This window comes from Neisseria sp., assembly GCF_030523955.1.
Lineage (GTDB): Bacteria > Pseudomonadota > Gammaproteobacteria > Burkholderiales > Neisseriaceae > Neisseria.
On sequence record NZ_JAUNHL010000004.1, the window covers coordinates 1 to 57,671 of the forward strand.

Genomic DNA, 57,671 nt, shown 5'->3' on the forward strand with positions numbered 1-57,671 from the left:
CTGCTGGTAAGGGGGGAGTAAAGTTTGGAATTCTTATTTTAATTCACTATAAAAATTGCCCACACACTTTTAATTATGTTCTAATACCATCAGAGAAACAGGGGTGCTGCCCACTCAAAAGGCAGCTGAGAGAGTCCCTTTGCACCCGATGCGGTTAGCACCGCCGTGGGAAGTTTCGAGAACCGGCAGGTTTTCCCTTTATTGAGCCTACACACAAATCTGCCAATGACTCCTGTTTCCATCCATAACAAACGAGAAACAGGAGCATTTTTATGTCTGTCAAAACCACCGGTCGCGAAGCCGCGCAATTAGCGCAACTTTCACAAGATCTGGGCATCCGCTTTGCCTATCCCAATTCACAAAGAATTTATCTGCAAGGCAGCAGAGCCGATATGCGCATCCCTCTGCGCGAAATTGCTCAGGATGACACCCTTACCGAACACGGCCGCGAGGCCAACCCGCCGATTCCCGTTTATGACACCAGCGGTGCCTACGGCGATCTGAATGCCGAAATCGATTTGAAGCAAGGCCTGCCGCATATCCGCAGCACATGGATAGACGAACGCGGCGACAGCGAAATGTTAAGCGGCTTATCCAGCGAATACGGCAAGGAGCGTGCGCACGATCCGAAAACCGCCCATTTGCGTTTCAACCAAATCACCCGTCCGCGCCGCGCCAAAGCCGGCCGCAACGTGACCCAGATGCACTATGCCCGTCAAGGCATCATCACGCCGGAAATGGAGTTTGTAGCGATACGCGAACGCCTGAAACTAGACGAACTCTGCCGCGACGAGCGTTACGAAAAATTGCTCAAACAACACGCCGGCGAAGCGTTCGGTGCCAATATCCCCACCCATCCCGACCAAATCACCCCCGAATTCGTGCGCCGCGAAGTGGCCGCCGGCCGTGCCATTATACCCGCCAACATCAACCACCCCGAGCTGGAACCGATGATTATCGGCCGCAATTTCCGCGTGAAAATCAACGGCAATCTGGGCAATTCGGCGGTGACTTCCAGCCTCACCGAAGAGGTGGAAAAAATGGTGTGGACGCTGCGTTGGGGCGCCGACACCATTATGGATTTGTCCACCGGCGCGCACATTCACGAAACGCGCGAATGGATTATCCGCAACGCGCCCGTGCCCATCGGCACCGTGCCGATTTATCAGGCCTTGGAAAAAACCGGCGGCATTGCCGAAGATTTGACTTGGGATTTGTTCCGCGACACCTTGATCGAACAGGCCGAACAGGGTGTGGATTATTTCACCATCCATGCTGGCGTGCTGCTGCGTTATGTACCGCTCACCGCCGAGAGGATCACCGGCATCGTCTCGCGCGGCGGCTCAATTATGGCCAAATGGTGTTTGGCGCACCATCGGGAAAACTTCCTCTACACCCATTTCGACGAAATCTGCGAAATCATGAAGGCTTATGATGTGTCGTTCAGCTTGGGCGACGGCTTGCGCCCCGGCTGCGTGGCCGATGCCAACGATGCGGCGCAGTTTAGCGAATTGCACACCTTGGGCGAACTCACCGCCAAAGCCTGGCAACACGACGTGCAGGTGATGATCGAAGGCCCCGGTCATGTGCCGCTGCAACGCGTGCGCGCCAATATGGAAGAGGAGCTGAAACACTGTTTCGAAGCGCCGTTCTACACGCTCGGCCCTTTGGTTACCGACATCGCACCGGGCTATGACCACATTACGTCCGGCATCGGTGCGGCCAACATCGGCTGGTACGGCACCGCCATGCTCTGCTACGTTACCCCCAAAGAACATTTGGGCCTGCCCGATAAGGAAGACGTGCGCACCGGCATCATCACCTACAAACTCGCCGCCCATGCCGCCGACTTGGCCAAAGGCTGGCCGGGGGCACAACTGAGGGACAACGCCTTATCGAAGGCGCGCTTCGAATTCCGCTGGCGCGACCAATTCCGCCTAAGCCTCGATCCCGAACGCGCCGAAAGTTTCCACGATGCCACCCTGCCAGCCGAAGGCGCCAAAACCGCGCATTTCTGCTCGATGTGCGGACCCAAATTCTGTTCGATGAAAATCACCCAAGAAGTGCGCGACTATGCCGCCGCGCAACAGGGTATGCAGGAAAAGGCAGTGGAATTCTTGCAGCAGGGCGCGAAGATTTACAGCTGACGGGGCTATAACGGATTAACTTAACTTTCGCTACGGCGTTGCCGCGTCTTAGCTCAAAGAGAACGATTTTGCAAGCTGCTAAAGCGGCAACAGAATCCGTTCCGTACGCGTGTACTGTCTGCGGCTTGCTGCCTTGTATCGAAGTAATTTAATTCACTATATTTTACCTTAACTAAAAACAGTGCCTGTCTGAAACCTTTTCAGACAGGCACTTATGATAAAGTACACCGTTAATGCTCAAAAATCCGTACCATCCCTTAAACTCCCCAAAGGTCTGTAGTCAAAAAGCGTTACTGCACCTTAGCTCAAAGAGAACGATTTTGTAAGACGCTAAAGCGGCAACAGAATCCGTTCCGCACGCGTGTACTGTCTGCGGCTTGCTGCCTTGTATCGAGTTAATTGAATCCGCCATACAAAACGGCCGGAACATTTCTGCTCCGGCCGTTTAATTTCAAAATCATCTGCTGATTACAAAATTTCGAATGACGTGATCGACAGCTTATCGGAAGTGTTCAGTTTGGCAAATTCTACCGCGCTGAAGTAAGCGCCCGAACCGTCGGCATCGTAATACAGACTGGCACCGCTTTGGTATACCTTGGTGTCTTTATTAACAGTCGTAGAAGACGAAGCAAACCAGTTATTACCTTCCAAATCACCGAAAATTACGGATGATAAGCCAATTTTGTCTGTACCGATGCTAAAGTCTGTAATGGTGTCGACGCTGTCGCTGCGCAATACGCTATTGAACAGGAAAACATCTTTACCGGCACCGCCTGTCAGCGTGTCATGCCCCAATGCACCAATCAAAGTATCGTCTCCAGCACCACCTTTTAGCACATTAGCATACCCATTGCCGGTTATCACGTTGTTGCCGCTATTACCGGTACCATTAAGCGCATTCGGGCCAATCAACGTCAGGTTTTCAACACGTTCGGGCAACGTATAAGAAACAGAGCTGTAAACCATATCGTTATCTGTGCTTGAAGCGTCAGTCAACTTATCATTTACCGAATCGACATAGAACGTTGTTTTAGCTGCCGTGCCTGAGAAATTATCGGCATTCGATCCGTTTAACACACTGTTGTTTTTATTGGTGACACCGGTAATGTTGGCACCGTTTTCATGTAGCCGCAGTACGTCTTTGAAGTCGCTGCCATTGGTACCGAACACCACGTTATTGGCCACATTCAAACCATTCACGTTACCGACGATTTTCTGATTACCGTCATAGCCGGTCGATACATCAGCACCGGCATAGATGACGGACGCCAATTTAAAGTTGGGATCAACAATATTACCGGTAACGGAGATATTATCGATACTGCCCATACCGCCATTGTAGGTAATCACGCCGCTTTTGCCGGCCGAGCTGCCCGGAACAGCCGTACTCATCAGGGCAGCCTCCTGCAAACCATTCGCGTTTACAGAAGTATTGTCCCAAATGGCTTCCGCACCGATAACCGTTTTACGGTAAGTACCACTGGCGATGTTATTGGCAATTTTGGTACCGCTGGAATCCGTACCCGAATAAAGCGCCCAACCGGGCTTCACTGAGCCTAACACCTCCAAATTGTTGCCGATAAATGCGTTGTTATCACTGTCCTGATAAGCCTGAATCAAAGCCTGCATATTCGAGGTATACGTCGCAACCGTATTATTCTTAATGGTATTACTATTTGAATTATATGCAATATGCACTGCTGATGAGGTCTGATCAGTCAGATAATTGCCGGAAACGGTATTGCCGTTCGAGTTATTTTGCAAAGCGATATTTCGCACATTATTGGTTAACAGGTTATCGGAAATTTCGCTATTGGATACACCTGAGAAATAGATGCCGTAATAACCACCGTTAATCTGGTTGCCGCTAATTTTAATACCGGAAATATCATAGAGGCTTTTGGGAACGGTACCGGTTTCCAGATACTGTTGCCACAATGCATATTGCCCGGTATAACTGCTTGATTCCATGGGATTAGTAATCCCGATACCATAATAATGGCTGCCTGAAGTGGAGCTCCAGTTCAAATCAATGATACTGTCGGCAATGGTAATATTTTTCAATCCTACTGCGGTAGGCTTCAAGGAAATTGCGGTATAAGAAGCATCAATAATATTCAGATGATGCAGATTGGCGCCTGAAACATCTTTGCCCCAAATGGCAAATTTGTTGCTCAAACCATTCATATCGATGTTCAAATCGCTGAATTCCAGTTTATAAGTATCAACCATACCACCCAAACGGAATGCATAAGGCAATGAACCGGTTGAGTTTACTGAAACAGTCGAGCCGTTACCATGCAGGAAGGGTACTTCTCCGTGAATCTTAATACTGCCGGCCAAAGTATACTGGCCGTCATTCGGCATTTCCACGCCCAATCCGAGCTTAGCAGCTACGTCCAAAGCTTTTTGCAGCGATGTGGTGATGTCTTTGCTTGAAGTACCCATAAACGCAGACAAGGGTACATAGTCTTTAAACGTGGCACCCCAAGTCGATCCGCCCCAAGTTGTCGTAACATGGCCACTGCTGTTTCCTTTTTGGAACAACGCAAAATGATCGCCGTCGGAAATCACAACATATTTCAAAGCACTATTGGATGAAACTGCGGATGCCGCCTCAGTCATAGAAGAAACCACAACATAGCTGCTGCCGCTCGGGATATTGCTGGCAATAAACTGTGCTTGGGTATTCAAAGAAGTTGTGGTACCGGTATTGGTTAATGCGGAAACATCCGCGTTAGATTCAGTAACGGTTGCAGGGGTATCGCTAACTGTAGCTGCACTCGTATCCGTAGGATCCGACACAGATTCTTCAACTGCATTATCGGCAGCAACGGTATCTGTAGCAGATGAATTTAAATTATCGGCTTGCTTTACTGTCGTCTGCCCGTCAGCATTACTACTGCTTGCAGCAGCTTGATCAGCAGTGGCTCCATCATCGGTTTCCGTAGCAGCAGTTACAGGCTCAGAAGCCGTATCCGTGCTGACATCGTCAAGGCTACTGTCAGTTGCAGGAGTTGCCTGCTCAGTTGCGGCGGCCGCTTCATTAGCGACAACAGAATCGTTATCCGCTACAGTAGTTGCCGTATCCGAATTGGTCGCTGCCGTTGCGAGAGCGCCTGCCGTATTGGTTTCATTTTGAGTAGCCGTAGCGGCTTGCGCCTGCTCTACAGCATCGTCAGCAGATACTGCAGCAGCTTCAGTACCATTGTTTTCTACTGTTTTCGGAGCCTCTTCTGTAACTACGTGCACCTTTTCAACCGGTTCAACCTCCGCAAGATCAGACTTCTCTGCGGCTGCTACCGCCTGCAAAGCAACTTCTTCCGTTTTCAGGTTTTGCACATTCTCTGCAACTTGCACAGCCTCTTCTGCAGCGTCGGTATTACTGGCGCTTGTCGTTTGCTGTTCGGCGTTATCAGCTACCGTAGTCGTCGTGGCGGTTTCCGTTGCCGTTTGCGCTTGTAAAGAAGCGGCTGCGCTATCGTCTGTCGCAGCCTCCGAAATTGCATCCGAAGACGAATCAGAACCGCCCCCGCCGCCTGCTGCGGCAGCTCCGACAACACCGGTACCGGCTAAAGCTGCGCCAATGGCTTTCCATGGTGTCGAATCCGCAGCATCAATGCTCTGAACCGCAACCTCGTCCGCCAATAGCGCCTGTTCTGCAGCATCAGTTGCAAGCATTGCATCCGCATTCAAAGCATAGGTATTAACTTGATCATAACCCTCCACTACATCACTATCAGGCATAGACAAGAATTGGTCTTGAAATTCACCGCCAAGCAAATCCAGCGGGGCTTCATCAATAGCCATCCACAGCTCTGCCGATGGGTCATCGACAAGACCTGTATCGGCAATATACTGTTCTTCGTAGAATCCTGTTGGCAGATTTTCTGCAACTTCGGATAAATCATTATGTTTATTATGTTGAGTAAGACGTTCTTGTTGATTATGTTTTAAGGTTTTCATGTAATTACTTCCATCATAATAATATCGATAAAAAATATCGATTATTCATATCGACTCATGCTAACAAGAGACATCTCAAGATGCTTCTAAACCAATAAGCCAGATATTCCCCTTTTTATGAAATTAAGATAATCGGCCTTAATTTCAGACAAACGGATTATACCTGTCTTATTGCCTTACAGACTTCTGTCTGACCCTATTTAATGGAATTTAGTTTCATATTTACAATTATTCCTATTTAAATGTTGCATGAAATGATACACCTTGCATTTAGCTATCTTTCACAAACCATATAAAATCTTCTATATTTTTTATATTTTACTTAAAAAACATATATTTATAAATATATTTATATTTCATATTCAATTTTTATATTTGCCCTATTGTTTCCATAGTTAGAAAAAATGCCTGTCTGAAACTTTTCAGACAGGCATTTTAAACAACATATCATTCAAATGACATACATATCACCAAATAATTATTTATTTAGCATGTAAATTTCTGGTTTCCACCTGTTCCAGCGGCCCCGTTGGCAAAGTCTCTTCTTGAACCACTTTCACATCGGAACGACGCGGACCTTTAGCGATTTCAGGCTGTTCGTAAGCCATAACAGCTTGCAACGCGCTCTGGCTGGTTTGCACCATCACCAAACCGCCCAAATCCGGCAAACCTTCACTCTCTGCAACTGCCTGAGCCGCATCAGCCTCAGCATCGGCTGTTTCCACACCAACCGGTGCAGCCTCATCCGGCGCAGTTTCTTCTACTACCGTATTTTCACGCTCATCATCTTCCAGCGCAAACAACACCGGTTGGTTCTGAACTTCAACCGCTGGTACCGCCGGCTCGATGATTTGCACCGCCACCGGCTCCGGCAAAGCCTCACCCATCACATGAGCCACTGCCAAACGTACCCGGTCACCGATTTCATCAATCATCAGATAGTGTTCGATTTTCTCGGCCGATGGGATATTACGCTTTTTATCATTACGGTTATTACGGCGGTCGCGTTGGCTTCGATTGCCTTTTTCATTACGCTGATTGCGGCGGCCACGCGCTTCAGCACCGGCTGCCGACACTTCCTCTTCAACTGCAGGCATATCGGCAGATACCGCTTCAACCGGAACATCCGGCTCCTGTACTTTGGCTTTCTGTTTTTTTCCGTTATCACTGCCTTCAAGTGCTATGGGAGCCACTGGTGCCATTGCCGCAGCCGCTAAAGCAACTTCTTCGCTTACCGCCGTACCACCGTCTGCCTGAACCGCAATATTCTGACGGCGATCTGACTCCTGTTGGCGGCGACGCTGCTTACTTTGGCGCTTTCCACTCTCTTGCTGCTGATCCGCCATGTCTTCGCGCACATCGTTTTGTTGCTTGCTTTGCACTTCCAGACGCTCTTCACTGCCCGGCTGGTTCTGCTGACGATTATTCTGGCGGCGGCCATTATTGCGTTTATTCCGGTTTTCAACCGCTTCCTCAACCACCGGAGCATCATTCTCTTCGTTCACATTGTCTTCATTATTATGGTTATTAGTGCGACGGGATGGATTGCGACGACTACCGGACCGGCGGTTTTGCGACTGGCGGCGGCCGGCATGGCCGGCTTTATTTTTACTCGGTGCGGTTTCTTTTTCGGTTTCCGCCACCTGCTGCGTGCCAGAACCAAAAATACCTTTAAACCAAGCCTTGAATTTGTCCCACCAAGTCAATTCGGCCGGCTTGGCTTCTTCATACACCGGCGCCGGCTGGGTGTGTTTCACACCTTTGACCGCAGGTTCTTGGCGTGCGGCCTTCGTGGCTTTGCTACCGGAAAACGGCACACTGTCTTCTTTTTCCGGCTCGGCTACCTGTTTGTAGCTCGGCTCGGCGTTATCATCCACATCATCGGTACGCACGCGGGTGATTTCGTAATGCGGATTTTCCAGATGGATGTTCGGAATCAACACCACCGACACGTCCAAACGCTCTTCCATGCCGAACAATTCGGCGCGCTTTTCATTCAACAGGAAAGTAGCCACATCCACCGGCACCTGTGCGTGCACTTCGCCGGTGTTGTCTTTCATCGCCTCTTCCTGAATGATGCGCAACACGTGCAAGGCGGTCGATTCGATGCCGCGGATCACGCCGGTACCGGCACAGCGCGGGCAGGCAACATGGCTGCTTTCGCCTAACGCCGGCTTCAAGCGCTGACGGCTCAACTCCAGCAGACCGAAACGCGAGAGTTTGCCCATTTGCACACGGGCACGGTCTTTTTTCAGCGCATCACGCAAGGTGTTTTCGACATCGCGCTGGTGCTTGCTATTTTCCATATCGATGAAATCGATAACCACCAAACCGCCCAAATCACGCAAACGCATCTGGCGTGCCACTTCTTCCGCCGCTTCCAAATTGGTTTTGAAAGCAGTGTCTTCAATATCGGCACCACGGGTGGCACGTGCTGAGTTCACGTCCACCGACACCAAGGCCTCGGTATGGTCGATGACAATCGCGCCGCCGGAAGGCAGGCTCACGCTGCGCGAAAACGCACTTTCAATCTGGTGCTCGATTTGGAAACGCGAAAACAGCGGCGTGTGGTCGTTGTAGAGCTTCAAGCGGCCGACATTATTCGGCATCACGTAGCTCATGAACTCCGAAACCTGCTCGTATACATCAGCGTTATCAATCAGGATTTCACCGATATCGGGGCGGAAATAATCGCGGATGGCGCGGATAATCAGCGAGCTTTCCATAAACAAAAGATAAGGCTCGTTGTGCGCACGCGCCGCCTCTTCAATCGCCTGCCACAATTGTTGCAGATAATCGAAGTCCCACTGCAATTCTTCGACGCTGCGGCCGATACCGGCGGTACGGGCAATCAGGCTCATCCCACGCGGTACTTCCAATTCCGACATCACCGCCTTGAGTTCTTGGCGCTCTTCGCCTTCGATTCGGCGAGAAACGCCGCCGCCGCGCGGATTATTGGGCATCAATACCAAATAACGACCGGCCAGGCTGATGAAGGTGGTCAGCGCCGCGCCTTTATTGCCGCGCTCGTCTTTTTCCACCTGCACGATAACCTGCATGCCCTCTTTGAGAACATCTTGGATGCGCGCGCGGCCGCCTTCGTAATCTTGGAAATAGGAACGGGAAACTTCTTTGAACGGAAGAAAGCCGTGGCGGTCGGTGCCGTAATCAACAAAGCAGGCCTCCAACGACGGTTCGATGCGGGTAATCACACCCTTATAGATATTGCCTTTACGCTGTTCTTTACCCAGCGTTTCGATGTCCAGATCCAAAAGGGTTTGGCCATCAACAATCGCCACGCGCAGCTCTTCGGCTTGCGTAGCATTGAATAACATACGTTTCATGATAAATCACCTTAATTGGGCTTCGCCGGCCTGCACGCAATCGTTGCGGCGGCAGCCAAGCCGGAAAAGGCACTCTACCCAGCGACGTAATCAGTTTTTGAAGTCTCTCCCTGCCATTTTTGGAGATATGCCTGTCTGAAAACAGGCAATGCCGTATCACTCAACGGCAAACGGGAGGATAATAATGAGGAAGGAAATATAAAGAACAATTCGCCGCTTGCCTTACGCCGGCGATACCTGCGCGCTTTTTCATTCAAAAAAGCGGCAACAGGTTTAGAATCTGAGCCGTCATCTTCTCATTGTTTGCCGCGCTAATCGCACCCTGAGCTGCGCTTGATTCAGCGTCTTACTGCGCTGGCGGGCTGCTATCTCGGCGGCATACGTTCAAACTTAATTACTGCTCCGGCAACGCTGGCTTTTCGCGTGTTCCGAAGAAATTGCTTTGTAGCGTGCTTTTTTAATTATAAAATCTGCTATTTACAACCTGCCTGCTTCTGTTGCGCCTTTGCGCATCATGTTCATATTAAAGAAACAGGTCACGGGATTATAGAGAAAATGTTGGCAATTAGCAAAGACTTAGTCAATCATTTGGCCGTCGGCGAGGAAGACGGCGGCCAGCGCTTGGATAATTATTTATTCAAAATACTCAAAGGTGTGCCCAAAAGCCATGTACTGCGGATTATCCGTTCGGGCGAGGTGCGGCTGAACAAAAAGCGCTGCAAACCTTCCGACCGCATTGCGGCGGGCGATGTGTTGCGGATTCCGCCGGTGCGCACCGCTGAAAAAACGCCGGCTTCTGCCGCTTCGCCGGTACCCGCGCGCGAATTTGAAGTGGTGTATGAAGACGACGCAATGCTGGTCATCAATAAGCCGGCAGGGGTGGCGGTACACGGCGGCAGCGGCGTGAGCTTCGGCGTAATCGAGCAAATCCGCCGTGCGCGGCCCCAAGCGCGTTATCTGGAACTGGTACACCGTCTCGACAAAGACACCAGCGGTCTGCTGATGATTGCCAAAAAACGCAGCGCGCTGGTCAAACTGCACGAGGCCATCCGCAACGACCACCCGAAAAAAATCTATCTGGCATTAGGCGTCGGCAAGCTGGCGCAGGATACGCTGCACGTCAAACTGCCGTTATTCAAATACACCGGTGCCCAAGGCGAGAAGATGGTACGGGTGAGCGAAGAAGGCCAGTCGGCGCACACTATTTTCCGCGTACGTTCCCGTTTTAACAACGAAGTATTGCATCGTGCAGGCCTGTCTGAACTGACATTTATCGAAGCTACTTTAAAAACCGGCCGTACCCACCAAATCCGTGTACATCTGCAATCGCAAAACTGCCCGATTGCCGGCGACGAGCGCTACGGCGATTATCAGGCCAACAAACGCTTGCAGAAACTGGGGCTAAAAAGGATGTTTCTGCATGCCGCCGAGTTGCAACTGGCGCACCCGCTAACCGGCGAGCCGCTGAAACTGCATGCGGAATTACCGGATGAATTGCAGCACCTGCTTGCCCGTTTATCCGAAACGCCAACAGGCAGTTAAGCTTTTGTTTTTTAAAATCGTTTTTTTCAGACAGGCCTGTCTGAAAAAAACCGACCCATCCGACTCATTCCATTTAACCCAACATTAACCCATTATTCAGGAAAGCATTATGCCCAGTATTTTGATTACCGGCTGCTCCAGCGGCATCGGCTACGACACGGCCAAATTTCTCCACCAAATGGGCTGGCGTGTGTTTGCCGGCTGCCGCAAAGCAGAAGACGTCGCCCGCTTGCAGGCCGAAGGATTGAACGATGCGCTTGAGCTTAACGTAGCCGACAGCGACAGCGTCAACGCCGCTTTTGAAACCGTATTGGCCGCAACCGGCGGCACGCTCGATGCGCTGTTTTCCAACGCCGGTTACGGCCAGGTCGGCACGGTGGAAGACATTTCGCGCACCGCTTTGCGCGAACAGTTTGAAACCAACGTCTTCGGCGGCTGGCAATGCATCACGCTGGCGATGAAGGTGTTCCGCCGCCAAGGCCACGGCCGCATTCTGGTGAACAGCAGTATTTTGGGCTTTGCCGCCATGCCTTGGCGCGGTGCCTACAACAGCTCAAAATACGCGTTGGAAGGCATGTGCGACACCTTGCGCCAGGAACTGCACGGCAGCAATATTTACGTCAGTCTGGTCGAACCCGGCCCGGTGGCCACCCGCTTCCGCGAAAATGCCCTGATAAAATTCGAAGAACATATCGATATCGACGGCAGCTTCCACGCCGAAGCCTACCGCCGCCAGCTTAAGCGCTTAAAAGCCGTCGGCGCGGTCGCTCCGTTTACCGTAAGCTCGCAAGGCTGCGCGGCAGTCTGCATACGCGCACTCACTGCCAAACGGCCAAAAGCACGCTACCGGGTAACTTTCCCCACCGTATTGTTCTGGTATCTGAAACGCATGTTGCCGACGGCCGGGCTGGATTATTTCTCGCGCAAAGCGGTTGAAGATCAGGGGAAATAATGCACCAACCGCTGCTCTATCTGGCTTCCGGCAGCCCGCGCCGCCGTGAAATACTGGAAAGTCTAGGCTACCGCGTGGCGCGTTTGCCGGCCGATATCGACGAGACGCCGCAGGAAAACGAAGCCGCCACCGATTATGTATTGCGGATGGCCTGCGAAAAAAACGCCGCCGCACTGGCTTTGTGGCATCAACGGCAACACGCCGCACCCGATGCTCCGGTGCTTACCGCCGACACCACCGTAGCGCTCGACAACCATATTCTGGGGAAACCGGCAAACACCGCCGAAGCCCGCCAGATGCTGCAAGCCTTATCCGGCCGCCGCCATCAGGTGCTCACCGCCGTCTGCCTTTGCCACAACGGTGCATCACACAGCTTCATACAAACCAGCGACGTGCGTTTCAAAGCCTTAAGCGATGCCGAAATCGACGCCTATATTGCCAGCGGCGAACCGCTCGACAAAGCCGGTGCTTACGGTATTCAAGGGGTGGGCGGCATATTTGTCGAACACCTGCAGGGCAGTTTCACCGGCGTGATGGGCTTACCGGTATTCGAAACCCGCCAGCTGCTGCTCGACAGCGGCTGGCCGGTACCGCCGTTTGCCTAAAACAGACCCTAGGGTCTGTCGACAATTAACGCAACGGCGGTGTTTTTGGTCAAAAATCCCCGTCTGCGGCGTTAAAAATGCTCGCAAGGTGTTCAACCTTGCTGTGCTTTTTGCCTTGCATACGCGGTTTTTGCCTCAAAAAACCGCTTCGCCGGTTAATTGTCGACAGACCCTAGATTTTGCGAAAGAACAAACCATGTCACCCAAACTGATTATTTTCGATTGGGACGGCACGCTGGCCGACACCACCGCGCCGATTATCCGTACCATGCAAGCCGTGTTCCGCGAATGCGGCTGGCCGGCTCCTGCCGATGAAGCGGTACGCCCCTTAATCGGCAACAGCCTCTCCGGCATTATCGCCCGCCTGCTGCCGCAAGCCGATGCCGCGCAACAAGCGGCGGTGGCACAAGCCTATGCCTTGAGTACGCTGAACCCAAACAATCAAAACATGATGCTGTTCGCCGAGGCACTTCCCTGTTTGGATACTTTAAAACAACGCGGCTATTGGCTGGCCGTAGCCACCGGCAAAGGCCGCAGCGGCCTTGACGGCGCCATCGCGCAAACCGGCACCGCCGGCTACTGGCTCGCCACCCGCTGCGCCAGCGAGTGTCCGCCCAAGCCCGCGCCCGATATGGTGCTGGAACTGTGCGACGAGTTGGGTGTTGCACCTGCCGACGCGCTGGTGGTCGGCGACACCACTTACGACTTGGACATGGCCGCCCATGCAGGCTGCCGCGCGGTAGCCGTTTCCACCGGTGCGCACACCCCCGACATGCTGGCTGCCTCGCCGCATCTGGCCCTGCTTGGCTCCTTAGCCGAGTTGCCCGCATTACTGGACCGCGTGTAAATGCCTGTCTGAACAATGCCTGTCTGAAAACAAATAATCATGAATCCGTCAGCCAAAACGGTTTTCAGACAGGCATCCATCACCTACAATACCGCCATTCTTACTTAAAGCCTTGTCATCATGAATTATCATATCCGCCGCGATAACGACTCCGCCCCTTCCGATCCGCAACACATCCCTTCCGCAAGCTCTGCGGAAAACAGCTGGGAGCGCCAAACCCTGCGCGAGCTTTTGTTTGCCTCGCAGCAAGAGCAGCGGCGCGCCCGCTTGTGGCGCAACGTTTGGCGCGGCGTGTCGGTGTTGATGGTGTTATCGGTATTGGTCAGCCTGCGCAGTTGCGGCAGCAGCGGTAGCGACGGCAAATCCGTATCCGCCGATCACACCGCCATGATCGAATTGAACGGCGAAATCGGCGGCGGCTACCAAGATCAAGTCGCCATGTTACGCAAAGGCATGGAAGATGCTTACGACAACAAACGAGTAAAAGGCATCATCATCCGCGCCAACAGCCCCGGCGGTTCGCCGGTAACTGCCAACACCGCCTTTGCCGAAATCCGCCGCCTGAAAGCCCAGCATCCGAAAATACCGGTGTACGTCGTTACTGAAGACATGTGCGCCTCCGGCTGTTATTACATCGCTGCGGCCGCCGATAAAATCTACGCCGACCCCTCCAGCTTGGTCGGCAGTATCGGCGTCATCGGCGGCGGCTTCGACTTTACCGGTCTGATGGACAAACTCGGCATCAAACGCCGCCTGCGCACCGCCGGCGACAACAAAGGCATGGGCGACCCCTTCAGCCCGGAAACACCCGAACAACAAGCCATGTGGCAGGCCATGCTCAAAGACATCCACAACGAATTCATCCGCGCGGTGAAAACCGGCCGCGGCAACCGATTGCTCGACAAACAATATCCCGACGTGTTCAGCGGCCGTATCTATACCGGCCTCGAAGCCCAAAAAGTCGGCTTGGTCGACGACTTCGGCAATATCTACAGCGTCGCCCGCGAGGTGATCCAAGCCCCCGAAATTGTGGATTACACTCCGCAAGACGATAACTTCTCCAGATTACTCAGCCGCCGCCTCAGCAGCCAAGTCGAAGAAAGCGTGCGCCAAATCATTGAAGAAAAAGGCTGGTAAACCGTTTTCAGACAGGCATATCGTGAACTTAATGACTTCGACACAAGACAGCAACACCGCAGCACAGTAAATTCACAATAGCCATTCCCATCCGTATTTTCAGACAGGCCTATGATATGTATTCCTTGATCCGCCCGTTGTTGTTCCGCCTCGACGCCGAACAGGCACACAACCTCACCCTGCAAGCGCTGCATAAGGCACAACGCTACAAACTGATGCCCACTGCTCCGGCCATCAGCCTACCCACCCGGCTAATGGGGCTGAACCTGCCCAATCCGCTGGGCCTCGCCGCCGGCCTCGATAAAAACGGCGAATGCATCGACGCCCTGTTCGCACTGGGCTTCGGTTTTATCGAAATCGGTACCGTCACCCCCAAACCGCAAGAAGGCAACCCCAAACCACGCCTGTTCCGCCTGCCCGAACACCAAGCAATCATCAACCGCATGGGGTTCAACAACCACGGCATCGACGCCATGATCCGTAACATCGAAAACAGCCGCCGGCAAGGCATTTTGGGCATCAACATCGGCAAAAACGCTACCACCCCCATTGAGAATGCCGCCGACGATTACCTGATCTGTTTGGAAAAAGCCTATGCTTATGCCGACTACATCACCGTTAACATCTCCTCGCCCAATACCCAAAACCTGCGCTCGCTGCAAGGCGGCGACGAATTGAGCGCACTGTTGGAAGCCCTCAAAAACAAACAATCCCACTTGCGCGCGCAACACGGCAAATACGTACCCTTGGCTGTCAAAATCGCCCCCGACCTGGACGAAGCACAAATCGCCGACATCGCCCATGTGGTGCAGCAAGTAGAAATGGATGCGCTTATCGCCACCAACACCACCATAGACAAATCATCGCTCGGCAAACACCCGCTATCCAGCGAAGCAGGCGGCCTCAGCGGCATGCCGGTGCGCGAAGCCAGCAACCGCGTATTACAAAGCCTCTCCGCCGAATTACACGGCAAAATCCCGCTTATCGGCGTCGGCGGCATCCTGCAAGGTGCCGATGCCGTGCGCAAAATCGAGCTAGGTGCCGATGCCGTACAAGTGTACAGCGGCCTGATCTACCGCGGCCCCGACCTTATCGGAGAATGCCTGCGCCACTTGCAGGCGCACAAAGTTTAGAACGTATCGTCGAGAGCCTGCGGAAATTTCAGACAGGCATCACCGGAAACACGGCGCGGTATAGATAGCCGCAAACCATGCAGACAAACCGCCCGTATTTCCGCTATACACCCTATTCCCCGTTTATGGGATAATCCGGCCAAACGTCTACCACTTCCAATAAAAGCAGGCCACCATGTCTTTTCCCCTAATCATTTTGCTCGCGGTTATATTGGCCGCTTGGTTTCTCGCCTCCATTATGTGGGGCAGCATCTGGTTCAACCTGATAACCTCCTCCCGCAACGCCAAACAGCAATTCCTCGGCGAACAAGCCCGCAGCATGGCCGACCGCTGGGGTGTCAGCATGCTGCGCTTTCCCATCTTGCATTTACTGATTTGGCTCGCCAACGTATTCGTTTGGTGCAAAACCGCCTTATTCTGGTGGCACAGCTTGTAATGTTCACTCGAAGTCAATAAAACAAATATTAATCAATAAGTTAAACTCATTTTCTTGGCTTTTATCCTGAGAAACGTTATAATTACGCCATCATTTCGACTGGCGGCACTGCTAAAAACCCAAGCTGCAGCCGCTTCCCATCCCCGCTTTCCCGCCCCTTAATTTATCTGCCCTGCTCCGTCTGAGCGCATACCCTTAACCGGGCGGGAACCGGCTTACCCCACATTATGGAGCCCGCATCATCATGATGATTCTGTATTCCGGCATTACCTGCCCGTTCAGCCACCGTTGCCGTTTCGTCTTATTCGAAAAAGGCATGGATTTCGAGATTAAAGACGTCGACATCTTCAACAAGCCCGAAGACCTCGCCATCATGAATCCTTACAACCAAGTTCCGGTATTGGTTGAACGCGACCTGATTTTGCACGAATCCAACATCATCAACGAATACATCGACGAGCGCTTCCCCCACCCGCAGCTGATGCCGGGTGATCCCGTGATGCGCGGTCGCGGCCGTTTGGTGTTGTTCCGCTTGGAAAAAGAGCTGTTTAGCCATGTACAAGTATTGGAAGACCCGGAAAGCAGCCCGAAAGATCAGGCCAAAGCGCGTGAAGCGATTGCCAACGGCCTAACCGTGCTCGCCCCTTCCTTCGCCAAAACCAAATACATCTTGGGCGAAGAGTTCTCTATGATCGACGTGGCGCTCGCTCCCTTATTATGGCGCCTCGACCACTACGACATCCGCTTGGGCAAATCCGCCGCACCGCTGTTGAAATACGCCGAGCGCATCTTCCAGCGCGAAGCCTTTATCGAAGCGCTCACCCCGGCCGAAAAAGCCATGCGCCGTTAATCAATCTATCAGACAACCGCTGCGGCGGTTGTTTGTATTTATTCCGGAGACCCTCATGACCAGCACCAAACCCTACCTCGTGCGCGCCATCTACGAATGGTGCCTGGACAACCAGCAAACCCCGCACATCGTCGCCTGGGTAAACGAACACACCCGCGTACCCATGCAATATGTGCGCGACAACGAAATCGTCTTGAACATCGGCCCCACCGCCTCGCACGGCCTGACCATAGACAACGAATGGGTGCACTTTTCCGCCCGCTTCGGCGGCGTGGCACACGAAATCTGGATTCCGGTCGGCCACATCGTCAGCATTTTCTCCCGCGAAAGCGGCGAAGGCATGGGCTTCGACGCCGAACCTTGGATGCCCGAACACGAAAAAAGCGGTAAATCACCGCTGCATATGGTGGAAAAAGAAAACGGCGAAGAACACACCGATTCGCCGGACAGTGGCGGCGACAAACCAAAAAAAGGTTTGAAACTGGTGAAATAAAAGATTGGTCTTTATGAGTCATGCAAAATGCCTGTCTGAAAGCTTTCAGACAGGCATTTTTAAATATAGCAGATTTGATTACTTCGATACCAGGCAACAAGCCGCAGGCAGTACAAACGTACGGAACCGATTCTGTTGCCGCTTTAGCGGCTGACACAACCGTTCTCTTTGAGCTTTGGCGCAGCAGAGCCTTCGCAAAAGTTAAATTAATCCCCTATATTAATCAACTCAGGATTAAAACGGCTTTTTGCAAAAGTCTCAGGCTTTTTTATATTTCGTTTTACCAAGCTCCCAAACAACAAAATCCCTGTCTGAAAACCCAGCCGCAGCCGTGCGGCAAAGTATTTTCAGACAGGCATTCTGCCATTTCATCAACCGTAGCGGCGCTGGAATTCTTTCATAAACCCAATCAGCGCCTCCACTCCCTGCAAAGGCATCGCATTGTAAATACTGGCCCTCATGCCGCCCACCGATTTATAACCGCCCAACAGGCGCAAACCGCGGGTAGTGGATTCCTGCACAAACAACTGATCCAACTCCTTCTTGCCGGTGGTGAAAATCACATTCATCTTGGAACGCGCACCCGGATGGACGTTGTTGATATAGAAACCGCCGCTGCCGTCTATCGCGTCATACAGCGTACGCGCCTTGAGCGTATTGATGGTTTCCATCTGCCCCACCCCTCCCTGCGACTGCAACCAGCGGAATACCAAGCCGGAAATATAAATCGGATAAGTTGCCGGCGTGTTGTACATACCCTGGCGGTTCACGTGCGAGCGGTAATTCCACACATCCGGCACACGGTCGGAGCAGCGCTCCAGCAAATCTTCGCGGATAATCACAATGGTCGCGCCCGAAGGGCCGATGTTTTTCTGCGCACCTGCATAGATCACACCGTAATCGGCCACATTCACCCGACGCGACAAAATTTCAGACGACATATCGCACACCAAAGGCGGCATATCGTCAGCCAGCTTCGGCACCTCGCGGTATTGCAGGCCGTGCACCGTTTCATTAATAACAAAATGCACGAAAGCCGAATTTTTATCAATGTCCCAAGCAGACACCGGCGGCAGATTGGTATATTGGTAATCGCGACCGCCGTCAGCCGCCAAACGGACTTCCGCATCCGATAACTTACCCATCTGCGCATGGGCGATGGCCGACCAGTTACCGGTAACCACCGAATCCACGCTCTTAAAACCATTGGCCAGATTCATCACCACCATATTGAATTGCGCACTGGCACCGCCTTGCAAAAACAACACCTTATAATTATCAGGAATGTCCATCAGCTGGCGCAAATCCTGCTCGGCGTGATAAAGAATGCTCATAAACACATCCGAGCGGTGGCTCATCGTCATCACCGAGAAACCGGTGCCGTTGTAGTCAAACATCTCGCTTTGCGCCGTACGCAGCACAGAATCAGGCAACACCGCAGGGCCGGCGGAAAAATTATAAATCGGCGTGGTACTCATCTTGGATAAATTCCGTTCATTAAAATCATATGGATTCGCCAGATTCTAGACTTCAGCCCTGCTTTACGCAAGTTGCCTCCCCATTTTTTCAGACAGGCATCAGCAGTGAAAAACCATTCATTTAGCTAATAATCCAACCTTAAACAGAAATTTAATCCAAAAAAATATCATTATTCAGAAGATTCGACCAAAACAACCAAGCTTTTTACTCACCCACTCCTCCACTGCGGCCCATGACCTCAAAATACCGCCCGCCCCGACCCCGCAAAAGCCGCCAAACCACCGCCATCAGCATATCTCTACTCTTTTCTTTTGATAAAAACTGCGTTATAATTCAGTAATTTTTCAAATTCATGAGAAATGGCCCCGCGGCCATTTTTTTGTTTTTTATCCGGAGTTAAGCGTTTGGACATCCAAAACATTCTCGAAAAAACACTGCCCGGCTTGGGCTACGAATTGGTCGATTTCGAACTCACCGCACAAGGTACGCTGCGGGTGTTTATCGACCAACCCGGCGGCATCACCGTGGAAGATTGCGCCACCGTCAGCAACCATTTGAGCCGCGTTTTCATGGTCGAAGACATTGATTACAAAAATCTGGAAATCTCCAGCCCCGGCCTCGACCGCCCGCTGAAAAAAGCCGCCGATTTTGTGCGCTTTACCGGCGAGCAAGCAAAGATCAAAACCCGCCTGCCGGTTGAGGGGCAGAAAAATTTTGTCGGCCGCATCGAGCGTTGCGAAAACGATGTGGTCACCCTTTCTTTCGACGGCAAAACCGCCGATATCGAGCTATCCAATATCGATAAAGCCCGTCTGAAACCCGAATTCAAATTCTAATTTATTGATTTAAATATCTTCAGGAGAACCGACATGAGTCGCGAGATGCTGCAACTGGCCGAAGCACTGGCCAGCGAAAAAAACGTAGATCCCGATGTGGTGTTCGACGCGCTCGAATTCGCGCTGGGCACCGCCGCCAAGAAAAAATCCGAACGCGAGCACATGGATGTGCGCGTCGAAATCGACCGTGAAAGCGGCGAATACCGCACCTTCCGCCGCTGGCTGATTGTTGCCGACGAAGACTACACCTACCCCGATGTAGAAAAAACCATCGAGGAAATCCAAGAAGAAATCCCCGACACCACTTTGCAAATCGGCGAATATTACGAAGAAGCGCTGCCCAACGAAGCTTTTGGCCGTCAGGCGGCGCAAACCGCCAAGCAGATTATCCTGCAACGCATCCGCGACGCCGAACGTGAAAAAATCCTCAACGAATTTCTGCAACGCAAAGACGACATCGTTTTGGGCACCGTGAAACGCGTAGAGCGCCACGGCATTATCGTTGAAATCGGCAAACTGGATGCGCTGATTCCGCGCGACCAATTGATTGCCCGCGAAAACTTCCGCAACGGCGACCGCATCCGCGCCCTGTTCTTACGTGTAGACGAACAAGGCACCCGCAAGCAAGTAATTCTGAGCCGCACCTCGCGCGACTTTTTGGTGAAACTGTTCGAACAGGAAGTACCCGAAATCGCCGACGGCCTGCTGGAAATCAAAGAAGCCGCCCGCGATCCCGGCCAGCGCGCCAAAATCGCGGTAAAAGCCAACGACCAACGCATCGACCCGCAAGGTACCTGTATCGGCGTGCGCGGTTCGCGCGTCAACGCGGTTACCAACGAATTGGGCGGCGAGCGCATCGACGTGGTGCTGTGGTCGCCCGAAACCGCGCAGTTTGTCATCAACGCCCTTTCGCCCGCCGAAGTCACCCGCATTCTGATTGACGAAGATAAACATTCGGTGGACGTTATCGTAGCGGAAGACCAATTGGCACTGGCCATCGGTCGCGGCGGCCAAAACGTGCGCCTGGCCGCCGATCTTACCGGTTGGCAACTCAATATCATGACCGTTGCCGAAGCCGAAGAGCGTCATGCCGCCGAAGACGAGGTTATCCGCAATCTATTTATCGAACACCTGAATGTTGATGAAGAAACCGCCAATGTATTGGTTCAGGAAGGCTTCACTTCATTGGAGGAAGTAGCCTATGTGCCGGCGGAAGAGTTATCGGAAATCGGCTTTGAAGAGGATACCGTAGAAGTGCTGCGCAGCAGAGCGCGCGATGCCATCCTTACCCTAGCCATTGCCTCGGAAGAAAAACTCGACCAAATCTCCGACGATTTGAAATCGCTGGAAGGCGTAGACCAGGATATGTTGCGCGACTTGGCGGAAGCAGGCATCAATACCCGCGACGATTTGGCGGAATTATCCATAGACGAATTAATCGAAATCACCGGTGTGAGCACTGAAGAGGCGGAAAAAGTCATTATGGCCGCCCGCGCCCACTGGTTTGAAGAAGAAAGTGAATAAGAGGTAGCGCATGAGTAACAGTACCGTAGAACAATTTGCTGCCGAGTTAAAAAAACCGGTGGCCGAGCTGCTCAAACAGCTTGAAAGTGCCGGCGTACACAAAGTATCCGGCAGCGACAACATCACCGCCGACGACAAAGAAAAACTACTGGCTTTTTTACGAAAAAGCCATGACACCCAAGGCGGTACCATCAGCATCGGCCGTAAAAAAACCGAACGCAGTACCGTAGACGGCGTACAAGTAGAAACCCGCCGTACCCGCCGCCAAGTAGTCGTTCCCTCAAGCGAAGAATTGGCTGCAGAAGCGAAAGCCAAAGCGGCACAACAGGAGCAGCAAGCAGCAGAAGCAGCCGCCGCACAAGCCAAAGCTGAAGCTGAAGCACGTTTGGCCGCAGAAGAGAAAGCCCGCGCCGAAAAAGAGGCGGCCGAGCAGCAAGCGCGCGAGCAACAGGAACGTGAAGCAGCACAAGCCGCCGCAATGGCAGCCGAATCAGCAAAGGCTGAACCGAAAGCCGTAGAAGAGGCTCCTGCCAACAAGCAAAACCATTCCAACCGCAAAGCCAAACCGACACCGCAACCGGTAGAAGTTGTCAGCGCCGAAGAACAGGCCGCGCGCGACGAAGAAGCCCGTCGTGCCGCCGCATTGCGTGCCCATCAGGAAGCTTTGCTAAAAGAGAAACAGGAACGCCAGGAACGCCAACTGCGTCGCGAAGCAGCGAAGAAACTGGCTCAGGAAGAAGCGCGCAGCGCTCAGAAAGCAAAATCCAACGAACCGCGCTCAGCCAAACCGACCGAAAAAACACCGCTGGCAGCAACCGGCAATACAGCGACGGCCAAGCCGGGCAACAGTGAAACCGCCAATCCGAGCAGCGGCAGCCGCAAGAAAGAAGACCGCCGCAACCGCGATGAAGTCGATAACCAACCGCGCGGCAAAGCAGGAAAAGCTAAAGGCGGCCGCGACCGCGGCGGGGATGACGAAGGCCGCGTGCGCGGCGGCGGTAAAAAAGGCAAGAAACAACTGAAGTTGGAACCGAACCAACATGCCTTCCAAGCACCGACCGAGCCGGTGGTACACGAAGTCTTGATTCCGGAAACCATCACCGTGGCCGATCTGGCGCACAAAATGGCAGTTAAAGGCGTAGAAGTCGTGAAAACCCTTATGAAAATGGGCATGATGGTTACCATCAACCAATCGCTTGATCAGGAAACCGCATTGATTGTAGTTGAAGAAATGGGCCACATCGGCAAACCGGCCGCTATCGATGATCCGGAAGCTTTCTTGGGTACAGATAGCCAAGAGCATACCGAAGCCGAGCTGTTGCCGCGCCCGCCGGTAGTAACGGTGATGGGTCACGTCGATCACGGTAAAACTTCGTTACTCGACTATATCCGCCGCGCCAAAGTGGTGGAGGGTGAAGCCGGCGGTATTACCCAGCACATCGGTGCCTATCATGTAGAAACCCCGCGCGGTGTGATTACCTTCCTCGATACGCCCGGTCACGAAGCGTTTACCGCCATGCGTGCCCGCGGTGCGCAAGCCACGGATATCGTGATTCTGGTGGTAGCCGCCGACGACGGCGTGATGCCGCAAACCATCGAAGCGATCGCCCATGCCAAAGCGGCGGGCGTACCGATTGTGGTGGCGGTCAACAAAATCGATAAAGACTCTGCCAACCCGGAGCGCATCCGCCAAGAACTCACCCAACACGAAGTGATTCCGGACGACTGGGGCGGCGATGTCCAATTTATCGACGTATCCGCCAAAAAAGGCATCAACATCGATGCCCTGTTGGAAGCCGTGTTGCTGGAGGCCGAAGTATTGGAACTGAAAGCACCGGAACAGGCACCAGCCAAAGGTATTATCGTCGAAGCCCGCCTCGACAAAGGCCGCGGCGCCGTCTCTACCCTGCTGGTACAAAGCGGTACGCTGAGAAAAGGCGATATGCTGCTGGCCGGCACTGCCTTCGGTAAAGTACGCGCCATGATGGATGAAAACGGCCGCCCGATCGAATCAGCCGGCCCGTCTATCCCGGTGGAAATCTTAGGCTTATCGGACGTACCCAATGCCGGCGAAGATGCGATGGTATTGGCCGACGAGAAAAAGGCCCGCGAAATCGCGCTGTTCCGCCAAGGCAAATACCGCGACGTGCGTTTGGCCAAGCAGCAAGCCGCCAAGCTGGAAAACATGTTCAACAACATGGGCGAAGGTCAGGCGCAAAGCCTGTCAGTTATCATCAAGGCCGACGTGCAGGGTTCTTACGAAGCATTGGCCGGCAGCCTGCAAAAACTGTCTACCGACGAGGTGAAAGTCGCCGTATTGCACAGCGGCGTGGGCGGCATTACCGAAAGTGATGTGAACCTGGCGATTGCTTCGGGAGCATTCATTATCGGCTTTAACGTGCGTGCGGATGCCTCCGCCCGCAAGCTGGCAGAAACCGAAGACGTGGAAATCCGCTATTACAACATCATTTACGATGCCATCGACGATGTAAAAGCAGCCATGAGCGGCATGCTGGCGCCGGAAGAGAAGGAGCAGATTACCGGCACCGTGGAAATCCGCCAAGTTATCAGCATCTCCAAAGTGGGCAATATCGCCGGCTGTATGGTGACCGACGGCGTGATCAAACGCGACAGCCATATCCGCCTGATTCGCAACAATGTGGTTATCCATACCGGCGAACTCGAATCGCTCAAACGTTTCAAAGATGATGTGAAAGAAGTGAAACAAGGCTTCGAGTGCGGTCTGATGCTGAAAAACTACAACGAAATCATGGAAGGCGACCAAGTGGAAGCGTTCGATATTATCGAGGTAGCCCGTTCGCTGTAACCGCATAATGGTAAGTTGTTTACTGTATATAAATGCCTGTCTGAAAGTTTCAGACAGGCATTTATTTTGTTGATGGATTTCAGAAAACTTTTCATGCAAAGCAGTTGGCTGAGTAAATATAGCGGATTTAGGCGTAAAGGACAAAATGGGTACTATAGTGGATTTAAAATAAAACTCCGAGATTGGAGCGCGGACATCCCCGTCCGCAAAATATCCAGAATCATACATAAAAAGCGGACGAAAACGTCCGCGCTCCGCCGGATATTTTATTTGAATCGACTATATTTAGGCTTCTCAATATAGCAGATTTAATTAATTTTCGATACAAGGCAGCAAGCCGCAGACAGTACAAGTAGTACGGCAAGGCGCAGCAACGCCGTAGCGAAAGTTAAGTTAATCTGCTATAGAGAAATAATCTTTAATAAACTTGATCTTATTGCCCTTACGCCCTTTTTTACAAAGGTCTCAGGAAATCTGAAATAAAAATGCCTGTCTGAAAGTTTCAGACAGGCATTTCTTGATATTGAACTATTAAGGCTGCACAGCTGCCTCTTGCCAGGTAGTTTGTTTCAAACCGCCGCCGAGCGCTTTATACAAATCGGCCAGATTTTCCAAACGGGTCAGCTGGTTGGCCAGCAACGCGGTATCGGCGCTGTAGCTGCTGCGTTCGGCATCGAGTAAATCGAGCGCGCTGGATACGCCGTGGCGGTAGCGCAGATTAATCAGGCGCAACGAATCAGCATAAGCCTTGCTCTGTTTGGTTAAAGCAGCATTGCTTTTATCCAGTTGTTCGCGTGCCACCAGGGCATTGGAAACGTCTTGGAAAGCAGCTTGTACCGCGGCTTCATAGTTCACCACTTCCACCTGCTGCATGATTTTGGCGTAATCCAAATTGGCTTTGTTGCTGCCCCAGTTGAAAATCGGCAGATTAATCGTTGGCGCAAACGACCATGTGCCATTGCCGCCTTTAAACAAGCCGCTTAATTCGGTTGAGCCGGTACCGATGGTACTGGTGAGGCTGATACTGGGGAAGAAGGCGGCACGTGCCGCACCGATATTGGCGTTGGCCTGTTTCAAGGCATATTCGGCGGAGCGGATATCCGGCCGGTTCAGCATCACATCCGAGCTCAAGCCTGCAGGCAAGCGGCTGATTTTGAATTGCTGGTTCAAAGATAAGGGCGCAGGCAAATCGGTAGGTAGCGGCTGGTTGATCAGTACCGCCAACGCATTATCGGCTTGCTCCTTGTTTTGCACCGCCGTTGCGTAATCCGCTTTAGCCGATTCAATTAAAGCTTCCTGTTGGCGCAAATCGACCGCAGAAACTACGCCGGCTTTGTGTTTCAACTGGGTGAGCTTGTAGGTTTGCTCGCGTGTTTTTAACACACGCTCGGCCAGTGCCATGCTCTCTTGAGCGTAAAGCCCGTTGAAATAGGCTTTGGCAACCGAAGCCACCAAGGTCATCTGCGCCGAATCGCGGGCGGCGACACTCTGGAAATAGCTCTGCAATGCCGCTTCGGTATTGCTGCGTACTTTGCCGAACAAATCGATTTCATAAGAAGTCACGCCCAAACCTACGGTATAAGCTGAAGAAACATAAGAATTACCGGTACTACTCAAATCAGCAGCAGTACGACCTCGCGAACCGGTACCAGTGGCATTGATCCCCGGCAATAAGTTAGCACGCTGAATCATATATTGTTTGCGCAAGGCTTCGGAATTGAGCGCGGCGGCGCGCAAATCTGTATTGCGCACCAACGCAATTTCAATCAAGCGGTGCAAGCGGGGGTCGGCGAAATAATCCTGCCAACCGAGTGCGGCGGCCTGAATGCCAGTTTCCGGCTGCGTATCGTATTTGAATGTTTCCGGTACGCTCACCTGCGGCTGTTCGTATTTCGGAATCATGGCACAAGCAGATAAAACAAAACTTGCTGCCAATGCCGCGGCAATGGGTTTGAAAGAAATACTGTTCATAAAAAATTCCTTTGCGGCAAGCCCGCCGTATTTTCAGACAGGCCTGCCGCTATATCAATAGCTTTTAATGACTCTCTTTTTCTAAGCTTAACGGTGCAACTGTCTCAGCGGGAGGCGGGGTTTTCTTACCCTTGAATAAACCACGGATCAGTACATAGAAAAGCGGTACCAAGAAGACCGACAGCAAAGTACCAATCAACATCCCCCAGAATACAGCGGTACCAATGGCACGCTGCGCACCCGAGCTGGCGCCGGTAGCGATATACAAGGGCACCACGCCCAGAATAAAGGCGAAAGAGGTCATCAAAATCGGGCGGAAACGCAAATGTGCGGCTTCCAATGCGGCATTGATAATGTTTTTGCCTGCTTCTTGCTGCTCTTTGGCAAATTCAATAATCAAAATCGCATTTTTCGCACTCAAGCCCATTACCGTAATCATACCGATGGTGAAATAAATGTCGTTCTCAGTGCCCCTCATCAAAGCGCCTAAACCGACACCCAGAATACCCAACGGTACAACCAAAATCACGGCCAGCGGAATCGACCAGCTTTCATACAGCGCAGCCAGTGCCAAGAACACTGCAACAGCAGCGAAACCGTATAAAAGCATGGTTTGCGACGAACCTTTGGCTTCTTCGCGCGACTGACCGGCCCATTCCAAGCTATAACCACCGCCTAAGTCATCCACCATTTTCTGCACTTCGGCCATTGCCTCGCCCGTGGATTTTCCGTTGGCCGGCGCACCGGTCAGCTGCATGGCGGGATAGCCGTTGAAGCGCACGCTCTGCTCTTGGCCGCTTTCCCATTTCACGGTGGCAACCGTCGATAAAGGTACTGCGACACCACTGCTGTTGTTCACTGTCAGATTCAGAATATCTTCCGGCTGCATACGTGCATTGGCATCGGCTTGTACGATTACCCGTTGCAAGCGGCCCTGATTCGGGAAATCGTTCACATAAGTGGAACCCAAAGCAGTCATCAATACGGAGCGGATGGAAGAAAAATCAATGCCTTGCGCAGCAGCAGCTTCGCGATTGATATCAATTTTCAGCTGCGGTGCATCTTCCAAGCCGCTACTGCGTACGTTTTGCGGATCAAACATGGCAGTATTTTGGCGCATTTTACCCAATAACTCGTTACGCTTGGCCAACAATGCTTCGTGGCCGCTGTTGTTACGGTCTTGCAAGTAGAATGAGAAACCGGAGTCATTGCCCAATTCCATAATCGGAGGCGGATTCAATGCAAAGGCCACACCGTCCCGAATATTGCCCATAAATGCCCCCATCATTTTATTGGCTACCGAAGCTGCATCACTACCTTCAGCAGTACGTTCGCTCCAATCTTTCAGTGTGGCAAACGCCATCGCCATATTCTGGCCGGAACCGGAGAAACTAAAGCCGGAAATGGCAATCAGATTTTGCACTTCAGGCATGCCGGTGGCAATCTTGTTAACGGTTTCCAAAGTCGCATCGGTACGCTCTTTGGTGGCACCGGCCGGCAGTTGCACGCTCACCATTACATAGCCTTGGTCTTCCTGCGGCAGGAAGGCGGTCGGTAATTTGGTGATTAATAAAGCCGCACCTGCAGCCAGTGCCAGATAAACAATCGTCATGCGACCGACTTTATGAACCACTTTGGCCACTAAGCCGGAATAGCCGTGGGTAGCGGTATCGAATTTGCGGTTGAACCAGCCGAAAAAGCCTTTTTTCTCGTGATGTCCGTCTTTCAAGGGCTTGAGCAAAGTGGCGCACAAAGCAGGAGTTAGCGACAAAGCGAGGAAAGCAGAGAAGGCAATCGCCAAAGCCATGGTTGCGGCAAATTGTTTATAAATATTACCGGTAGCACCGCTGAACATGGTCATCGGAACAAACACCGAAATCAATACGGCGGTAATACCGATAACCGCACCGGAAATCTGCCCCATCGCTTTTTTGGTCGCTTCTTTCGGAGGCAATTTTTCTTCGGCCATAATCCGCTCGACGTTCTCCACCACCACAATCGCATCATCCACCACAATACCGATAACCAATACCATGGCGAACATCGTCATCACGTTGATGGACATGCCCAGATAATAAATACAGGCAAACGCACCCAATAGCGAAATCGGCACCACAATCGTAGGAATAATGGTATAGCGGATATTTTGCAGGAACAGGAACATTACCAAGAATACCAGCACAATCGCTTCGATCAGCGTATGAATCACTTTTTCAATGGAAAGCGATACGAAGGTAGAAGTGTCATACGGTGCCGTCCAAGTTACCCCTTCCGGGAAATATTTCTGCAACTCGGCCATCTTGGTCTTGATTTCTGCCGCCGCCGCAGTGGCGTTACCGCTGTTGGACAAAGAAATACCCATGCCCACAGTCGGTTTGCCGTTCAGGCGGGTGGAGCTGCTGTAACTTTGGCTACCCAAAGAAATTTTAGCCACATCGCGCAGATACACATTGGCGCCACTGGTAGTCGAACGCAACATGATGTTGCCAAAACCCTCTTCGGTAGACAGTTGGCCGTCCGCCGTAACCGTAGCCGAAATGGTTTGTCCTTGCACTGCCGGCAAATCACCTACGGAACCGGCCGCGATCTGGGCATTTTGCGCAGAAATTGCCGAAGTAACATCTGAGAAAGAGAGGTTGTAGTTTTTCAACTTCTGAGGATCTACCCACACACGCATCGCGCGTTGCGAGCCAAACAGATTCACGTTACCCACGCCGTCTACACGCTGCAACTCGGGAATAATGTTACGTTGTGCATAATCGGCCATTTCCTCGGTAGATTTGGTGTCGGACGAGAGCATCACCACCATCAGGAAGTTGGAACGCGCTTTCGATACGGTTACGCCGTTCTGCTGCACTGCCGAGGGCAGCGTAGAAGTCACTTCGGAAAGCTTATTCTGCACGTTTACCTGTGCGATATCTTCATTGGTCTCCGGCGTGAAAGTCAACGTTACGGTACCGCTTCCGCTGGAGGTTGATGATGTGGTGATGTAATCCAACCCTTCCACGCCGTACATATTTCGCTCGATTACCGCCAGTACGCTGTCTTCCATCTCTTTGGCCGACGCACCCGGATAAGTGGCGGTCAGCGTGATGGTTGGTGAAGCAACGGAAGGATATTGCGTAACCGGTAGCTGGGTAATACCGAGCACACCGGCGATCATGATAAAAATCGCGATAACCCATGCAAAGATAGGGCGATCAATAAAAAACTTAGGCATGTATCACTCCCTTATTTCTTCTCGCCGGAAGCGGGAGCGGCTTGTACTGCCGAAGCTTTTTGAGCAGCCGATGCATTCTGTGCGCCGGATGCGGCCTGCGCACCGGTTGCCGGGACGGCGGCTTGCGAGGCTTGGGAAGCGGGGGGCGTCCATTCTTTAGGCGTTACTTTTTTCGCCTGCATCATGCCGGCAATCGACGTACCGTCCACAATCACTTTATCACCGGCTTTGAGGCCTTCGCTAATAATCCAATTGGTGCCGTATTGCTGTGCAACGGTCACCACACGCGGCTCCATGCCGCCCTGAGCGTTGACAATCATTACGGTATTCTTTTGACCGCGGGTAACGGCTTGCTGAGGCACAACGAATATATTATCCATATCGGCCTGCGGCAGACTCACGCGCACATATAAATTGGGCAGCAAAATATTATCGGGATTAGGCACTTCTGCACGCAAAGTTACCTGCCCGGTGGTTTCGTCTACCGTCGGGTCGGCGAACAACAAACGGCCTTTGTGCGCATAAGTTTGGCCGTTTTCAAGTTTGATATCCACTTCCACCGCACCGTTTACCGCCGCCATTTTCCCATCGGCAATATCTTGGCGAAGCTTCATGGCTTCGGTTGCAGATTGCGTGAGATTCACATACATGGGATTGGTTTGTTGGATGGTAGCGAGCCGTGTAGTACTACCGGCGCTGACCAATGCACCTTCCGATGCATAAGACTGGCCGATATAACCGGATATCGGCGCGCTGATACGGGAGCGGTCTACATTGATTTGCGCGGAGCGGATTGCTGCTTGCGCCGCTTTCACAGCGGCTTCGCCCGAACGCTTGGACTGGACGGCCGCATCATATTCTTGTTTACTAATGGCATCGGCCGCCACCAGAGGCTTATAACGCGCCAAGTCGGCATTGGCTTTGGCCAGCGTTGCCTGTGCGGAAGCCAGCTCGGCACGCGCACTTTCCAAAGAAGCGATATAAGTTACATCATCCAATTGATACAAAGCCTGGCCGGCTTTCACATAGCTGCCCTCTTGAAACAGGCGCTTTTTAATAATGCCGCTCACCTGCGGCAGAATATCGGCCGAGCGGCGCGACTCCAAACGGCCGGGCAGATCGGTGCTGATGGTAATACGTTGGGGCTGGACCGTTACCACGCCGACTACCGGCGCAGGTGCCTGTTGCGCACCCGATGCCGCCGCACCGCCTCCGGCCGCTTGCTGCCCGCTCTCTCCGCTACAGGCAGCCAATGCACCGGCCACTGCTGCTGCCAATATTGCCGAACGTAAAGCTCTAACTTGAAATTGTGTAAAAGACATTCTGCTTTCCTATCAGAAATCTGGTTGATTTGTACTTTTTTTACAAATAAAGTCAGGCCATCCGCATTTACCTTTCCTGAAAAAGGCACATTCCGATAGCCATAAACTTTTATATTTTATAAACTTTATACTCTTATCAGAGTATTTGGGCAAACAATTATACATACATGCTTGCATGTAATAAAGTTGTTTTTTATAATTCAGGCACCATTTACGTTTTACAAACCTTAAAAAATAAATCTCAAACCACTCGAAACACAGGCCATCTTATGAGAAGAACCAAGGCAGAAGCCCTCAAGACCCGTGAATATTTAATGTTTTCCGCACTCGATGTCTTTTACGAACGAGGCGTATCACGCGCTTCGCTGAATGAAATCGCACAGAATGCGGGGGTAACTCGAGGTGCGCTTTATTGGCACTTCAAAAATAAGGAAGATTTGTTTGACGCCCTATTCCAGCATCTTTTTCAGGACATCAGCCAAGAACTGCAAGAGGACATTCAAAAAGATACGCCCGATTTATGGGTGAATTTCCAACGCAGCCTGATAGACATGGTTCATCGGGTGCAACACAATGACGCCCACCATAAATTTTGCAATATCCTGCATCTAAAATGCGAGCATACCAAACAAAATCAGTCGATTACCTTGCTTATGCGGAATTATTCCGACATGTGGAACACCTTGCTGACTTCAGCGGTGAGCGCCTGCGTCAAACAGAAATCCTTGCCGGAGAATCTCGATATTCCGCTGGCGGTACTGTTCATCCAATCCACCGTAACCGGCCTGCTGCATACTTGGCTTGCGCAATCTGAAAAATTTGATTTGAGCAAAGTGGCCGAACCCCAAATCGTCACTTGCCTCAATGCCCTAGTACATGCGCCTACTTTATTAAAACGGGCTTAATCAGACCATCAGCAAGAATGCCTGTCTGAAAACCGGATTGATCGTTTTCAGACAGGCATTCTTGCGTCTTGTTCCTTTAAGGGTAACGCCCCTGAGCTATTCATCGTCGCTGCGGCGCACCAGCAAAACCGGAAGATTGGTTTTGCGCATTACGCCTTCGGCTACAGAACCCATCAGCAAATGCAACACACCGCCATAGCCGTGCGTACCCATCGCAATCATATCGCAACCGGCAGCCTCTGCCTCTTCCAGCAAAATATCGGCCACACGCTCGCCGGCATTTTCCACCACTTTGCTCTCCAAGCCCACGCCGGAACCCGCAACCGCTTTTTCCGCCTTACCAATTACTTCCGCAGCCGTTGCATTAATCGCTTCTTGAAGTGCCTCACGATTGGTATAAGCCGAGCCGCCCCAGCTGAACTGGGTTAAATCAATCACATGCAACACAAACAGCGTCGCACCCGTTCCTCTTGCCAGTTTGAGCGCCTCATCCAAGGCGTGATAACTTGCTGCACTGTTGTCCACCGGCACACAGATTTTGCTATACATCACTTGCTCCTTTCATTTTCACCAACAATAAATATCAACGGTTTCTATCAATAGATTAACACAAAACAACCGAAGTTCCAGTATTTTACGGCCAATCAATGATAAGATTGACCTCTCTCAAGGATATGCCATGAATACCATTAGCAGCACCGATTCCACCGTATTATTCGCCACCGAACTGACCATACAGGTCGGCGATTTGAACTACGGCAATCACTTAGCCAACGATGCCGTTTTGCGCCTCGCTCACGAAACCCGGCTACGCTGGCTTGCACAACAAGGCTACAGCGAGCTGGATGCCGGCGGCAGCGGTCTGATTATGACCGAAGCGGCGGTTCGCTATCTGGCGCAAGCATTTTACGGCGACGTTTTATTTTGCACGCTGGCCGTCGGCGACATCGGCAAAGCCGGTTTTACCCTGACATACGAATTTATCCGCCAAAGCGACAACCGCACCATCGCCCGCGTACAAAGCAAAATAGCCTGTTTCGACTATTCCCGCCAGCGGCCGGTACGCCTGTCTGAAAACCTGAAAACTTATTTACAAACACCTCTTTTCCCCTTGCATCCAAAGGAACAGCCATGAAATCCTATCCGATCAACAGCCCCGAAGCGCAAGCCCGCATCCTTACCCTGTGCCTGATTGCCGACAGTGACATCGACCCCAGCGAACTGGACGAATTGAACCTCTCGCTGGTTTACGAAGCACTCAACATCAGCCCGCAAGGCTTTATGGAAGTATTTCGCACTTATCTGGAAGACATCGCATCGGAAGCCGGCAAAGGCCGCATCAACCTGCTGGATCCCGAACGCATCAACACCATGCTGGCGGAAGTAAACGGCCGCAGCGAACGCATCAACACGCTGGCTACCGCTTTGCGCATCTGCAAAAGCGACCACGCACTGAACGACGCCGAAATCGCCCTCTTTCGCCACATCATGAACGAATGGCAGATTGATTTGACCGATTTGGAAATCGAAGTCAGCCTCGCCTGACTATTTTTCAGACAGGCCTTGCTTCATGACCCCCCTACAGTTCGCCGAACACCAGCCCGATTATCTGCGCACCCTTACACAAAGCGGAAAATCCGCTCACACCGTCGCCGCCTATCAGCGCGATTTGGTCCAACTATGCCAACTGCTGCCGCCGGATGGCGAACTCACCCGCGCCCAATTTATCGCCGCGCTCAAAAAGCTCTCGCAGCAAAATCTGCACCCGCGCAGCCTGGCGCGCAAACTTTCGGCGTGGCGGCAATATAGCGATTATCTGGTTGATAAAGGACTGTGGCCGCACAACCCCATCAGCAGCCTCAAAGCCCCCAAACCGCCCGAGCGCCTGCCCAAAGCCGTCGATCAAGAAACCCTTAACCGGCTGCTCGACAACAAGCCGGACGACGAAACCCTGCAAATACGCGACCATGCCATCTTCGAATTGATGTACGGCAGCGGCCTGCGGCTCTCCGAAGTACACAGCCTCAACCTCGACAGTCTGTTATTGGACGAAGGCTGGGTAAGCGTATGGGGCAAAGGCAACAAACAACGGCAAATTCCCTTAGGTCGCACCGCCGTCGCCGCCATCCGCGCCTACCTGCCGCAACGTCAGGCAGCCGGCGGCGAAACCGCCCTCTTTACCAACCGTCTCGGCCGCCGCCTCGGCCAACGCCAAATCCAAAACCGCTTGAAAGCTTGGGCACAACGCCAAGGCAGCCCGCAACACCTCTCCCCGCATATGATGCGGCACAGCTACGCCAGCCACCTGCTGCAAGCCAGCGGCGACATCCGCGCCGTTCAGGAATTACTGGGCCATAGCAACCTTTCCAGCACCCAAATTTATACCAAGCTCGATTTTGATCATTTAGCCAAGGTATACGATTCAACCCATCCGCGGGCGAAGCGGCAAAAATAAGCCAAAATCAAAATGCCTGTCTGAAAACAACTTTTCAGACAGGCATTTTTAACAACAAAAAAGCCGCCGACCCCCTTCGGCAGCTTTTTCTTCCTGCTACAGCAAACTTATGCCGCCGGCTCGAAAGCCGCACGGAAAATCGCAATGATTTCGTCTTTATTAGCCTGAACCGGATTGGTAAAGCCGCAAACATCTTTCAGCGCATTATCCGCCAACACATCAAAGTCTTCCTCTTTCACGCCCAACTCTTTCAGCGTTTTCGGAATACCCACGATACCAGCCAATTTAGTAATCGCATCAATTACTTCCAAGCCGGCCAAATCAGCGTTGTTGGCACCCAGAATTGCGCCCACTTCGTCCAACCGTTCTTTGGCCGCACGCTGGTTGAAACGCTCCACATGCGGCAGCAGCAAGGCGTTGCATACGCCGTGCGGCAGATCATAGAAACCGCCCAACTGGTGCGCCATCGCATGTACGTAACCCAAAGAAGCGTTATTAAACGCCATACCGGCCAAAAACTGCGCATAAGCCATCTGCTCGCGCGCTTCGCTGTTTTTCGGCTCTTTCACCGCCACCGGCAGATATTTGGCAATCAATTCAATCGCTTTGACCGCACAAGCATCGGTAACCGGCGAGGCAGCAGTAGAAACATAAGCCTCTACCGCATGGGTGAGCGCATCCATGCCGGTGGCCGCAGTCAACGAAGCCGGCATACCTTCCATCAACGAAGGATCGTTCACCGACAGCAACGCGGTCACATTTTTATCGACAATCGCCATTTTCACATGACGGGTTTCATCGGTAATGATGGTGAAGCGGGTCATTTCCGAGGCAGTACCGGCGGTGGTGTTGATGGCAATCAGCGGCAATTGAGGTTTTTTAGATTTGTCCAAACCTTCGTAGTCTTCGATTTTACCGCCGTTGGTCGCCACCAAGGCCACCGCTTTGGCGCAGTCGTGCGAAGAACCGCCACCCAACGAAACCACACAATCGGCACCGGCCGCTTTCAACTTGGCCAAACCGTCATTCACATTGGAAACCGTCGGATTCGGGTTCACACCGTCGAATACCTCATATTCGACACCATGTTTTTTCAACTCTTGGCCAACCTGGTCGGCAACACCCATTTTGCTCAAACCGCCATCGGTTACGATCAGCGCTTTTTTCAAACCCAGCGCGGCAATTGCCGCCATCGATTCTGCCAAAGCATTTTTACCCAAAATATTCTGAATCGGCATAAAGAATTGTGTGGCCATGTTCTGTCTCCTTTATTTATTTCGTAGGGATAATTGTTGGAACAACTGCATGAAAATGTCTTTCAAAACCAGAAATTATCTGCCTCTCGACTCTATTTGCTTTTGTCCGCCAAACTACCGGCAGCCCGAATTCACTATACGGGAGTACGCACAAGCAAACAAATCCCAATAATCAAATATCATTAAATAAGCAATTATTTATATTAAAATACATGACATTAAATATAATATTCCACATTAAACCGAATTAAGAAATTTTGTTACCTCGCTCTCCATGCTGCAATCAACATAGCATACAAATCACAGCATAAAATAAAATACCGCCCGCTTACGCACACTGTGCCGCAAAATAGATAAGTTACTCTAAACAAAGCTTTTATCTGCCCCTTCCTGAAAAAACAAATTGTAAACAAAGCATTTTCCCTTATTTTTACACTGGAATTTCAACCGAAACGCTAGGCATAGTGCCGCCCATCCATTATCATCAAACCTTGGTTAATCAACTCAGTTGACAGCTGCTTGGTTCACCATACGCTTTACACTTTTCTGGCCGTCTTTCAGCTTCACCTTCCGTACGCCTTCTTTATGGATAATTCATGAACGGCCGCAGCCCGGCAATTCCAAAACACCGGACGAGACTTCAAGCTTCACAACATGAATAAAGCCGATAAACCGACCGATCACAAGGTTTTTTTAAGGAGACCCTTATGTTGACTCCCTCTCAACAAGTCAATATTACGCTTGAACATATCCATAATCACATTTTGGCCGCCTATAGCGCCAAAGAGCGTGCCGCCATTCAAAAAACGGAAGACTGGAAACAGTTCAGCACCCGCCTGCATACTTATTTCCCGACCTTAATGTGGGAATTGGACAGCGTATACGGCAACAACGAAGCCGTATTGCCCATGCTCCAGCAACTGATGCGCATGGCTTGGCAAAGTTACGCGGAACGCAGCGCACCCTTGAAACAACAAGACGCCGAACGCGAAGCGAATCCCGACTGGTTTCTTTCCAACAAAATGGTCGGCGGCGTGTGCTATGTAGACTTATTCGCCGGCAACTTGCGCGGCATCATCGATTCCATTCCCTATTTTAAAGAACTCGGCCTCACCTACCTGCACCTGATGCCGCTGTTCAAATGCCCCGAAGGCAAGAGCGACGGCGGCTATGCCGTCAGCAGCTACCGCGAAGTCAACCCCGCGCTGGGCACCATCGAAGATTTGCGCGACGTTGCCGAAGCATTGCGCGAAGCGGGGATTACCATGGTAGTGGATTTCATCTTCAACCACACCTCCAACGAACACGAATGGGCCAAAGCCTGCGCCGCCGGCGACCCGATGTACGACAACTTCTACTACATCTTCCCCGACCGCTGGATGCCCGACCAATACGACCGCACCGTACGCGAAATCTTCCCCGACCAACATCCCGGCGCGTTCTCCCAATTGTGGGACGGCCGCTGGGTATGGACGACGTTCAACTCTTTCCAATGGGACTTGAACTACAGCAACCCTTGGGTATTCCGCGCCATGGCCGGCGAAATGATGTTCATCGCCAATCTGGGGGTAGACATCTTGCGCATGGATGCCGTAGCCTTTATCTGGAAACAGCTGGGTACCGACTGCGAAAACCTGCCGCAGGCTCATGCCCTGATCCGCGCCTTCAATGCGGTGATGCGGATTGCCGCACCCAGCGTGTTGTTCAAATCCGAGGCCATTGTTCACCCCGACAAAGTGGTGCAATACATCGCGCCGAACGAATGCCAGCTTTCCTACAATCCGCTGCAAATGGCCTTGTTGTGGAACACACTGGCCACCCGCGACGTCAACCTGCTGCAACAGGCGCTGACCTTCCGCCACAATCTGCCCGCCAACACCGGCTGGGTGAACTACGTACGCTGCCATGACGATATCGGCTGGACGTTTGCCGACGAAGACGCTGCCCATTTCGGCATCAACGGCTTCAACCACCGCCAATTCCTCAACCGCTTCTATGTGAACCGCTTTGAGGGCAGCTTCGCCCGCGGCGTACCGTTCCAAGACAACCCGAATACCGGCGACTGCCGTATCAGCGGCACCTGCGCCTCTCTGGTCGGCCTGGAGCAAGACGACCCTTACGCCATCGACCGTATCCGCCTGTTGCACAGCATCATCATGAGCGCCGGCGGCCTGCCCTTGATTTATCTGGGCGACGAAGTCGGTACGCCGAACGACATGAGCTATCTGGAAGATGTCAACAAACAGGACGACAGCCGCTGGGCACACCGCCCCGCTCGCGATGCTGCTCTGTACGAACAGCGTAACGATCCGTCCACCCATGCCGGCCAAATTTACCAAGGTCTGCGCCAATTGATTGAATTGCGCCAAAGCCATGAAGGCTTCGCCGGCGGCGATTTAAGCATTTTCGACTGCAAAAATCCCCATGTGCTCGGTTACAGCCGCAACAATAGCATTTTGGTACTGGCCAACTTCAGCGAGCAGGAACAAACCCTCTCGGCCCTCACCTTCTCACTACTCCCCGAACAAGCGCATGATTTGATCAGCAACCAAACCATCCGCTTGGATCAGGATGTGGTACTGCAACCGTATCAAGTATTGTGGCTGGAAGTAGTGATTGACCAAACAGCTGAAAAAGCAGCGTAACATGCGGTCATAACACTTGTTAAACAAACCAATGCCTGTCTGAAAAATTTCAGACAGGCATTTTTCATCAGGAGTTAACTGGAGCGAAAACTTATAGCGGATTAATTCATTTTCGTGAATGCTTCTCTGCGCCAAAGCTCAACGAGAACGATTTTGTAAGCCGCTAAATCGGCAACAGAATCGGTTACGTACGTGTGCACTGTCTGCGGCTTGCTGCCTTGTATCGAAGTGATTCAATCCGCTATATATATAAAGTTACTAAGCAAGGGATTTAACCATTAAGCAGCAAACCGCAACTTTTCAGACAGGCATTGCAGCAAATAAAAAATCCCGGACGTGAAATCCGGGCTTTCTATTTATCTGCCTGTTTATAATCAGGCCAAACAACTATACTTTCGCTTCCAAGTCATTCTCAGGACGCTGGCTGGTCTGCACGCGCAAGGTAGCCAAAGCTGCCAAGGCCATCAGTACGCCGCCGAACATCATGGCGTTATGCGGGTTACCGCCCAAGAAGTGTTTGAAGATAAAGCCGAAGGTAACGGTTTCGATCAACATCGGAATCACAATCATCATGTTGATGATGCCCATGTATACACCGTAACGCTCTTTCGGTACCTCCGCCACTGCAATCAGGAACGGTACGCCCATAATCGAAGCCCAAGCGACACCGAAGCCGATCATCGGGATAAACAACAGGAATTTGTTGCTGATGTGCGGCAGAATCAGCATAGCCAAAGCGGCCAGCGAAATCGAGAACGCGTGTACATATTTCGCTTGGTATTTACGCGCCAGTACCATCAAACCAAAGGCCGAGATAAAGGTAACGATGTTATACCAGCCGTTAACCAAACCAGTCCAACCCACCGCCTGTTCATACAAATGCTTGTCGCCCTGTTCCGCATTCCATACCGATTTGGCGATGGTCAGCGTAATGTATTGCCAGTAAATGAACATAGCATACCATTGGAACAGATACACCAGCGCCAATTGCCACAAGGGTTTGGGCATATCTTTAATCGCATGACTGATTTCACGGATAGCGGGAACCAAACCGCGCGGTTGGGCACGCATAGCCGCCAATTCCTCATCCGAAGGACGGTTCTCTTTAGTAGAAAATACGGTAATCAATACCGAGCCGATCGAACACACGGCACCGATATAGAAAGAACCGTACACCCAGTAAGGAATACCGGTAGACGATTCGCCGCCCATCCACTGCTGGAAGAAGTACAGCGAAACGTTGGCCAAGGTAATACCCAAGCCGGTGAATACGGATTGCATCAAGAAACCGGTAGGTTGCTGGTTAACCGGCAATTTGTCGGCGATAAAGGCACGGTAAGGTTCCATCGCGGTGTTGTTGCTGATATCCAGCAACCACAACAGCAATACAGCCATCCACAAAGCCGTTACATGGGGATAGAAAAACAGACAAATGCTACAACCGATGGCGCCGATTAAGAAATACGGTCGGCGTCTGCCCAAGCCGTTTACCCAAGTGCGGTCACTCAATGCACCAATCAAAGGCTGCACCAGCAAACCGGTAATCGGACCTGCCATATTCAACAACGGCAATTCCTCAGGGTTGGCATTCAAAAAGGTAAAAATCGGGTTGATGGCGGTCTGCTGCAAACCGAAACTATATTGGATACCGAAGAAACCGAAGTTCATCAGTACAATCTGGCGGAAAGTCATCGCCAGTTTTTGGGAGTCGATGCTCATTCTCAGCCTCCTGAGCATTAAAGTTAGAAACACCTGCGCAGCCCGATGAAACAGAAGGCTGTGCCATCCGAACCCGATTGTATTTGGAGGAAGAGCCGCCTTCCTTTTCAGGAAGGCTGCCCGTTTTTTCTTGTTTTAGATACTGCGTTTGTTCCCGCCTTTTGGCGGTGTTGGTTGTGAAGCGAAATCAAAAAAACAACAGCCGGCAACACCTTGCCCGAAAACAAGCATCACAAAATCAACGATACCTTGCCACGGGATTCGGATTTGTCAGCTGTATATTTGCAACTCTTGGCGCAACGGCAATACCGAAGAGCGCCAAACCACATCACCCCGCACCAAAACCGGGTTCGGTTCCGGCATGCGGTTGTGTTCTATCATATCCACCAATATTTTTACCGCTTGCGCCCCCATCTGCGTATAAGGCAATTCGGCGCTGGACAACGGTGGGAAAAGGGTTTCCGTAATCGCACGGTAATTATCAAAGCCGGCTACGGCAATATCTTGCGGAACCCGAATGCCGCGTGTACGCAAAATACCGTATACCCGCAAAGCCATTTCATCGTTACCGCAGCAAATCACTGTGGGCGGCTGCGCAAGCGCCAGCAAACGATCAAGCGCACACCATAAATCGCTACTGTCGTTACGCAGATCCGTATACCCTGTTTCCACCAGAGCCGCATCGTAATCAATGCCTGCCTGAAGCAGCGCTTTGCGATAGCCCATGGTTCTCAAGTAGGTAGCTACGGCATTTGGTTGCAAACTCAGATAAGCAATACGGCGATGGCCGTGCGTAATAATTTGCTCAACCAACACCCGTTGCCCATATTCGTCGTCGGGTATCACCGCCGGCGTATTTTTTCTATCGAAACAGTTGAGCAACACCAACGGACAATCATCCGGCATCACCGGCAAATCCACTTCTTGATGAAATTCCGCCACATAAACAATACCTTCAACCCGATGTTGGCGGAAGGTGCGGAACAATTGGTTAATTCTTTCCGGCTTATCTCCGGTATCAGCAATCACCAAGGTTTTACTGGTTTCCGCTGCGGCCTGCTGCGCCCCCTGCACCAAATACATATCTGGCAGACCGCGTAATTCACTGTGGCCGGGAGCGCGCGAAATCGCACCGGTAATTAAACCGACCAAGCCGCTGCGGTGGGATCGCATCGCACGTGCTGCAGACAACGGAATATAGCCTAATTCGGCTATGGCCTGCTCCACTGCTTTGCGGGTGGTCGGGCGAACCGGCGCATCATTATTCAACACCCTGCTAACGGTTTTTGGCGAAACCCCGGCCAGCTTGGCAACGTCGTAAATCGTAGCCATGTACTCCCTTCCCACTTACATCACACTACCCAATCCGGGGATTATTATTGCTTTAAGTTATTGTGACAATTATCATGACATCGGTGTCATTTTTTTGTGATTTTATTACAGCTTGCTGCATGTCACAAGCAAATTCTAACACTCCTCTTTGCTTTCTTAACCCGATTTTGAGTTCTTTTGTTCTTGATTACCTCCATTTCAACCCAATAAAAATTACCTTGTCATTTAATTTAAACTCATGATGCCGATTGCGGCATACAAAACAAATCCATATCCCGTTGAATTGAATGGAAAACAAATAAAAACACCCCACCACCTCACTGCCATACGGATTTTTCTTGCTTCCTATCAGCCACACAGTCGAATAATGTAATCAAAATACCGGCTTCTGCAAAAAAGTTGACCGTCGTCAAATATTGTAAAAATTCCAAAGAGGGCGTTCGGCATCACTACAGAGGATACCGTCAACCTTAACACATGATTTTTCGGCCATTCGGCTTTATAATCGCCGCAAACTTTACCCAGAGAAACGCCATGTCTTCCCAAGCTTCGCCCACCATTGCCGCCATCGCTACCGCCCCCGGGCGCGGCGGGGTCGGCGTGATCCGTATTTCCGGCCTCAATCTGCTACCGTTTGCCCGCCAAATCAGCGGGGGCAAAACGCCAGCCGTACGTACTGCGCTTTACTGTGATTTTTACGATGCCGAACAACGCGCCATAGACAGCGGTTTGTTACTTTATTTTGCCGCACCGGCCAGTTTTACCGGCGAGGACGTTATCGAATTACAAGGTCACGGCGGCCCGGTAGTAATGAATATGCTGCTGCAACGATGTTTGGAATTGGGCGCACAACTTGCAGAGCCGGGCGAATTTACCAAACGCGCTTTTCTCAACAATAAACTGGATTTGGCGCAGGCCGAGAGCGTGGCCGATTTGATTGACGCCTCCAGCCAATCGGCGGCACGCATGGCGGTGCGCTCGCTCAAAGGCGCGTTTTCCCGCCGTATTCACGAATTAGTGGAAGACTTGATTACCTTGCGGATGCTGGTGGAGGCTACCCTCGATTTTCCCGAAGAAGACATTGATTTTTTGGAAGCAGCCGATGCCAAAGGCAAGCTTGTCGCCTTGCGGCAGCAATTACAGCAAATCTTCGACAGCGCCTCACAAGGGGCGATTTTGCGCGAAGGGATGAACGTGGTGTTGGTCGGCGCGCCCAATGTCGGCAAATCCAGCCTGCTCAACGCATTGGCCGGCAGCGATGTGGCGATTGTGACCGACATTGCCGGCACCACCCGCGACACCGTGCGCGAACACATCACTTTAGACGGCGTACCGGTACACATCATTGATACCGCCGGCCTGCGCGATACCGACGATATCGTTGAAAAAATCGGTATCGAACGCAGCCAACAAGCGGTGCGGGAAGCCGATGTCGCGCTGATTCTGATCGATCCGCGCGAAGGCATCAACGCCAAAACCCGATCCATTCTCGAATCATTGCCCGGCGATTTGAAAAAAATCGAAATCCGCAACAAAATCGATTTAACCGGCGAGGATGCCCAAATGTTTTCAGACAGGCATCAAGGCCTCAGCGGCGCGGAGCAAGTGATTACCCTGTCGGCCAAAACCGGCCAAGGGCTGGATTTATTGAAACAGGCACTGTTGCGGCAAATCGGCTGGCAGGGCGAGAGCGAAAGCCTGTTTCTCGCCCGCAGCCGCCACTTGCGGGCATTGGAAACCGCACGCGACGAATTGGAAATGGCGGCGCAATGCGCTAACAACCAAATCGAACTTTTGGCCGAACACCTGCGCTTGGCGCAACTGGCCTGCAGCGAAATCACCGGTGAATTTAGCGCCGACGATTTGCTGGGCGTGATTTTTTCCCGTTTTTGTATCGGCAAATAAGCTATTCTGCGTTGTTTTGAACGCTGTCGCCTGATGATAAAAATGCCTGTCTGAAAACCTTTAAAAGCGTTTTCAGACAGGCATTTCCGTATTGCTTGCCCTATTCCTGCCGACAAATCAAACCCGCTTCATCCTCCGGCAGCGGCGCATCGTTTGCCAGAGCCTGTATCAGTTGCACGGCAATCTCGCTTACCGCCGGCGAAATCATAAAACCGTGACGGAACAAACCGTTTACTTCCACCATCCTGCTTTGCCTGTTAAAGCGGATTTCCGGATCGTGATGATTCAGCGTCGGCCGCAAACCGGACGACAACTCCAGAATCTGTGCCTCGCCGAAGGCCGGGTGAACCGCATACAAAGCCGATAGCAATTCCAATCCCGATCGTACACTGGCCGGCGCACCGCTTTCGCTTTCCAATTGGGTCGCCCCGATGACAAAGCGATGATCGGGTTTGGGCGCGATATAAAGCGGATAGCGCGGATGCAGCAGGCGCACCGGCCGGCGCAAGCTCACCTCCGGTGCATACACCCGCGCCACTTCGCCGCGTACACCACGCAAACGGCTGCCTTGTGCAGCATTCCAATCCGCCTTGGCACCGAAACCGCGGCAGTCCAACAGCCAGTCGAATTGCCCCGCCAATTGCTGCGGGCTAACTTCACTGTACCAGCGGCAGTCTACTTTTTCGCGTTCCAAAGCAGCGCCCAATGCCGATAAGACTTGGCGGTTTTCCAGCTGCCCTTCGTCCGGCAGATAAAGGCCTGTCTGAAAACGTCCGGCCAGTTGCGGCTCTTCCGATGCCAATTGCGCCGCCTGCCACCATTGCGCCGGGCTGCTGCCGCCCCAAGCGCGGCTGAGCTGCTGCTCGAACTGATGTGCCAACGGTTTGTCTTGGGCGTGCCACACCACCAAACTGCCGGCCTGTTGCAGAAACACCTGCTCGGGCAACTGTTCAAGCAAACGCCGCCAACGCGCCACGCTTTGCCGCCCCAAAGCGGTAACCAGCGGCGTGGCGTCAATCGCCTCGGCCAAGGGCGCCAACATCGCCGCCGCAATATAAGCCGCCGCTTCTCCCCCCTCGCAGCCACCACGGTCAAACAGGCTTACCCGCCAACCTGCCTGCGCCAGCTGCCAGGCACACAAGCGACCGGCCAAGCCGCCGCCGATTACTGCTATGGTTTTTGCCATACCGAAACTCCAGTCCGCCCAATCATCCAAATAAACGCAGTGTACCTTTGCATGCCGTCGCCGCCAAATGGCTTATATCAAAAAATAACGGAATGCCTGTCTGAAAATGCCTGTCTGAAACCCTGTCTTTTGGCTAATCCGCTCTTAGTCCGAGAAAAAACATAGAGACACAACGCCTCTTTTCTTTTAAGGTAACGAAAACAGGCAATACTTGTCTCGGGTCTGTTGACAATTAACCGGCAAAGCGGTTTTTTTTGAAGCAAAAACCGCGTATGCAAGGCAAAAAGCACAGCAAGGTTGAACACCTTGCGAGCATTTTAGCTTCGCAAGTTTGCTATGCTCTAACGCCGCAGATGGGCATTTTTGACCAAAAACTCCGCCGTTGCGCTCATTGTCAACAGACCCTAACATCCAATTCTTGATTCTTGCTTTATTCCAACAACGAAAGGCCCTCCCATGAACCGCAACCTCTTGTCTAGTCTATTCATCCTCTTCCTGTTATCCGCCTGTGCTGCATCAGGTAATGGCAACAGCCACACCGAAGCTTACGGCCAAATCAGCGGCGGTATCGAAACTTCCCGTACCCGTTAATGAAACCGGAACGCCAAAGCAAAACAGGCCGGATTTCCTTATTTTCAGAAATCCGGCCTGTTAGCAAGCTTTAACAAAAGGATTAAAAGACTACAAAATCCCTCTGTATTAGTTGGCACAAGCTTATTTTACCTGTTTACTTGGCTGCCGATAACACCACCCAACGCGGCACCGCCTAAGGTAGAGCCCGTATCTTTACCGATCAGATTACCGGCCACACCGCCGATAACCGCACCGGTTGCAGTATTACGCTGCTGGGTGCTCATGCTTTCACAAGCGGTTAAAGAAGCGGCAACAGCGGCCAATGCGATGATTTTAGAAAAAGTTTTTTTCATGATTCACTCCTGTTTGGGGGTAGGTTAATACAAGAAAAGTCTGCCGTACTGCGAAGAAACAACATCGCAACCCGTGAATTTTACCCTCTTGTACCGAAGCTTAGATACAACCGTGTATATAAAAGTTTTACAGGTTTTTGTTAGCATTGCCTATCTTATTGCACTGATTTAGTCAGTTTGCACTTTTAGAAATCACCATGCGGTGTTGTACTCCCAAACAAACCTGCGCGTGCTTTTTCCATAAGCGTTCTTTTTAGTTGTGGTAGAATACGCCCTCATTTTTTAACTATTAACTGTTTATATTACTTAATATTTTAAGAGGAATACACACTGTGAGCACCCCTCCTTCCGTCGGATCGCCGTTATTTTACGGCGTTTTCTTTGTCGCGGTATTGATTATGATCGCTATTGATATGTTGTCGCTGAAAAAAAGCGGCGCCCATAAAGTTAGTGCCAAGGAAGCACTCGCTTGGTCCGTAGTGTGGGTGGCGGTTTCCTGCGCCTTTGGCGGCTGGCTGTATTGGGAAATCGGCCACAACCAAGCGCTGGGGCATCAACTTGCCACCCAAAAAGTCATGGAATATTTCACCGGCTACGTGTTGGAAAAGTCGCTGGCGGTCGATAACCTATTCGTATTCCTCATGATTTTCAGCTACTTCAAAGTTCCCCCGCAATACCAGCACCGAGTTCTGCTCTACGGCGTATTTGGTGCCATTATATTGCGGGCAATTATGGTGTTCATCGGTGCGGTACTGGTCAGCGAATTCCAATGGGTACTTTACATCTTCGGCCTGTTTTTGGTTTATACCGGCATCAAAATGCTCAAGCACAACGATGATAACAATGACGAAGCGGAATTTGCCCAAAATAAGATGCTGATTTGGTTGCAAAAACACATCCGCGTCAGCAACCAATTGGACGGCGAAAAATTCTTCACCATTGAAAACGGCAAGCGCATCGCCACCCCGCTTCTATTGGTGTTAATCATGGTGGAATTGTCCGACGTAGTATTTGCGGTCGATAGCATTCCCGCCATCTTTGCCGTTACCACCGACCCCTTTATCGTGCTGACTTCCAACATTTTTGCCATTCTCGGCCTGCGTGCCATGTATTTCCTGTTGGCCGACATTGCCGACCGCTTTGTATTCCTGCATTATGGCTTGGCATTCGTACTGTGTTTTATCGGCATCAAAATGTTGATCATGATCTGGGATATCCATATCCCGGTAGCCGCATCCTTGGCCGTGGTATTCGGCGCACTGGGCGTATCCATCATGATTTCGCTGTTATATAACCGCAAAAACGGCCGGTCATAAATACATTATTGATTACCGGATAAATCCCTGATGCCTGTCTGAAAAATTCAGACAGGCATTTTTTGCAACCCCATATTATCCGCCCTATCCGTTGTAAAACTGCTGCTGAAACACTTCAGTTTATTCATGCCGAAATAACACTTGTACACACGTGAATCCCTTTATTTCCAGGCCTGCACTCCATTTCACCGCCGGAATTTTTCTATTTCGCAACAGCCTCCAGATTGAATAGATTCGATTAACACGGTAAACTTCGGCTATTTAAAAATTTTATGGTAGTGATTCAAATATGAGCTCCGTTTTCGACATGAAATCTGCTCGTCTGGATGCCCTTGCACTACAGCTGCACACCGACAGCCTCAGTGAACTGGATAAGGCATTAAGACAGCGTCTCGACCAATATAAAGAGCTGAATATGCCGATCGTGCTCGACGTACAAGACTTCAACGATCCCGCCGAACTCAATGTCGGCGGTATTGCTTCCGTCATCCGCAGCTGCGGCCTTGCCTTGGCAGGCCTGCGTCATTCGGACGACATCTGGGAGGCCGTTGCAAAAAAACACGGTCTGCCGTTCAGCCATCCGGGCAACATAAACAGCGAAGCACCGGCAGCCAAAGCAGTCGAACACTCAGCCGAACCGATAAACGCAGTAGAACCACCGAAGACGGCAGCTGCCGAAATGGCTACCGCCGAATCGCCAGCTGCCACACCGCAAGCCACCGTTATCAGCCAACCGACCATTTTCATTTCCTCGCCCGTGCGTTCCGGCCAACAGGTATACGCCGAAAACGGTGATCTAATCGTTACCGGCATGGTCAGCAAAGGTGCGGAGTTGATTGCCGACGGCAACATTCATATTTACGGCCCGATGCGCGGCAGAGCGCTGGCCGGCGCCAACGGCAACCTCAACGCCCGCATTTTCATCCATTCCATGCAGGCCGAGCTGGTTTCCGTAGCGGGTATCTACCGTACTTTCGAGCAAGATTTGCCTGTTCATTTGAATCACAAATCAGTACAAGTTTTCCTCCAAGACAACCGTTTGGTTATCAGTGCCATCGAAGCAGGTTAAGCATGTTAGACTGATCCTATCGATACCCAAACCATTCATCTCTCTTTAATTATTTTGATTATTTAAAAGGAATCACCGTGTCAAAAATCATTGTAGTCACTTCAGGTAAAGGCGGCGTGGGCAAAACCACTACCAGCGCCAGCATTGCGACCGGCCTAGCCTTGCGCGGCCACAAAACCGCCGTAATCGACTTTGACGTCGGCCTGCGTAACCTCGACCTTATCATGGGCTGCGAACGCCGCGTGGTATACGACCTGATCAACGTTATCCAAGGCGAAGCCAATCTCAGCCAAGCGCTGATTAAAGACAAACATTGCGACAACCTCTTTATACTGCCCGCCTCGCAGACCCGCGATAAAGAAGCGCTTACCCGTGAGGGCGTAGAAAAAGTGCTGACCGATCTGACCGAAAAAATGGGCTTCGAATTCGTGATTTGCGACTCGCCCGCCGGCATCGAAACCGGCGCCTTGATGGCTCTGTATTTTGCCGACGAAGCGATCATCACCACCAACCCCGAAGTATCCAGCGTACGCGACTCCGACCGCATTTTGGGCATTTTGCAAAGCAAGAGCCGCAAAGCCGAACAAGGCGAAACCGTCAAAGAACACCTGCTGATTACCCGCTACTCTCCCGAACGCGTGGAAAAAGGCGAAATGTTGTCGGTACAAGACATTCAAGACATCCTGCGTATTCCGTTAATCGGCGTCATTCCCGAATCGCAAAACGTACTGCAAGCATCCAATGCCGGTTCACCAGTGATCCACCAGCAGGATGCAATCGCTGCCGAAGCCTATAAAGACGTGATTTCCCGCCTGTTGGGCGAGAACCGCGAAATGCGCTTCCTAGACGCCGAGAAAAAAGGCTTCTTCAAACGCCTGTTCGGAGGTTAAGCCATGTCATTAATGGATATCCTGTTCGGCCGCAAACAGAAAACCGCCGATGTCGCCCGCGACCGCCTGCAAATCATCATTGCCCAAGAGCGTGTGAAGGCTCAGGCGCCGGATTACCTGCCGACATTGCAGAAGGAATTGTTGCAAGTGTTGTCGAAGTACGTTCATGTTTCACTGGAAGACATCCGCATTTCGCAAGAAAAACAAAACGGCTTGGATGTACTCGAACTGAACATTACTCTGCCGGAACAGAAAAAAGAAGACTGATGCCATGACCTTGACCGAGTTACGCTACATCGTAGCAGTCGCCCAAGAACGCCATTTCGGGCGTGCTGCTCAGCGCTGCTTTGTCAGCCAGCCGACTCTTTCCATCGCCATCAAAAAGCTGGAAGAGGAGCTTTCGGTGTCTCTGTTTGACCGCAGCAGCAATGAGGTGATCACTACTGAAGCGGGAACACGGATTATCGCGCAGGCTCGTCGCGTGCTGGAAGAAGCCGATCGAATCAAACATTTGGCCACCGAAGAGCAGAATGAATTGGAAGGCGCGTTCAAACTGGGGCTGATTTTTACCGTGGCTCCCTATCTGCTGCCCAAGCTGATTTTTTCCCTGCGTGCCAACGCACCGAAAATGCCGTTGATGCTGGAAGAAAACTATACCCACGTGCTCACCGAATCGCTCAAGCGGGGCGATTTGGATGCGATCGTGATTGCCGAACCCTTTCACGAGCCGGGCGTAGTGACGACTCCTTTGTACGACGAACCTTTCTTCGTGATTGTACCCAAAGGGCATCCTTTTGAAGAGCTGGATTCGGTTACCACCTCGCAATTGTCGGAAGAACAAGTCTTGCTGTTAACCGAGGGCAACTGTCTGCGCGATCAAGTTTTGGAAAGCTGTTCGGAGCTGGCTGCCCGCCAGAAAATCCTCGGTCTCACCAATACTTTGCAAGGCAGCTCCATCAACACCGTACGACACATGGTTGCCAGCGGTTTGGGCATCAGCATTTTGCCTGCCACCGCCTTAACCGAAAACGATCATATGCTGTTTAGCATTATTCCGTTTACGGACAATGCGCCCCAGCGGCGTATCGCCTTGGCTTACCGCCGAAACTTCGTACGCCCCAAAGCGCTCAATGCCATTCGTCAGGCGATTTTGTCGTCGCAACTGGCCGGAGTCAGCTTTATCAAAGAAAAAGAATAAAATAGAACCATCAATATCTGGCAACAGACTCTAGTCAACCGATAGCTGATTCAATCAGCAGCAAAACTGATGTGCTTCAATTCAAGCACAATCCGGGCACAGCAAAGCTGTTATTAAACCTAGTAGCATTTACTTCAAATGCCTGTCTGAAAAGCTTTCAGACAGGCATTTTTTCATCAGGGTTATTTAGCGGGCTTTTTCATCCTGCTGCACCACAACCGGCTCCAGCATATCCGGTGGTAACGCCGCCTGCCGTTTGCTCAATCGATACCAACCAAACAAACGCAATACGCACAACGCAGCAATCAAAGGCTGGCACATCGCCGCTGCCAAATAGCGCGGGTTGTCGAAAGAAACCGTTTGACGGCCGCCCAGCAAACCGATAAACGCCCAAAGCCATTCCCATACGGAAGGTAGCGAGAATGCCAATACCGCCAACAAGCCCAAAGTACTGAATATGCCTATCTTCATAGCATAGCCGCGCAACACCGTGCAGTTAAGCCGCAACAATACCAGCAAGCCGAAGCCAATAATTAATATCATGCCGCCGTTAGCCAGCACTTGCAGGCCGTCAAACGCAATCTGCGGTGCCACCGGCAAACCGTCTTTTGGCAATTCCTGTTGGTTCAAACTCCAACTTTTAGCGATATTGGCCGAGAAGCCGTAAAGCATGTCTGCCAGCATCACCCATACCGGCAACGACCATAAAATCCGTTTCATTGTTTTCCACCTCAATATTGGCGGATGAGTTTACCACTTTCCTGCGTGACGGTATCCATAGTTGTGAAAATTATCTGCAAGGCATCAAACAATCGATTCGGATACCCTCTTTTCACGGTTATTTTCTTGAATAAAACTCTAACTTATCTGCAAAATCAACATAAATACAACGATTCGGCGGTTGATGTTATCGCCCAATGTAAAAAGCGATACAAAATATTTTGCCAAATAAATGATTGCTTATAGAATCGAGTCCCTACACTAATTACTACCGTTAATGGTTCGGGCCAAGCGCCCTTTTCTCCTTTCGACACAATAACAGGACTCGTCCCGCATGAACTCCCTTCCCAAGTACACCAGCTTATTTCTCGGCATTTTTGCCCTTATGCAAGGTGCTTATGCTTCCGGCTACCATTTCGGCACGCAATCGGTTTCTGCCCAAGGCACTGCCAACTCCTCCGCTGCCGAAGCCGACGATGCTTCCACTTTGTTCTACAACCCGGCAGGTTTGTCCAAATTAGAAGGCAACCAAATCAGCGCCGCCATTAATCTGGTGATGCCCAAGGTCGAGTATGAGAACGCATCGGCCACTTATACCGGCGGAGGCTCCGTGCCCGGCTCTACCAGTGGCGACATGGCCAAAAGTTTGGTTGCCGCTCCCCATCTTTACGGTGCTTATCATCTCAACGACCATTTTACCGTGGGTTTGGGCATGTATATCCCCTTTGGTTCCGGCACCGATTACGACCAAGATTCTGTTTTGCGCTACAACCTGAATAAAACCGAGCTGACCACCGTTGCCATCGAACCGGCACTCTCTTACAAAATCAACGACAAACATTCGGTAGCGGTCGGTGCGATTGCCCAACACGCCGACGTGAAACTGCGTAAATATGCCGACTGGGGTTCGCGCCTCGGTGCCAGCGGCTATGCCGACGGAGCCGGCAATGTCAAGCTGGATGACTGGGGATACGGTTACCATTTAGGCTGGCTGTGGGACATCAACGAACAAGCGCGTATCGGCGTGAACTACCGCTCCAAGGTCAAACACAATCTGAAAGGCGAGGCGGAATGGAGCGCAGTCGACTCGGTTGCGCGGCAATACAGCCGAGCCATCCAAGCTACGGTTGCGCAAGGCGGCAGCGGCTATGTACCGCAGGAAGACGCCTCTCTCGACATCGTTACCCCCGAATCGCTGTCGGTACACGGCATGTACCGCGCCACGCCCAAGCTGAAACTGTTCGGCGATATTACTTGGACGCGCCACTCGCGTTTCAACGAAGCCCATCTGAATTTCGCCAATGAAAAGCGCACCTTAAGCGGCGCATTGAGTAACGAAACCGTGATTTACCCCAACTGGCGCAACACCTATAAAATCGGCATCGGCGCCTCTTACCAATACAGCCAGCCCCTGCAACTGCGCGGCGGCATCGCATTCGACCAATCACCGGTGCGCTCCGCTGACGAACGCCTGGCCACCCTACCCGACGCCAACCGCCTGTGGCTCTCCTTGGGCGCCAAATACGATTTCAACCGCAAACACAGCGTCGATATCGCCTACAGCCATATCCACATCAATGACTCCAACGCCAACATCAAAGGCGGCACCACGTATGTAGACAGCAACGTCACCAGCCGCGCCAGCTACACCAGCTCCGCCAACATTCTCGGCCTGCAATACAATTACCGCTTCTAAACTTACCGATAAATGCCTGTCTGAAAAAAGAAAACTTTCTTTCAGACAGGCATATTGCCGACCATCCGACAATGCCTGTCTGAAAGCAAACCGTTTCAGACAGGCATGGTTTTATGCGATAATTCCTTCCGGAAAAAGCCCGACGGTTTTCCATGTTGGATTCAGCGCACAGCCTTTCACCCGGGCTTCCCAGCCACCCCAGGGACGACATTATGGCCAATTTACTCTACCGACAAAACCTCATCTCGATAGCCGACTTGAGCACCCCGCAGCTTGAATTACTGCTCAACACTGCGCTCAAACTCAAAGCCGAGCCGCGCAGTGATTTGCTCGAAGGCAAGCTCATCGGCTCCTGCTTTTTCGAGCCTTCCACCCGTACCCGCCTGTCATTCGAAACCGCCGTACAGCGTTTGGGCGGTAAAGTAATCGGCTTTGCCGACGGTGCCAACACCAGCGCCAAAAAAGGCGAAACGCTGGCCGATACCGCCCGCATCATCTCCAGCTACACCGATGCCATCATCCAACGCCATCCTAAAGACGGCGCCGCCCGCGTGTTAGCCGAATTCTCCAAAGTGCCGGTGATTAATGCCGGCGACGGCACCAACCAACACCCCAGCCAAACCCTGCTCGATTTGGTCAGCATTTATGAAACCCAAGGCACGCTTCACGGCTTGAACATCGCCATGGCCGGTGATTTAAAATACGGCCGTACCGTGCATTCGCTGGCACAGGCACTCAAGCGCTGGGGCTGCGAATTTGCCTTTGTTTCGCCGCCCAGCCTGGCCATGCCCTCCTACATCACCGAAGAATTGGACGAGGCCGGCTGCCGCTACCACATTTTCAGCAGTTTGGAAGAAGCAGCCGAATGGGCCGATATCCTCTACATGACCCGCGTGCAGCGCGAACGCTTTGACGAACAGGAATTCGCCAAAATCCAAGGCAAATTTAATCTGGACGCTTCCATGTTATCCAATGCAAAAGCCAATTTGCGCGTATTGCACCCGTTGCCGCGCGTCGATGAAATCCATCCCGATGTCGACGATACTCCCTACGCCTATTATTTCCAGCAGGCCACCAACGGCGTCTACGCCCGTCAGGCCATTTTATCGCTGATACTCAACGAAGAAGTCTGAAGGGCCGCCCATCATGAATGCCAAACAATTAAGCGTCGAAGCCATCGAAACCGGCACCGTTATCGACCACATCCCCGCCGGCCTCGGCCTCTCCATCCTCAACCAATTCAAACTGCTCGATTACGGCAGCGCAGTAACGGTGGGGTTTAACCTGCCAAGCAAAACGCAAGGCAGCAAAGACATCATCAAAATCAAAGAAGTGCTGTTTGACGAAAAATCAGCCAATCGCTTGGCACTGTTCGCGCCCGAAGCCACGGTTAACCTGATTGAAAACTTTCGCGTAGTCCGCAAGCTGCATCTGAAAATGCCGGATACCATCAGCGAAGTCTTCCGCTGCCCCAACTCCAACTGCGCCAGCCACGGAGAGCCGGTAAAAAGCCGTTTTTATGTACGCCAGCACCAAGGACAAACCCGGCTCAAATGCCATTACTGCGAAAAAACCTTTCCGCGCGAAGTAGTCACCGAGGCATGATAGTTTTATTCAATCCGCCGGTATTCCTTTCGATGAACCTTTGCGTATCGGCATGGTCATAAGGTAAGGCAATTAAATTTCTCATATTGCATAATTAATTGACTGACTGTGGTACGGATTTATGCATTCCCGTTTTTACAAACTGGTGGCGCCCGTTTTATACATCGCCATCTTCTTTATCGGATATTTTCTCGCATCGGCTTACGCACCTGCCAATTACAGCGTGCTGCACGACAACATCAGCGTGCTGGCCGCATTGGCTGCAGTGCCGGTGATGGCTTTATTCGCCTGGTTGGCGCTGAAACAGCGCGCGCAGGATTTTGACCGCCGCGCTGCCATGCGCCCCTTTTTGCATGTGGAAGTGATATCCGATCTGGGCAACAGCCTGCTGCTGGTATTGAGCAATGTCGGCCAAGATGGTGCCAAATACATCCGTTTATCCGACATGGGCAGCAGCCCGATACCTTTTCTGCCCGATATGATTCAGCAATTACCGGTTAACGACCAATATTTTGCTTTAATCGAAAACCGCCCCGAACGTTCGCAATCGTTTTTACTGATGGCGGAATATCAAGATTCGTCTGGCAACGCATGCAGCAATATTCTCAACATCGAGCTGCCCGCCCTGTCGGAGCAAGGCCAAACGGCTGCCGCGGTCCCGGCTTAAATGCCGCCACTCTAAACACCATGCTGAGAGCTTTGCAAAATCCCCTTTTACGGCAGATCTCTTCGTTGTACGCCGCCCGCTCGTTTGCCTATCTATCTGCCTGCACCCGCTGTGCTGCTATAGCGGATTAACGTAACTTTCGCTACGTTGTTGCAGCGCCTTGTATCGCAGTAATTAAATCCGCTATAAGCCTCGAACTTCATCCGCATCTGAATATTTTGCAAAGGTCTCTGCCTGAGACCTTTGCAAAATTCTTTTCGATACCTGAAAACACTTGCGTCATGCTCGGGCTTGACCCGAGCATCTTTTTGTTTTGAAAGAAAAAGCAGATACTCGGGTCAAGCCCGAGTATGACGAGATATCAATAAAATCAAGATTAAAAAGTTTTTTGCAAAGGTCTCTGCCTGTCTGAATTTTTCAGACAGGCATGGTTCGTGATAAAGTGGGATTTCCTATTCAGATTCAAACCGACACCATGATTACCCTTACCACCCTCATCATTGCCGCTGCCGCCGTTATCGGCCTTTTGATACTCTGCTTCGTGCTGCCGCACCCGATCACTTGGCTGATGACGCTGATTATGATCGCGCTGACGCTGTTTATCTTGTGGCCGAAATACCAAGGGCAGCAGCAAGCCATGGCGAACGGAGAGATGATCGAGGCCGCCGTATCGGAAGTGCGCCACTGGAACCGCAAACAAAGCGACACCATTGTCGACCGCTATGAAATCATCGCGCTGGCACCGAACCCGCATACCGGAAAGATGCAAAAATTCGTCAGCCCGCCGATGTCGGCAGACCCCGCACCATACTTGGGTGATACGGTCAAAGTAAAAGTAGACTGGTCCAATCCGAACGCTTATGTAATGGATGTTTCCTTTCTGCCCTTCCCGGTGCATTGAAACCATCTGCCCCAACCGCCGCTACCCGCCAAGTATGGCGGTTTTTCACAACAATATGCCTGTCTGAAAGATATATTCAACTCGCCGCCATACCATATCGTTATAACTCTTATTACTTTTTTCTACTTTCTTCTGCCGGATTTATCACAAATAATCGTTCTAACTAATTGGGGCAAATAAAAAAACAACCGCCCTTCCCTCTACAAAAGGAATAGAAAAATGGAACAAACTAAACGCACGGTCAACGTGCAGGGTTTTCTCAACGAAAACCGCTTCTCCGCCTACCAATGGATGATTTTCATCATCTGTCTGTTAATCGCCTTTTTCGACGGCATGGACACTGCCGCCATCGGCTACATCGCTCCCAGCCTGCTGGATGACTGGGGCATCGAGAAAAAAGAGTTGGCACCGGTATTGAGCGCAGCTTTATTCGGTTTGGCCATCGGCGCGGTTGCTTCCGGCCCGATTGCCGACAAAATCGGCCGCAAAGTGGTGCTTACCGTATCGGTACTGCTGTTTTCCGCCATGTGCGCCGCATCTTCTTTCTCGCAAGACCTCACCCAAATGACGATTCTGCGTTTCATCACAGGCTTGGGCTTGGGCGCGGCAATGCCCAATGCGGTTACCCTGCTGGCCGAATACTGTCCCGACCACAAGCGCTCGCTGATTGTAAACACCATGTATTGCGGTTTTCCGGTGGGTGCGGCAGCCGGCGGTTTTTTCGCCTCGTGGCTGATTCCCGAATACGGCTGGCGTACTACCCTGCTGTGGTGCGGCTTACTGCCGCTGGCCTTAGGTGTGCTCATGATTTTCCTGCTGCCTCAATCGGCTACTTATCTCGTGGTGAAAAAGAAGCCGGCCGAGCAAGTACGCAAAATCCTGCGCCGCATCAATCCGCATGCCGATTTGGATCATGCTGCTTTTGTGGTCACCGAAAACCAAGCCGCGGCAAAAAGCGATAATCCGATGGCCATGGTATTGGGTTCGCACTTTCGCGCCGGTTCGATTTTATTGTGGATCAGCTATTTCAGCGGCCTGATTATTTTCTACGCCATGATCAACTGGATGCCGGTATTGTTCCGCGAAGCCAATATGCCTCCCGAACTCGGCCCCCGCATCTCCGGCCTGTTTGCACTGGGCGGTTTGGGCGCGATTGCCAGCGGCTGGCTGATGGACCGCTTTAACGGCAACAAACTGATCTCCTTGCTCTCTTTCCTCACCGCTGTATCGGTAGCCTTTATCGGCTGGTCGCTCGGCCAAGGCTTGGGCATGCTGATTGCCGTGGTACTGTTTGCCGGCGTGATGCAAAACACCGCGCAAACCTCGCTGCCGGCTTTGGCCGCCAAGTTCTACCCCACCGAATGCCGAACCACCGGCGTATCGTGGATGTTGGGCATCGGCCGTTTGGGTGCGATTGCCGGCACCTTCCTCACCGGCCAGCTGCTGGCTTGGCAGCTCGATTACGTCACCATTTTCGTGATTCTGGCGATTCCCTCGCTGGTACTGACCGCCGCCTTGTTACTGAAACAGAAACTGTACGGCGACAGCTAAACCCACCCGATACCCTGTTGCGCTGTTATGCCTGTCTGAAAAGCATTCAGCGCTTCAGCCATACATTTTTGTTATAACTCTTAGTACGGATTGCCGCTGTTTTCTTATCCGCTTATCACCAATAATAAGCCCATATTTTCTTGAAAGAATTCAGCCGCACCGCTTCTTTCGAGCTAGCCGCAATCCCGAATATCTATCCAGAGAAAACAGGAGAACGAACATGAGCCTGATTATCGACTGCCACGGCCACTACACCACCGCGCCGCCTTCGCTGGAAGCCTGGCGCAACAAACAGATTGCCGCCATCGGCAACCCCGCGCAAATGCCCAAAGCATCCGAATTGCACATCAGCGACGACGAATTGCGCGAAACCATCGAAAACAACCAATTGCGCCTGATGAAAGAGCGCGGCGCCGACATCACATTGTTTTCTCCGCGCGCCAGCTTTATGGCGCACCACATCGGCGATTTCGAAGTTTCTTCTGCTTGGGCGGCGATTTGCAACGAATTGTGCTACCGTGTATCACAGCTGTTTCCCGAGCATTTCGTGCCGGTGGCGATGCTGCCGCAAAGCCCGGGCGTACCCGTCGAAACCTGCATTCCCGAGTTGGAACGCTGTGTCAACGAATACGGCAACGTCGGCATCAACCTCAACCCCGATCCTTCCGGCGGCCATTGGACTTCGCCGCCGCTGACCGATAAATATTGGTATCCGATTTACGAAAAAATGGTGGAATACGACATCCCCGCCATGATTCACGTTTCCACCAGCTGCAACCACTGCTTCCACACCACCGGCGCGCATTATCTGAACGCCGACACCACCGCTTTCATGCAGTTGCTGCAAGGCGATTTGTTCCGCGACTTCCCCACTCTGCGCTTTTTGATTCCGCACGGCGGCGGCGCGGTGCCCTACCATTGGGGGCGTTTCCGCGGCTTGGCGATGGTGTTGAAAAAACCCGAGTTGGAAGAGCACTTGCTCAATAATATTTTCTTCGACACCTGCGTTTACCACCAGCCCGGTATCGATTTGCTGCTGGACGTGATTCCGAACAAAAACATTCTGTTTGCCTCGGAAATGATCGGCGCCGTGCGCGA

45 protein-coding genes and 1 riboswitch (1 of these 46 running past the window's edge) are annotated in these 57,671 nt (G+C 51.8%); of the genes, 32 read left to right on the plus strand and 13 right to left on the minus strand.

Translation table 11 applies throughout. From position 1 onward, the window contains the following. The first annotated feature begins 89 nt into the window (after positions 1 to 89). Positions 90 to 189: riboswitch (TPP riboswitch) on the plus strand. Between the two features lie 83 nt (positions 190 to 272). Further along, the gene (gene thiC, locus Q4C79_RS01485) at positions 273 to 2,147 is read left to right on the plus strand and encodes a phosphomethylpyrimidine synthase ThiC (protein ID WP_303089267.1); all 1,875 of its coding nucleotides are present in this window, start codon (positions 273 to 275) and stop codon (positions 2,145 to 2,147) included. Positions 2,148 to 2,615: 468 nt separating this feature from the next. On the opposite strand, the gene Q4C79_RS01490 is transcribed toward thiC, so the two are convergent. After that, a complete protein-coding gene (locus Q4C79_RS01490; RefSeq protein ID WP_303089268.1) occupies positions 2,616 to 6,113 on the minus strand; it encodes a right-handed parallel beta-helix repeat-containing protein in 3,498 nt (1,165 codons plus the stop codon). Between the two features lie 482 nt (positions 6,114 to 6,595). Further along, the gene (locus Q4C79_RS01495; protein WP_303089269.1) at positions 6,596 to 9,457 is read right to left on the minus strand and encodes an Rne/Rng family ribonuclease; all 2,862 of its coding nucleotides are present in this window, start codon (positions 9,455 to 9,457) and stop codon (positions 6,596 to 6,598) included. Positions 9,458 to 10,012: 555 nt separating this feature from the next. Here Q4C79_RS01495 and Q4C79_RS01500 point away from each other — a divergent pair. The 9 genes from Q4C79_RS01500 to Q4C79_RS01540 all read left to right on the plus strand — a co-directional run bounded on the left by Q4C79_RS01500 (position 10,013) and on the right by Q4C79_RS01540 (position 17,452). Next, positions 10,013 to 10,999, plus strand: a complete 987-nt coding sequence (locus Q4C79_RS01500; RefSeq protein ID WP_303089270.1) for an RluA family pseudouridine synthase — start codon at positions 10,013 to 10,015, stop codon at positions 10,997 to 10,999. 109 nt (positions 11,000 to 11,108) lie between these two features. After that, positions 11,109 to 11,951: an SDR family NAD(P)-dependent oxidoreductase gene (locus Q4C79_RS01505; RefSeq protein WP_303089271.1), complete on the plus strand. Its 843-nt coding sequence runs from the start codon at positions 11,109 to 11,111 to the stop codon at positions 11,949 to 11,951. Continuing rightward, positions 11,951 to 12,556: a nucleoside triphosphate pyrophosphatase gene (locus Q4C79_RS01510; RefSeq protein ID WP_303089272.1), complete on the plus strand. Its 606-nt coding sequence runs from the start codon at positions 11,951 to 11,953 to the stop codon at positions 12,554 to 12,556. The genes Q4C79_RS01505 and Q4C79_RS01510 overlap by 1 nt, the downstream gene beginning before the upstream one ends. A gap of 196 nt (positions 12,557 to 12,752) precedes the next feature. After that, the gene (locus tag Q4C79_RS01515; protein WP_303089273.1) at positions 12,753 to 13,403 is read left to right on the plus strand and encodes an HAD-IA family hydrolase; all 651 of its coding nucleotides are present in this window, start codon (positions 12,753 to 12,755) and stop codon (positions 13,401 to 13,403) included. 120 nt (positions 13,404 to 13,523) lie between these two features. After that, a complete protein-coding gene (locus tag Q4C79_RS01520; protein WP_303089274.1) occupies positions 13,524 to 14,540 on the plus strand; it encodes a S49 family peptidase in 1,017 nt (338 codons plus the stop codon). A gap of 116 nt (positions 14,541 to 14,656) precedes the next feature. After that, positions 14,657 to 15,673, plus strand: a complete 1,017-nt coding sequence (locus Q4C79_RS01525; protein ID WP_303089275.1) for a quinone-dependent dihydroorotate dehydrogenase — start codon at positions 14,657 to 14,659, stop codon at positions 15,671 to 15,673. A gap of 175 nt (positions 15,674 to 15,848) precedes the next feature. After that, positions 15,849 to 16,109 (plus strand): hypothetical protein, encoded by a 261-nt coding sequence (locus Q4C79_RS01530; protein WP_303089276.1) that lies wholly within the window; start codon positions 15,849 to 15,851, stop codon positions 16,107 to 16,109. A 244-nt stretch (positions 16,110 to 16,353) separates the two neighbouring features. Beyond that, on the plus strand, positions 16,354 to 16,959 hold the full coding sequence (locus Q4C79_RS01535; protein WP_303089277.1) for a glutathione S-transferase N-terminal domain-containing protein: 606 nt from the start codon (positions 16,354 to 16,356) through the stop codon (positions 16,957 to 16,959). Positions 16,960 to 17,014: 55 nt separating this feature from the next. Further along, positions 17,015 to 17,452 carry a ClpXP protease specificity-enhancing factor gene (locus Q4C79_RS01540; RefSeq protein WP_303089278.1) on the plus strand — a complete coding sequence of 146 codons (438 nt, stop codon included), beginning with the start codon at positions 17,015 to 17,017 and terminating at the stop codon, positions 17,450 to 17,452. 371 nt (positions 17,453 to 17,823) lie between these two features. On the opposite strand, the gene serC is transcribed toward Q4C79_RS01540, so the two are convergent. Beyond that, a complete protein-coding gene (serC, locus tag Q4C79_RS01545; RefSeq protein WP_303089279.1) occupies positions 17,824 to 18,930 on the minus strand; it encodes a phosphoserine transaminase in 1,107 nt (368 codons plus the stop codon). 405 nt (positions 18,931 to 19,335) lie between these two features. On the opposite strand from serC, the gene rimP reads away from it, so the two are divergent. Genes rimP through infB form a run of 3 tightly spaced genes read left to right on the plus strand, consistent with a single transcriptional unit; the run spans position 19,336 to position 24,118 of the window. After that, positions 19,336 to 19,767 (plus strand): ribosome maturation factor RimP, encoded by a 432-nt coding sequence (gene rimP, locus Q4C79_RS01550; RefSeq protein ID WP_303089280.1) that lies wholly within the window; start codon positions 19,336 to 19,338, stop codon positions 19,765 to 19,767. 33 nt (positions 19,768 to 19,800) lie between these two features. Next, complete coding sequence (gene nusA / locus Q4C79_RS01555) at positions 19,801 to 21,291, plus strand: transcription termination factor NusA (protein ID WP_303089281.1); 1,491 nt, start codon at positions 19,801 to 19,803, stop codon at positions 21,289 to 21,291. Between the two features lie 10 nt (positions 21,292 to 21,301). Then, entirely contained in the window at positions 21,302 to 24,118 is a 2,817-nt protein-coding gene (infB, locus tag Q4C79_RS01560; protein WP_303089282.1) for a translation initiation factor IF-2, read from the plus strand. Positions 24,119 to 24,649: 531 nt separating this feature from the next. On the opposite strand, the gene Q4C79_RS01565 is transcribed toward infB, so the two are convergent. From Q4C79_RS01565 to Q4C79_RS01575, 3 genes are all read right to left on the minus strand, one after another. Continuing rightward, the gene (locus Q4C79_RS01565) at positions 24,650 to 26,089 is read right to left on the minus strand and encodes an efflux transporter outer membrane subunit (protein ID WP_303089283.1); all 1,440 of its coding nucleotides are present in this window, start codon (positions 26,087 to 26,089) and stop codon (positions 24,650 to 24,652) included. 64 nt (positions 26,090 to 26,153) lie between these two features. Continuing rightward, positions 26,154 to 29,309 (minus strand): efflux RND transporter permease subunit, encoded by a 3,156-nt coding sequence (locus Q4C79_RS01570; RefSeq protein ID WP_303089284.1) that lies wholly within the window; start codon positions 29,307 to 29,309, stop codon positions 26,154 to 26,156. An 11-nt stretch (positions 29,310 to 29,320) separates the two neighbouring features. Next, on the minus strand, positions 29,321 to 30,631 hold the full coding sequence (locus tag Q4C79_RS01575) for an efflux RND transporter periplasmic adaptor subunit (RefSeq protein WP_303089285.1): 1,311 nt from the start codon (positions 30,629 to 30,631) through the stop codon (positions 29,321 to 29,323). Between the two features lie 269 nt (positions 30,632 to 30,900). Between Q4C79_RS01575 and Q4C79_RS01580 the strand changes: the two genes are divergently transcribed. Further along, on the plus strand, positions 30,901 to 31,536 hold the full coding sequence (locus tag Q4C79_RS01580; RefSeq protein WP_303089286.1) for a TetR family transcriptional regulator: 636 nt from the start codon (positions 30,901 to 30,903) through the stop codon (positions 31,534 to 31,536). A gap of 96 nt (positions 31,537 to 31,632) precedes the next feature. Here Q4C79_RS01580 and Q4C79_RS01585 read toward each other — a convergent pair whose 3' ends face one another. Then, entirely contained in the window at positions 31,633 to 32,085 is a 453-nt protein-coding gene (locus Q4C79_RS01585) for a universal stress protein (protein WP_303089287.1), read from the minus strand. 130 nt (positions 32,086 to 32,215) lie between these two features. On the opposite strand from Q4C79_RS01585, the gene Q4C79_RS01590 reads away from it, so the two are divergent. The 3 genes from Q4C79_RS01590 to Q4C79_RS01600 are packed head-to-tail and all read left to right on the plus strand — an operon-like array spanning position 32,216 to position 33,991. Beyond that, positions 32,216 to 32,671, plus strand: coding sequence for a thioesterase family protein (locus Q4C79_RS01590; RefSeq protein WP_303089288.1), 456 nt, complete (start codon positions 32,216 to 32,218; stop codon positions 32,669 to 32,671). Then, positions 32,668 to 33,081 carry a hypothetical protein gene (locus tag Q4C79_RS01595; RefSeq protein ID WP_303089289.1) on the plus strand — a complete coding sequence of 138 codons (414 nt, stop codon included), beginning with the start codon at positions 32,668 to 32,670 and terminating at the stop codon, positions 33,079 to 33,081. The genes Q4C79_RS01590 and Q4C79_RS01595 overlap by 4 nt, the downstream gene beginning before the upstream one ends. A gap of 25 nt (positions 33,082 to 33,106) precedes the next feature. Next, on the plus strand, positions 33,107 to 33,991 hold the full coding sequence (locus Q4C79_RS01600) for a tyrosine-type recombinase/integrase (protein ID WP_303089290.1): 885 nt from the start codon (positions 33,107 to 33,109) through the stop codon (positions 33,989 to 33,991). A gap of 107 nt (positions 33,992 to 34,098) precedes the next feature. On the opposite strand, the gene Q4C79_RS01605 is transcribed toward Q4C79_RS01600, so the two are convergent. After that, a complete protein-coding gene (locus Q4C79_RS01605; RefSeq protein WP_303089291.1) occupies positions 34,099 to 35,247 on the minus strand; it encodes an iron-containing alcohol dehydrogenase in 1,149 nt (382 codons plus the stop codon). 707 nt (positions 35,248 to 35,954) lie between these two features. Between Q4C79_RS01605 and Q4C79_RS01610 the strand changes: the two genes are divergently transcribed. Further along, a complete protein-coding gene (locus tag Q4C79_RS01610) occupies positions 35,955 to 37,892 on the plus strand; it encodes an amylosucrase (RefSeq protein WP_303089292.1) in 1,938 nt (645 codons plus the stop codon). A gap of 387 nt (positions 37,893 to 38,279) precedes the next feature. On the opposite strand, the gene Q4C79_RS01615 is transcribed toward Q4C79_RS01610, so the two are convergent. Both Q4C79_RS01615 and Q4C79_RS01620 read right to left on the minus strand, forming a co-directional pair. Beyond that, positions 38,280 to 39,611 (minus strand): MFS transporter, encoded by a 1,332-nt coding sequence (locus Q4C79_RS01615; protein ID WP_303089293.1) that lies wholly within the window; start codon positions 39,609 to 39,611, stop codon positions 38,280 to 38,282. A 270-nt stretch (positions 39,612 to 39,881) separates the two neighbouring features. Beyond that, the gene (locus tag Q4C79_RS01620) at positions 39,882 to 40,943 is read right to left on the minus strand and encodes a LacI family DNA-binding transcriptional regulator (protein WP_303089294.1); all 1,062 of its coding nucleotides are present in this window, start codon (positions 40,941 to 40,943) and stop codon (positions 39,882 to 39,884) included. Positions 40,944 to 41,477: 534 nt separating this feature from the next. Between Q4C79_RS01620 and mnmE the strand changes: the two genes are divergently transcribed. Further along, the gene (gene mnmE / locus Q4C79_RS01625; RefSeq protein ID WP_303089295.1) at positions 41,478 to 42,848 is read left to right on the plus strand and encodes a tRNA uridine-5-carboxymethylaminomethyl(34) synthesis GTPase MnmE; all 1,371 of its coding nucleotides are present in this window, start codon (positions 41,478 to 41,480) and stop codon (positions 42,846 to 42,848) included. A gap of 100 nt (positions 42,849 to 42,948) precedes the next feature. On the opposite strand, the gene Q4C79_RS01630 is transcribed toward mnmE, so the two are convergent. Continuing rightward, the gene (locus tag Q4C79_RS01630) at positions 42,949 to 44,034 is read right to left on the minus strand and encodes an FAD-dependent oxidoreductase (protein WP_303089296.1); all 1,086 of its coding nucleotides are present in this window, start codon (positions 44,032 to 44,034) and stop codon (positions 42,949 to 42,951) included. A 456-nt stretch (positions 44,035 to 44,490) separates the two neighbouring features. On the opposite strand from Q4C79_RS01630, the gene Q4C79_RS01635 reads away from it, so the two are divergent. Beyond that, positions 44,491 to 44,625 carry a hypothetical protein gene (locus Q4C79_RS01635; RefSeq protein ID WP_303089297.1) on the plus strand — a complete coding sequence of 45 codons (135 nt, stop codon included), beginning with the start codon at positions 44,491 to 44,493 and terminating at the stop codon, positions 44,623 to 44,625. A gap of 128 nt (positions 44,626 to 44,753) precedes the next feature. Here Q4C79_RS01635 and Q4C79_RS01640 read toward each other — a convergent pair whose 3' ends face one another. Continuing rightward, positions 44,754 to 44,960, minus strand: coding sequence for a glycine zipper 2TM domain-containing protein (locus Q4C79_RS01640; RefSeq protein WP_303089298.1), 207 nt, complete (start codon positions 44,958 to 44,960; stop codon positions 44,754 to 44,756). Positions 44,961 to 45,292: 332 nt separating this feature from the next. Here Q4C79_RS01640 and Q4C79_RS01645 point away from each other — a divergent pair, with 332 nt between their 5' ends. The 5 genes from Q4C79_RS01645 to Q4C79_RS01665 all read left to right on the plus strand — a co-directional run bounded on the left by Q4C79_RS01645 (position 45,293) and on the right by Q4C79_RS01665 (position 49,433). Then, positions 45,293 to 46,276, plus strand: coding sequence for a TerC family protein (locus tag Q4C79_RS01645; protein WP_303089299.1), 984 nt, complete (start codon positions 45,293 to 45,295; stop codon positions 46,274 to 46,276). A 289-nt stretch (positions 46,277 to 46,565) separates the two neighbouring features. Next, a complete protein-coding gene (gene minC / locus Q4C79_RS01650; RefSeq protein ID WP_303089300.1) occupies positions 46,566 to 47,345 on the plus strand; it encodes a septum site-determining protein MinC in 780 nt (259 codons plus the stop codon). A gap of 77 nt (positions 47,346 to 47,422) precedes the next feature. After that, positions 47,423 to 48,235 carry a septum site-determining protein MinD gene (gene minD, locus Q4C79_RS01655; RefSeq protein ID WP_303089301.1) on the plus strand — a complete coding sequence of 271 codons (813 nt, stop codon included), beginning with the start codon at positions 47,423 to 47,425 and terminating at the stop codon, positions 48,233 to 48,235. Between the two features lie 3 nt (positions 48,236 to 48,238). Next, positions 48,239 to 48,502 carry a cell division topological specificity factor MinE gene (gene minE / locus Q4C79_RS01660; protein WP_303089302.1) on the plus strand — a complete coding sequence of 88 codons (264 nt, stop codon included), beginning with the start codon at positions 48,239 to 48,241 and terminating at the stop codon, positions 48,500 to 48,502. A gap of 4 nt (positions 48,503 to 48,506) precedes the next feature. Next, a complete protein-coding gene (locus tag Q4C79_RS01665) occupies positions 48,507 to 49,433 on the plus strand; it encodes a hydrogen peroxide-inducible genes activator (RefSeq protein WP_303089303.1) in 927 nt (308 codons plus the stop codon). Between the two features lie 186 nt (positions 49,434 to 49,619). Here the strand turns inward: Q4C79_RS01665 and Q4C79_RS01670 are convergent, their stop codons facing one another. Next, on the minus strand, positions 49,620 to 50,153 hold the full coding sequence (locus Q4C79_RS01670; protein WP_303089304.1) for a hypothetical protein: 534 nt from the start codon (positions 50,151 to 50,153) through the stop codon (positions 49,620 to 49,622). A gap of 334 nt (positions 50,154 to 50,487) precedes the next feature. Here Q4C79_RS01670 and Q4C79_RS01675 point away from each other — a divergent pair, with 334 nt between their 5' ends. The 7 genes from Q4C79_RS01675 to Q4C79_RS01705 all read left to right on the plus strand — a co-directional run. Further along, a complete protein-coding gene (locus Q4C79_RS01675; RefSeq protein ID WP_303089305.1) occupies positions 50,488 to 51,849 on the plus strand; it encodes an OmpP1/FadL family transporter in 1,362 nt (453 codons plus the stop codon). Between the two features lie 212 nt (positions 51,850 to 52,061). Continuing rightward, positions 52,062 to 52,982 (plus strand): aspartate carbamoyltransferase, encoded by a 921-nt coding sequence (gene pyrB, locus Q4C79_RS01680; protein WP_303089306.1) that lies wholly within the window; start codon positions 52,062 to 52,064, stop codon positions 52,980 to 52,982. A 13-nt stretch (positions 52,983 to 52,995) separates the two neighbouring features. Further along, on the plus strand, positions 52,996 to 53,454 hold the full coding sequence (gene pyrI / locus Q4C79_RS01685; RefSeq protein ID WP_303089307.1) for an aspartate carbamoyltransferase regulatory subunit: 459 nt from the start codon (positions 52,996 to 52,998) through the stop codon (positions 53,452 to 53,454). A gap of 121 nt (positions 53,455 to 53,575) precedes the next feature. Continuing rightward, positions 53,576 to 54,121 (plus strand): hypothetical protein, encoded by a 546-nt coding sequence (locus Q4C79_RS01690; protein WP_303089308.1) that lies wholly within the window; start codon positions 53,576 to 53,578, stop codon positions 54,119 to 54,121. A gap of 427 nt (positions 54,122 to 54,548) precedes the next feature. Continuing rightward, the gene (locus Q4C79_RS01695; RefSeq protein WP_303089309.1) at positions 54,549 to 55,022 is read left to right on the plus strand and encodes a hypothetical protein; all 474 of its coding nucleotides are present in this window, start codon (positions 54,549 to 54,551) and stop codon (positions 55,020 to 55,022) included. A 219-nt stretch (positions 55,023 to 55,241) separates the two neighbouring features. Further along, positions 55,242 to 56,573 (plus strand): MFS transporter, encoded by a 1,332-nt coding sequence (locus Q4C79_RS01700; RefSeq protein WP_303089310.1) that lies wholly within the window; start codon positions 55,242 to 55,244, stop codon positions 56,571 to 56,573. Between the two features lie 220 nt (positions 56,574 to 56,793). After that, positions 56,794 to 57,671, plus strand: the 5' portion of a protein-coding gene (locus tag Q4C79_RS01705) for an amidohydrolase family protein (RefSeq protein WP_303089311.1). 154 nt of this gene lie beyond the right edge of the window; 878 of the gene's 1,032 nt are visible here — the first part of the coding sequence; it begins with the start codon at positions 56,794 to 56,796; the stop codon falls past the right edge of the window.

Bases quoted from the DNA above. Each gene is read 5' to 3' on its own strand.
- thiC (WP_303089267.1), top strand. From the start codon at position 273: ATGTCTGTCAAAACCACCGGTCGCGAAGCCGCGCAATTAGCGCAACTT.
- Q4C79_RS01490 (WP_303089268.1), bottom strand. From the start codon at position 6,113: ATGAAAACCTTAAAACATAATCAACAAGAACGTCTTACTCAACATAAT.
- Q4C79_RS01495 (WP_303089269.1), bottom strand. From the start codon at position 9,457: ATGAAACGTATGTTATTCAATGCTACGCAAGCCGAAGAGCTGCGCGTG.
- Q4C79_RS01500 (WP_303089270.1), top strand. From the start codon at position 10,013: ATGTTGGCAATTAGCAAAGACTTAGTCAATCATTTGGCCGTCGGCGAG.
- Q4C79_RS01505 (WP_303089271.1), top strand. From the start codon at position 11,109: ATGCCCAGTATTTTGATTACCGGCTGCTCCAGCGGCATCGGCTACGAC.
- Q4C79_RS01510 (WP_303089272.1), top strand. From the start codon at position 11,951: ATGCACCAACCGCTGCTCTATCTGGCTTCCGGCAGCCCGCGCCGCCGT.
- Q4C79_RS01515 (WP_303089273.1), top strand. From the start codon at position 12,753: ATGTCACCCAAACTGATTATTTTCGATTGGGACGGCACGCTGGCCGAC.
- Q4C79_RS01520 (WP_303089274.1), top strand. From the start codon at position 13,524: ATGAATTATCATATCCGCCGCGATAACGACTCCGCCCCTTCCGATCCG.
- Q4C79_RS01525 (WP_303089275.1), top strand. From the start codon at position 14,657: ATGTATTCCTTGATCCGCCCGTTGTTGTTCCGCCTCGACGCCGAACAG.
- Q4C79_RS01530 (WP_303089276.1), top strand. From the start codon at position 15,849: ATGTCTTTTCCCCTAATCATTTTGCTCGCGGTTATATTGGCCGCTTGG.
- Q4C79_RS01535 (WP_303089277.1), top strand. From the start codon at position 16,354: ATGATGATTCTGTATTCCGGCATTACCTGCCCGTTCAGCCACCGTTGC.
- Q4C79_RS01540 (WP_303089278.1), top strand. From the start codon at position 17,015: ATGACCAGCACCAAACCCTACCTCGTGCGCGCCATCTACGAATGGTGC.
- serC (WP_303089279.1), bottom strand. From the start codon at position 18,930: ATGAGTACCACGCCGATTTATAATTTTTCCGCCGGCCCTGCGGTGTTG.
- nusA (WP_303089281.1), top strand. From the start codon at position 19,801: ATGAGTCGCGAGATGCTGCAACTGGCCGAAGCACTGGCCAGCGAAAAA.
- infB (WP_303089282.1), top strand. From the start codon at position 21,302: ATGAGTAACAGTACCGTAGAACAATTTGCTGCCGAGTTAAAAAAACCG.
- Q4C79_RS01565 (WP_303089283.1), bottom strand. From the start codon at position 26,089: ATGAACAGTATTTCTTTCAAACCCATTGCCGCGGCATTGGCAGCAAGT.
- Q4C79_RS01570 (WP_303089284.1), bottom strand. From the start codon at position 29,309: ATGCCTAAGTTTTTTATTGATCGCCCTATCTTTGCATGGGTTATCGCG.
- Q4C79_RS01575 (WP_303089285.1), bottom strand. From the start codon at position 30,631: ATGTCTTTTACACAATTTCAAGTTAGAGCTTTACGTTCGGCAATATTG.
- Q4C79_RS01580 (WP_303089286.1), top strand. From the start codon at position 30,901: ATGAGAAGAACCAAGGCAGAAGCCCTCAAGACCCGTGAATATTTAATG.
- Q4C79_RS01585 (WP_303089287.1), bottom strand. From the start codon at position 32,085: ATGTATAGCAAAATCTGTGTGCCGGTGGACAACAGTGCAGCAAGTTAT.
- Q4C79_RS01590 (WP_303089288.1), top strand. From the start codon at position 32,216: ATGAATACCATTAGCAGCACCGATTCCACCGTATTATTCGCCACCGAA.
- Q4C79_RS01595 (WP_303089289.1), top strand. From the start codon at position 32,668: ATGAAATCCTATCCGATCAACAGCCCCGAAGCGCAAGCCCGCATCCTT.
- Q4C79_RS01600 (WP_303089290.1), top strand. From the start codon at position 33,107: ATGACCCCCCTACAGTTCGCCGAACACCAGCCCGATTATCTGCGCACC.
- Q4C79_RS01605 (WP_303089291.1), bottom strand. From the start codon at position 35,247: ATGGCCACACAATTCTTTATGCCGATTCAGAATATTTTGGGTAAAAAT.
- Q4C79_RS01610 (WP_303089292.1), top strand. From the start codon at position 35,955: ATGTTGACTCCCTCTCAACAAGTCAATATTACGCTTGAACATATCCAT.
- Q4C79_RS01615 (WP_303089293.1), bottom strand. From the start codon at position 39,611: ATGAGCATCGACTCCCAAAAACTGGCGATGACTTTCCGCCAGATTGTA.
- Q4C79_RS01620 (WP_303089294.1), bottom strand. From the start codon at position 40,943: ATGGCTACGATTTACGACGTTGCCAAGCTGGCCGGGGTTTCGCCAAAA.
- mnmE (WP_303089295.1), top strand. From the start codon at position 41,478: ATGTCTTCCCAAGCTTCGCCCACCATTGCCGCCATCGCTACCGCCCCC.
- Q4C79_RS01630 (WP_303089296.1), bottom strand. From the start codon at position 44,034: ATGGCAAAAACCATAGCAGTAATCGGCGGCGGCTTGGCCGGTCGCTTG.
- Q4C79_RS01635 (WP_303089297.1), top strand. From the start codon at position 44,491: ATGAACCGCAACCTCTTGTCTAGTCTATTCATCCTCTTCCTGTTATCC.
- Q4C79_RS01640 (WP_303089298.1), bottom strand. From the start codon at position 44,960: ATGAAAAAAACTTTTTCTAAAATCATCGCATTGGCCGCTGTTGCCGCT.
- minC (WP_303089300.1), top strand. From the start codon at position 46,566: ATGAGCTCCGTTTTCGACATGAAATCTGCTCGTCTGGATGCCCTTGCA.
- minE (WP_303089302.1), top strand. From the start codon at position 48,239: ATGTCATTAATGGATATCCTGTTCGGCCGCAAACAGAAAACCGCCGAT.
- Q4C79_RS01665 (WP_303089303.1), top strand. From the start codon at position 48,507: ATGACCTTGACCGAGTTACGCTACATCGTAGCAGTCGCCCAAGAACGC.
- Q4C79_RS01670 (WP_303089304.1), bottom strand. From the start codon at position 50,153: ATGAAACGGATTTTATGGTCGTTGCCGGTATGGGTGATGCTGGCAGAC.
- Q4C79_RS01675 (WP_303089305.1), top strand. From the start codon at position 50,488: ATGAACTCCCTTCCCAAGTACACCAGCTTATTTCTCGGCATTTTTGCC.
- pyrB (WP_303089306.1), top strand. From the start codon at position 52,062: ATGGCCAATTTACTCTACCGACAAAACCTCATCTCGATAGCCGACTTG.
- pyrI (WP_303089307.1), top strand. From the start codon at position 52,996: ATGAATGCCAAACAATTAAGCGTCGAAGCCATCGAAACCGGCACCGTT.
- Q4C79_RS01690 (WP_303089308.1), top strand. From the start codon at position 53,576: ATGCATTCCCGTTTTTACAAACTGGTGGCGCCCGTTTTATACATCGCC.
- Q4C79_RS01695 (WP_303089309.1), top strand. From the start codon at position 54,549: ATGGTTCGTGATAAAGTGGGATTTCCTATTCAGATTCAAACCGACACC.
- Q4C79_RS01700 (WP_303089310.1), top strand. From the start codon at position 55,242: ATGGAACAAACTAAACGCACGGTCAACGTGCAGGGTTTTCTCAACGAA.